This window comes from Halobaculum sp. D14, from assembly GCF_051195135.1.
Taxonomy (GTDB): domain Archaea; phylum Halobacteriota; class Halobacteria; order Halobacteriales; family Haloferacaceae; genus JBNTKA01.
Genome location: NZ_JBNTKA010000002.1, coordinates 550,577 through 605,577 on the forward strand (window position 1 = coordinate 550,577; position 55,001 = coordinate 605,577).

Here is a 55,001-nt window from a genome sequence, read left to right on the forward strand (position 1 = left end):
GGGGCCGTCGTCGCGGTGTTCGCGCTCCTGCTCCGGGCGGTGGGCCGCGAGCGACGCGGCGGCGGGGAGACCGGAGACGAGTCCGAGGTGACTGCAGCGGCAGACGTCGACGCGGGGGCGGAGCCGTGACCGACCGACCCTCGGCGAGCGACCGGGCTGCAGCGGCCGACCCGGAGGCGCGGGACGTTGCGCTCACGGTCGCGGGGTCCGACAGCGGCGGCGGCGCCGGCGTCCAGGCGGACCTGAAGACGATGGCGGCGCTCGGCGTGTTCGGCACCTCGGCGGTGACGAGCGTCACGGCCCAGAACACGTGCGGCGTCGACGCCGTCGACGACGTCTCGACGGACGTGGTCGCGGCGCAGATTCGCGCCGTCACCGACGACTTCGCCGTCGGCGCCGCGAAAACCGGGATGCTGAGTTCGGCCGACATCATCGAGACGGTCGCGTCGGCGCTCGACGGCGCCGCGTTCCCGCTGGTGGTCGACCCGGTGATGGTCGCCCAGAGCGGCGACCGACTGCTCGCCGCCGACGCGGAAGCGAGTCTCCGCGACGACCTGCTGCCGCTCGCGGCGCTCGCCACGCCGAACCTCCCCGAGGCGGCGGCGCTCGCCGAAATGACGGTCGACGACGAGGACGACATGCGCGCCGCCGCGGCGCGCATCGCCGGCGACGACGGGGAGACCGGTCCGGCCGCCGTGCTCGTCACCGGCGGCCACCTCGGGGACGGCGACGCGGTGGACGTGCTGTACGCCGACGGCGACACCCGCGTCTTCCGGAACCGCCGATTCGACACGGACGCGACCCACGGGAGCGGCTGTACGCTCTCGTCGGCCATCGCCGCCGGCCTCGCCCGCGGCGACGACCTGTCGGCGGCCGTCGCGCGCGCCGAGGCGTTCGTCGCCCGCGCCGTCCGCTACGGCCTCGACGTCGGCGACGGCCCCGGTCCGGTTCACCACCTCGCAGCGGCCCGTAACGACGCCGCCGGGACCGACGCGGTCCGCGCGGTCGACGAGGTGGTGCGCGCGCTCGAAGCCGCCGGCGTCGACGCGCTCGTTCCCGAGGTCGGGCTGAACGTCGCCGTCGCGACGCCGTACGCGGTGGGGACCGACGACGTCGCGGCGGTCGACGGCCGCATCCACCGGACCGTCGACGGCGTCGCCGCCGCGGGGCCGGCGCGGCTCGGCGCGTCGAGCCACGTCGCCCGGCTGCTGCTCGCCGTCCGCGAGTACGACCCGGCCGTCACGGCGGCGGCCAACGTCCGCCTCGACGACGACGTCGCGGCCGCGGTCACGGAGCGGTTCGACGCGGTCGAGGTCGACCGGACCGCCGAGCCGGACGCGTCGCCGACGGAGCGGCGCGACGGCGGGACGATGTCGTGGACGGTCGACCGGGCGATGACCGGCCGCGACGACGCGCCGGACGCCGTCTTCGACCGCGGCGCCGTCGGGAAAGAGCCGATGTGCCGCGTGTTCGCCGAGACCCCGGCGGCGCTCCGCGACAGACTCGTCGACCTCGGCGGCCGGCTGTGAGTCCGCCGGCGGCGACGCCGGCATCTGAACACTTTTGTTAGTGTCCGTCAATGGTCCGCTGAAATGGTAGGGCAGGCGCTCATCGTGGACGACTCGGCGTTTCAGCGGACGCTGCTCCGCGACATCCTCTCGGCGGAGTTCGAGGTGGTCGGAGAGGCGGAGAACGGCGCGGAGGCGGTCGAACTGTTCGAGGCGGAGCAGCCCGGGCTCGTCACGATGGACATCGTGATGCCGGAGATGACGGGCATCGAGGCGACCGCGGAGATAAAATCGCAAGACCCCGAGGCGACGGTCGTGATGTGCACCAGCGTCGACCAGGAGGAGAAGATGAAACGCGCGGTGCACGCCGGCGCCGACGGCTACGTCACCAAGCCGCTCGACGAAGCGAAGGTCACCGCCGAACTGGAGTCGGTGCTGGACTCGTACTGAGCCGACCCGGAGCGTTCGAGCCGGTTCTCGTTCGGCCGCCTCGTTCACCGAGTGTCCCGCCGTCCGTCACTTTCACTTTCACTCCGCTAGGCCGACGTACAAGTCACTGCACGGGAACGTAGAGGTATGAGCGCGACCGTCACTCCCGACCGCGTGGCCGTTGAGAGCCCGACCCGAGCGAGCATCGACGTCACCGACGCGAGCGCCGGCGAAATCCGGGCGTTCGCGCGGCGTAACGACTGCGCGGTGCACTTCGAGCGCCGCGCCGGCCGGACGTTCCTCGTCGCCGTCGCGGAACCGTAACGAACCCGGGTGGACCGGCCGCCGGCTGCCGATTCGGTCCGGGCACTCCGATTCGGGTACTCGGCTTGGTTACTCCGGCCCGGCTACTCCTCCCTGGCTACTCCTCCCCGGCTACTCCGGGATGGTTTCCGGCGCTTCGTGGGTCGCGTCCTCGGGGTCTTCGACGACCTCCATGCCGCGGTTGTTCACCGCGTACGGGTCCAGTCCGACCTCCTCCATGAACTGCTTGTAGAGTCGCTCGGCCGTCTCGCCGTCCTTCTGCTTGTCCGACGCGCGGTCACAGAGCTTCACGAGGTCCTCCGGGACGTCGTTGGTGTGGACGATCCAGTGGTTGATGAGGTCCGACAGCCGCCGGATGGGCGACGTGAAGTGGCCGTAGATGTCGAAGTTCAGCGCGTGGTGGCCGCCGAACGGGTCGTTCATGTACTTCGCGCGCGGCATCACCTTCAGCACGGCGCGCTGAATCTTGTTGAGCGCGCGCCCCGGCGCCTCCTCCAGCGCGGCGTTGACGGCCTTCCGCGGGTCGTCCCACGACGACCCCGGGATGGAGACGCCTTCGGTCTCCTGGATTTCGCGGAGCGCGTCGTTCCACTGGTCCGGCGTCGGCTGCGGGTGGACGCGGTACATCGCCTCGACGCCGCGGTTCCACATCAGTTCGTGCGTCACGGCCTTGTTCGCCTTCAGCATGCACTCCTCGATGATGGTGTGCGCGCGGTCCCGGCTCGGATTCAACACGAGCGAACCGTCCGCCTTGCGCTGTTCGTGCATCTGGTCGGCGAGGTCGTACGCCAGCGACGCCTCCTCGTGCAGCGGCAGCGACTCGTCGTCGAGCCGGTTTTCGCACTCGGAGTAGGTGAGCCGCTCGTCGGAGTTGATGACGGACTTGTAGATGTCGAGCTCCTCGAACCCGAGGTTCTCCTTGTCGAGCCGCATCTCGACGGTGTGCGCCAGCCGGTCCTCGTTCGGGACGAGCGAACACACCGTCTCGGCGAGCGTCGGCGGCAGCATGTGGATGGTGTACCCCGGCAGGTACACCGTGTTGCCGCGCTGTACCGCCTCCGCCCACATCTCCGAGTCCGGGTGGACGTAGTGGGACACGTCGGCGATGTGGACCCAGAGGTGGTACTCGTCGTCGGTCTCCCGGATGGAGATGGCGTCGTCGAAGTCCTGTGCGTCCGCCGGGTCGGTCGTCCACGTCGTCAGGTCGCGGAGGTCTTCGCGCTCGTCGACCTCGTCTCGAATCTCCTGCTGGACGTCCTCGGTGCGGGCCTCCGCCTCCCGCCGAACCGCCGGCGGGAACTCGTCTCGAATCTCGAACTCCTCGAACAGCTCCTCGCGTTTGTCCTCGAGGTGCCGGGCGAGTTCCTCGGTAATCTTCACGGGACCCTGCGCTTCCGCGGTTCCCGCCTCGGCTTGATCGCTCATACCGGGTACTAGCGGGAGAGACAAAAAGGCGTATCGGGGCGGCGGCGCCGAAACGGCGGAATCCCGCGCTCGTTCCGCCTTCGCTCCGGCGTCAGTCGTCCCCTCGTGTTGCTCCGACGTCAGTTTCGGGTCCGGCGTCGGTCGGGGGTCAGTTCCGCCGCCGGTCTCCGGCGTCCGAGTCGTCGTCGGCGGAGCCGTCGCGGGCGGCGGCCGCGTCGAGATACGCGTCCACGAACTCCGCCTGGGAGGCCGCGTCGCCGGCGGCGTCGGCGGCGTCGACCAGCAGCGCCTCCAGGTCGCCGCGCGGCTGGTGGCACAGCTCGCGGTGGCACGCCTTGCAGAGATACTCGAACTCCTTGCCGGCACGCTCCCACCGGTCGCCCTCCTTGTCGTACTCGCGGGCGTCGTCGCGGGCGACAGACTCCCCGCAGGCGATGCAGACCACCGACTCCCCGTCCTGTCCGCGGGAGCCAAGCATGCGCGACGCTGCGGCGGCCGACGACTTAGCAGTTTCCGTGACCAGCCTCCACCACCCTACCGCCCAATCGCCCCAACCGCCGGCGCCGGGCGACCCCCGTGGCTACGCCGTAGCCAACTGTCGCGGTCGACGGCTGAGTCAGCCGTCTTCGCGGAGCCCGGGCGTCGGCGGGACGCCGCGTTTATGCTCGGAGGAGCGGTGGAGTTCGGCGAGTCGCTCGACGGTGTCGCGGTCGGCGTCACAGCGGTCGGCGGCCGCCGCCGGCGTGCAGCCGTCGTCGACGAGCGCGCGCAACACCGGGTCGATGACGTCGTACGTCGCGCCGAGTTCGTCCGCGTCGGTCTGCCCCTCCCAGAGCTCCGCGCTCGGCGTCTTCTCGGCGAACCGGTCGAGCCCGAGGTGGCGCGCGAGGTCGAACACCTCGGTCTTGTACAGGTCGCCGAGCGGCCGGACGTCGACGCCGCCATCGCCGTACTTCGTGAAGTAGCCGAGCAGCCACTCCGAGCGGTTGTCGGGGCCGCAGACCAGCAGGTCGCGCTCGTTCGCGACGGCGTACTCCAGCACCATCCGGATGCGCGCCCGGACGTTACCGACGGTCAGCGTGTCGAGGTCGCCGGGGAGCGCCGCCGTCACCGACTCGACGCTGTCGGCGATGTGCGCGTCCACGTGGTCGACGCCGTAGTCCGCACAGAGGTCGCGGGCGTCACGGGTGTTCTCGGGGTCGCTCGGCTCGCCGGGGAGCGTCGCGCCGACGACGCGGTCGGCGCCGACGGCCTCGACTGCGAGGTGGAGCGCGACGGCGGAGTCGAGCCCGCCGCTGACGCCGACGACGTAGCCGTCCGCGCCGGCGTCGCCGAGCCGCGCTTCGAGAAACGCCTCGATTCGCGGCGCCGCGTCCGCAGGGTCGATTCGAGTCACGGTCGACGGTTCGGCCGCCGCCGAGAAAACCGTCGGGGTGCGCGGCGACCCCGGCGTTCAGCCGGGGTCGGTGCCGGCGGAGCCGTCGGCGGCGTCATCCGCGTGGCTTTCGGCCGTGTCGTCGCCAGCGTGGTTGTCGACCGCGTCGTTTTCGGCGTCGCTGTCCGGCTCGCCGTCCGGGGCGGTGCGGCGGATGACGTCGACGTGCTCTGCGACGAGCGCCCGGCAGCACTCCGGGACCAGGTCGCGCCACGGCTCGCCGGCGCGGATGCGTCGCCGAATCTCGGTGCCGGAGTAGCGGTCGGGCGCGTGCATCGCCTGCTCGACGACCCGGACGTCGGTGTGCGCCCGGAGGATGCGCCGAACCGCGGGGTTGCCGGAGACGACGACGTCGGCCTCCGTCAGGTCGCGCAGCCGAGTCGCCCACGACCGGTGCCCCGGCGCGCCCCGCGCTTCGTCCGGCACCGCGACCACCGGGAGTTCCGGGTGGCACGACCGGAGGAGGTCGCGTCGCTCCCGCTCGGACAGCGGATTCTGCGGCGTCCGGGACCGCTCCGGGCTCCCGAGCGCGACGACGACGTCGTCGTAGCGGTCCGCCGTCCACTTGACGGCGCGGTGGTGGCCCTCGTGGAACGGCTGGAACCGCCCGAGGAACGCGGCGCGAGTCACGGCTCCGGGGTCGGACGGCTGCGACAAGTGTGTTCGGTTCCCGACGGCGTCCGGGACCGGCTCGGACCGCTCGTGCTCGGGCCCGGGTCGAGTGGCGGCTCCGGGCGGTGTCGCGGCGGAGCGGACGATTTATCCTTCGGACGCGCGGAGCGTGCGTATGGAAGTGAAGTCCCGTCACCACCTTCGCAGCGACGCCGTCTCGGAGATCCGCGAGACGCTCGCGGACCGGCTCGGCGTCGACCTGGACGGCGACAGCTTCGAGCTGGTCGAACTCGCCGACTCGCCGTTCGACCTCGTGCTCGTCGACGGCGACCCGGACGTCCTCTACTACGAGGACGAGCCGTTCGTCACGGTCCGCGGCGCGAACGCCCACCCGCCCGAGCGCGGCGTCGTCACCGTCGACGCCGGCGCGGTGTCGTTCGTCTCCGACGGCGCCGACGTCATGCGGCCCGGCATCACCGAAGCCGACGACTCCATCGACGAAGGCGACCTCGTCGTCGTCGCCGAGGAGACGCACGGGAAAGCGCTCGGCGTCGGCCGCGCGCTCGTCGACGGCGAGGAGATGACCGGCGACTCCGGGAAGGTCGTGACGTCGCTCCACCACGTCGGCGACGACCTCTACGAGTTCTCCGTCTGACCGGCGCTACTCCGCGCCGGCCCCGTTCTCGCCGCCTTCACCTGCGCCGGATTCGTCGGCGTCGCCGTCGTCGCTGTCGTCGCTGTCGTCGCCGTCGTCGCTGTCTTCGTCGTACTGCTCCAGCACGATTTCCTGGCCGCGTTTCGCCTCCTCGTACGTCTCCCGGAGGTCCGCGACCGGCGTCTCGGTGGCGTCGACGCGGAGGTCGTCGTAGTACGGGTCGAACTCGCGGTCTTCGGTGGTCCTGACTTTGAGCGCGGCGGACTGCACCGGGAGTTCCTCGCGTTTGTCTCCGCCCTCCTCGTGGCCGGCTTCGAGCGCGTCGACGAGCCGTTCGGCGAGCGGGGCGTCGCCGAAGGCGTCCGACTCGTAGGCGTTCGCGACGGCGTCGACGACGGCTTCGCCGGTGAGCAGGTTCCCGGCGACCGTGTAGTTCTCGCCGCTGACGTGCCCGAACCAGCCCTGACACTCCTCGCCGGAGAACGTGAACGTTCCGTCGGCGTCGACGCCGTGTAACTGGCGCTGCTCGGCGCCGTCGTCGGCGTGCAACAGCGCCTCCAGCGCGTCCTCGACGGCCAGCCCGTCGTCGATGTACTCGATGCCCTTCCGCCCGAGGTCGACGTTGACGAGCGACTGCGTCGCCACCGCCCCGTTCTCAGACGCGAACGGGCACAGCGTCCCGACCCCCGGCAGCCGCGTCGTGACCGCCACGCCGAACCGCGTGTGCCGGTCCCCGTCGTCGTCGGTGTACTCCTCGCGGACACAGATGCTGAACGTCACGCCCCGAACGAGGGGCGGCGACCCGCAAAAACTCGGGGGTCCCGGCACGACGGCGCCGCGACTCGCTCGGCTGTCCGCCGACGGTCGCCGGGTCCGCGCGCGGTGCGTCGCCGGACGCCGTCGGTGCGTCGGCGGCGAACACTGAACACTGAAGAACGGGGGCGCGCAAGTGTTGCCCGTAGATGATTCCGCCTATCGCGAGCCGGTTCGTCGCGGGGGAGACGTCGGCGTCGGCGTTCGAACACGCCCGCGCGGCGAACGACGACGGGGTGTCCGTCATCTTGAATCTGCTCGGTGAGCACTACGACGACCGCGCGGACGCCGACGCCGACGCGGCCGCCTACGAGCAGCTCGTCGCCGACATCGCCGACACGGACCTCGACGCCTGCGTCTCCGTGAAGCCCTCCCAGCTCGGCCTCGACGTCGGCGACGACGCGTTCAGGGCGAACTTCCGCCGGGTCGTCGAGGCGGGCCGGGAGCACGGCGTCTTCGTCTGGTGTGACATGGAGGACGCGACGACGACCGACGTGACGCTCGACGCCTTCGAGACGCTCGCCCGGGAGTTCGACGGCGGCGTCGGCCAGTGCGTCCAGGCGAACCTCCGGCGCACCCGCGACGACCTCGACCGGCTCGTCGACGTCCCCGGGAAAATCCGGCTGGTGAAGGGCGCCTACGAGGAGGACAGCGACGTCGCCTACACCGACAAAGCCGACGTGAACGAGGCGTTCCGGGACGACCTCGAACTCCTGTTCCGCAAGCGGGACGACGGCGTCGCGGTCGGCAGCCACGACCCGGCGATGATCAGCTACGCGAAGGAGCTGCACGACGAGTACGGCACCGGCTTCGAGGTGCAGATGCTGATGGGCGTCCGCCCGGACGCCCAGCGCGAACTCGCCGCCGAGGGCTACGACGTCTGGCAGTACGCGCCGTACGGCGACAAGTGGCTGTCGTACTTCTACCGCCGCGTCCGCGAACGCAAGGAGAACGCGCTGTTCGCGCTCCGCGCCATCGCCGGCGTCTGAGCGGCCGACTCCGCGTCGCCGTCCTCGGCATCGTCGCCGTCGCTGTCGCCGCCGTCGTTGCCACCCTCGTCGTTACCACCGTCGCCCTGTCGACTGCCCAGTTCCGGGCCGGTGCGTGTGGAAGCGCTGATAACCCCTCGCCACGTGACGTGTAGTGAGAACCGAATGTCCACCTGGAAGCGCGACTTCGCGAGCGGGCTGGTGGTGGTGGTCCCGATACTCGTCATCCTCTTCGTCGCGAACTGGCTGTACGAGCAGCTCCTGAAGATTCCGTTCATCCCCCGCATCACCTACGAGAACCCGCCGTGGTGGCTCGCGCCGTGGATGGAGTTCCTGCAGGTGTTCCTCGCGGTCATCGTGTTCGTCCTGCTGGTGCTGTCCGTCGGCTACCTGATGCGGACGACGTCCGGCCGGTTCCTGGAGAGCTTCGTCGACGACACGGTGAACCGCGTCCCGGGGCTGCGCGTCGTCTACAACGCCTCGAAGCTCGCCGTCGAGACGGCGCTCACCGGCACCGGCGAACTCCAGAAGCCCGTGAAACTGGAGACGTGGCCGGGGATGCGGATGACGGCGTTCAAGACCGGGAAGACGACCGACGACGGCCGCGTCGTCGTGTTCATGCCGACCGCGCCGAACATCACCACCGGGTTCGTCATCGAGGTCGACCCGGAGAACGTCACCGAGACCGACGAACGCGTCGAGGAGGCGCTCACCCGCATCCTCTCGGCCGGCTTCGGCGAGGGCAGCGACAACGGCCCGGTCGACGTCTCCGACATCGCCGACTCCGCGGGCGCCGAGCGCGGCACCGCCGACGGCGACGGTGCCGGCGGCGACGGTGTCGGCGGCGATGGCGACGCCGACGCGGACCGGTAGCCGGGCCGGAACGAATCGGTGAAGTGGGGCGGCCGCGCCGAAGGAGGTATGGCCGACGACGAGTTCGACCCGCTGGACGAGCGGGCGATGGAACTGCTCGAAGCGTTCATCGACCGGCACGGCTTCCTCTCGTGGCTGAATCTCGAAGTGGTCGAGGTGGACAGCGGCCGCGTCGTCCTGACGGTGCCGTACGACGACAAGCTCGTGAACCCCGGGTCGCCCGTCGGCTCGATTCACGGCGGCATCGCGGCGACGCTCATCGACACCGCGTCCGGGTTCGCGCTCCGGTCGACGTTCGACGACCCGTCGACCGGGTCGCTCGCGACCACCGACCTGAACGTCACGTATCTCCGGCCGGCCACCGCCGACCTCCGCGTCGAGGCCGAGGTGCTCCGCACCGGCGGCACGATGGGCTACACCGACACCATCGTCTCCAGCGTCGCGCCGGACGGCGAGGAGAAAACCGTCGCCACCGGCCGCACGTCGTTCCGGCTGTTCCCCGACCGGTAGGCCGGCCGCCGCTCGGCGCTTGACTGGCCTGTGCGCCGGGGCGGGCGGCCCTTTTTTGCCGGCGCGCGTCGAACCGCCGGTCGAATGAGTCGAGAGGAGCGCGTCGCGTACGAACCGGTGAGCGTGAAGGCGGTGCTGTCGGAGATGAAAGACACCGCGGAGCTGCTCATCGACCTGTCGTACTCGGCGGTGCTCCACGGCAGCGACGACCTCGCCGCGGAGGTGCTCGAACTCGAATCCCGGATGGACGTGCTGCAGCTGCAGGCGCGGATGAGCGTCATGATGGCGGCGCGGAGCCCCGAGGACGCCGAGGAGCTCGCGCCGGTGCTCGGCGTCATCGGCGCCGCAGAGAAGGTTTCGAACGCCGCCGGCGACATCGCGAAGATCGTCCTGGAGGACATCGGCCTGCCGAACGCGATGCGGGCGGCGCTCCCGGAGGCGGTGGAGACGCTGGTCCGCGCGACGCTCGACGACGACTCGCCGTACGTCGGCGAGACGCTGCAGGAGATCAACATGGAGACCGAGACGGGCGTCCGCGTCATCGCGGTGCGGCGCGACCGCGCGTCCGGCAAGGAGTCGTGGATCACGAACCCGGGGCCGGACACGACGCTGCGGGCCGGCGACTCGCTGCTGCTGCGCGGCGTCGAAGACGGCCTTCGGACGGTGTACGAGGCGGCGACCGGCGAGCCGTACGAGCCGCCGTCGCCGCCGGAGGCCGCCATCGACGACCTCGAACGCGCCGTCGACTCCATCGTCCTCATGAAGAACATGAGCGAACTCGCCGTCGACCTCGCGTACGGCGCCGTCCTGTTCAACAGCGAGGGCGTCGCCGAGGAGGTCGTCGAACTGGAGGCCGAGGTCGACGCGCTGCAGTCGCGGTTCGAGGCGTGGACGCTGCGCGCCGCGGGCCGCGTCGACGACCCGGTGCAGCTCCGCGGGCTCGTCCACCTCGCCTCCGCGACCGAAGTCATCAGCGACGCGGCGCTCGAAATCAGCGAGGGCGTGCTGCGCGGCCTCGACGCCCACCCGGTGGTCGCGGAGGCCGTCGAGGAGTCCGACGAAATCATCGTCCGGCTCACCGTCCGGCCCGGGTCGCGGCTCGCGGACGCGACGCTCGCCGAGCGGACCGTGAAAACCGAGACCGGGATGCGCGTCATCGCGGTGCGCCGCCCGGGCGACGACGAGCGGGAGGGCGAGTGGGTCGTCTCGCCGAGCGCGGAGACCGAGCTGCACGCCGGCGACGTCATCATCGCGAAGGGGACGCGCGCCGGCGCCGAGCGGCTGGCGACGCTCGCCGGCACCGATCGGGAGTTCGAACAGTAGCGACGCGGCGCCGAGGCGCGCTGCTGCCGGCGGCTTACTGCGTGCGGCGGTCCTCCCGGACGAGGCCGACGGCCGAGCGGAGCGCGAGCAGCGTCGTCACGAGCAGCGCCGTCGTCGCGGCGAGCACGAACGCGAGCAGCAGGAAGTAGCCCTCCGCGCCGAGTACCGGGTAGTCGCGGGTGCCGACGAACGGGCCGAGCAGTTCGAACACCCGGACGAGGTACGTCGCCGCGGCGAGCAGGACGCCGGTGGCGACGCCGACGGCGACGTTCCGGCGGAGCGACAGGGCGTCGGCGAGGCCGTCTGCGGGCGGACGCTCCGGGCGCTCGTCGGTCGCCGCGGGGTCGGCGCCGTGGTCGTCTCGGCTCACGGGCCCTCTTGCCGGCGCACCGTGAAATCCCCGTCGAAGCGACCCTCGTGACAGCGAACCTACCAGTCCTGCGAAATTAACCGGTTCAGCGGCAGAAATATCCGGTTCAGTTATGTGTTCGCGGCCGAACCAGCGCACCCGGCCATGCCAGCAAGTGACACGGACGGTGTCGACGACCGAGACAGCGAGGAGCCGCCCCGGAGCCCCGAGTCGTCCGTTCGGCTCCTCTACGTGGAGAGCGACGACGAGTTCGCCGCGCTCGTCGCCACGTACCTCGGTCGGTACCGGCCGCGCGTCACGGTCGACCGGGTGAGGACCCCCGAAGCGGCGATGGCTGCGCTCCGCGACGACGGCGACAGCGACAACGGTGACGTCGGCGACGACGGCGGAGACGACGCCGACGGCGGGGTCGACTGCGTGGTGACGGACCACCGGCCGCCGGCGCTCGACGGCGTCGCGCTCTGCCGGCGCGTCCACCGCGTCGACGAGTCGCTGCCGGTCCTGCTCCTCACCGGGGAGCCGACCGGTTCCGTCGACGAGCCGGCCGCTCAGGCCGGTGCGTCGGCCGTCCTCTACAAGCGCGCCGGGCTGGACACGCTGGACCGACTCGCGGACCGCGTGGTCGACGCGGCGGCCGCCGATAGCGACGCGGCGCCGGTCACCGGCGAGCAGGTCACCGGCGACGACGCGACCGTCGGCAGGCGCGACAGCGATGAACGCGGCGACTCCGGCGGAGCGGACGCGGGCGCCGTGGACCCGACGCACGTCACGGAGGCCGACAGCGACGCCGCCCCGGGGAGCGAGTAGCGCGCCGAGAACCGCGCACGCGGGAGCCGGCGGCGGAGCGGCGACCGCGACCGCGGGTCAGCCCGCCGGCTCGAACTCCTTCCCGCGGAGCAGGAAGTAGCCGACGCCGACGAGTCCGACCGCGGACGCGACGCCGAAGGCGAGCGCCGGCCGGACGCCGTACAGCCACCCGCCGATGACGCCGCTCGGGATGACGACGACGTTTCTGAGCAGGTAGTACGCGCCGGTGACGCGGCCGCCGCTCCCCGCCTCGGCGGGGCCGACGATGAGCGCCTTGTGCGCCGGCAGCCCGGCGAACCGGAGCCCGGAGAACGCGAACAGCGCCGTGAGCACCGTCGGCGCCGATAGCCGGACCGCGCCGACCAGCGGGAGCGCGGCGTCGACGCCGTCGGTCGGCGCGGAGATGAGCAGCGCCGGGAAGACGGCGTAGACGGCGAAGCCGAACGCGACGACCGGCTTCAGGCCGACGCGCTCGCTGAGCCGCGCGACCGGCGCCATCGTGACCAGCGCCACCGCCATCTCCACGGCGAGCAGCACGCCGAGGAACGACGCCGGCGGGAGCCGCCCGACCACGGGCAGCGTGACGCCGACGCCGAAGTAGTTGACGACGACGAGCGAGAAGAACGCGTAGACGGCGCCGTTGGCGAACCGGACGAGCGTGTCGGCGACCAGCAGCGGCCGGAGCGGCTCGGGCAGCCGACGGAGGTCCTCGCGGAGCGTCTCGACGCCGGCGAAGGACTTCCCGATGCTGTCGCCGCTGGCGTCGTACAGGACGTGCTGGGCGACGGTGCCGACGAGTCCGGCGCCGGCCGCCACGAGCAGCAACACGCGGAAGCCCGCCTCGAAGGCGTAGGCGGCCAGCACCGCGGCGGCGAGCAGCGGGCCGAGCAGGAACGCCGTCCGCCGGAACGTCTCCGTGGCGGCGAACCCGGCGGCGAGCCGCGACGGCTCCACGGACTGTTTCACGACCGCGAACGTCGCGCCGAGCCCGAACGACTTCCACGCCTGCGAGAGAAACAGGCCGGCGAACAGCAGCAGCACGGCGAGCGACGTCGGGCCGACGGCGACGCCCTGCAGGTCGCCGGCGGCGTACCAGACGAGGAAGCCGAGCGTCGACGCCAGCCCGAACAGCGTGAGCGCCGACCGCGAGCCGATGCGGTCGGAGACGGCGCCGCCCGGATACGGAAACACCGCGGAGATGAGGTCGCCGACGCTCTTGAACAGGCCGACCGCGAGGCTGCCGGCGCCGAGCGCCTCCAGGTACACCGGCATGTACCGGCCGGTCGTCTGGAAGCCGAGGCTGAACGCGAACATCGCGAGCGACAACACCAGCACGTCGCCGGGGAGCGCGGCGAACCGACGGAACGGTTCGAGCGGCGACGGCCGGCCGCCGCTCGACGAGTCGTCGCCGCCGGTCGCCGCGCCGTCCGTCATCGTCGTCTCGGTTCGTCGGCACCCACATAACGCCTCGGGTGCCCCGGGCGGTCGCGGCCGCGGGGCGGTCCGGCTGCTCGACGGCCACGGTCGCTGACTCGTCCCGCAGTCCTGGGCCGCCGCGGCCAGCCAGGACGGCGCGCTCCGACCGCGGCGGACGGCCGGCGACGCAAGAATCACCGGCGTCTCGGAGCCGCTGCGGAAGGCGGCGGAACCTGAAGGACTTTATCTTCGGCGTCGTATCCGGTCGTATGGGTCTGTTCGACCGGCTGCGCGGAGACGACAATCCGCGGGTCGCGTTCGTCGGTATCGACGGCGTGCCGTATTCGTTGCTCTCGGAGCACCCCGAGGAGTTCCCGAACTTCGCCGCGCTCGCCGAGGAGGGGGCGAGCGGCGAAATCGACTCCATCGTCCCCCCGGAGTCGTCGGCGTGCTGGCCGGCGCTCACCACCGGCGTCAACCCCGGCGAAACCGGGGTGTACGGCTTTCAGGACCGCGAAGTCGGGTCGTACGACACGTACGTCCCGATGGGTCGGGACGTGCAGGCGACGCGGGTCTGGGACCGGGTCACCGAAGAGGGGCTGGACGCCACCGTCCTGAACGTCCCGGTGACGTTCCCGCCGCAGCGGAACGTCCAGCGGATGGTGTCCGGGTTCCTCTCGCCGAGCGTGGAGAAGGCGGCGTACCCCGACGAGCTCCGCGAGTACCTCGAATCCATCGACTACCTGCTCGACGCGAACCCGAAACTCGGCCACAAAGACGACAAGTCCGAGTTCCTCGAACACGCGCACAAGACGCTCGACCGGCGGTACGAGGCGTTCAGCCACTACGTCGAGGAGGACGACTGGGACCTGTTCTTCGGCGTGTTCATGACGACCGACCGCGTCAACCACTTCCTGTACAAAGACTACGCCGAAGACGGCGAGTACCGCGAGGAGTTCATCGACTTCTACCGCTCGGTCGACGAGTACATCGGGAAGCTCCGCGAGCAGCTCGCCGACGACGTGACGCTCGTCGTCGCCTCCGACCACGGCTTCACGTCGCTCGACTACGAGGTCGAGTTCAACGCGTGGCTGCAGGAGGAAGGCTGGCTGTCGTTCGAGGACGACGACCACGAGAAGCTCGACGACATCGCCGAGGAGACGCGGGCGTACTCGCTGATTCCGGGCCGCTTCTACCTCAACCTCGAGGGCCGCGAGCCGCGCGGAAGCGTCCCGCAGGAGGAGTACGAGTCGACGCGCGACGAACTGAAGGCGGCGCTCGAACGGCTCGAAGGGCCGAACGGCGAACCGGTCGCCGACCGCGTCGTCGAAAAGGAGGAGGCGTTCCGCGGCGAACACGACGACATCGCGCCCGACCTCGTCGTCATCCCGAACGACGGCTTCGACCTGAAATCGAAGTTCAAGCCGCACGACGACGGCGTCTTCTCCGCCGGGCCGCGCAACGGGATGCACAGCTTCGACGACGCGACGCTGTACGTCGACGACCCCGAGGCGACCGTCACCGACGCGGACCTGCTCGACATCTCGCCGACCATCCTCGAACTCATGGGCATCGACTACGCCCGCACCGAGTTCGACGGCGCGTCGCTGCTGTAACCGCCGGGGCGTCGACCGGCGCCGTTCTCTCGGCTCCGTCGCCGTTCGACGGGGCTACCCGAAGTTCTCGACTTTCGTCTCGCCGTCGAAGCCGGCGTCCGTCAGCGCCGCGGTCGCGTCGTCGACGAACTCGGCGAAGCCGTAGACGAACGCGGTTTCGCCGTCGACCCCGGTGACCGCGTCGGCGACGGCGTCGTCGACGTCGTCGGCGGTGACGACCACCGAGCCGCCGCGGTCGCGGACACGGTCGAGCCGGTCGGTGTGGGCGGGCGCGTCCGACTGGTACACCACGGCGGCCTCGTTGCCGGCGTCGAGCGCGGCCTCCGCGATCGCGACCGCCGGCCCGATGCCGGGGCCGCCGGCGAGCACCACGGCGCGCGGTTCGCCCTCGTAGTAGTCCTCGCCGAACGGCCCCGAGACGTCGACGGTGTCGCCGGGTTCGAGGTCGGCGAGGGAGGCCGCGAACTCCCCGCCGTCCAGTCCGACGGTCGTCTCGAACGAGCCGTCCGTGTCCGGCGACGACACCGTGTAGAAGCGCGACTCCGATTCGCCGCCGACGTCGGCGGTGAGCCGGACGAACTGCCCGGGCTTGGCGTCGAACTCGTCGGGCGAGTCGAACGTCACTGCGACCGTGTCGGGGCCGACCGATTCGACCGACTGAACCGTGACCGTAGCGTCCATGCCGCGTCGTTGGCGGGGCGGGTACGGGAAGGTGTCGGAACTGGCCGGTCCATCGGCCAGCGACTCGGGGCCGGTTGACCCGTCTCGGCTCGGCCCGGCGAACCAGCGTCGCTGCGTCTCTCTACGTCGGCGCGTGCCTCGCGCGCCCGCGCTTTGGACAACAGTCGTCCCGGACGTCGACAGCCGTCGTTATCTCCGTTCCGAACGGCCGAAACACCGACTTTCGACTACGAACGGTCACTTACAATCCGAAACAACTGTCTTTATTTGTCATTTATCGACTATCTTGCGCTATTTTCGTTCAAACAGTAACACTGCGGTGGCTCCCCCTTTCAGAAGGCTTTTCCTCCGACCGTGGAAAGAGCCGACTAGTATGCCAGCGGACTTCAACTGGGCCATCGGCGGGGAAGCCGGCGATGGCATCGACTCGACCGGGAAGATCTTCGCGCAGGCGCTCTCCCGAGCGGGTCGACACGTGTTCACCTCGAAGGACTTCGCGTCTCGGATCCGCGGCGGCTACACAGCCTACAAGGTCCGGACGGCCGTGGACCGTGTCGACTCGGTCGTCGACCGCCTCGACGTGCTGATCGCACTGACGCCGCGGACCATCGAGGAGAACCTCGACGAGCTCCACGACGACTCCGTCATCATCTACGACGGCGAACGCACCACGATGGAGGACGTGGAGATTCCGGGCGAAATCACGGGGCTCAACGTCCCGCTGAAGCGGCTCGCCGAGGACGCCGGCGGCGCCATCATGGCGAACGTCGTCGCGCTCGGCGCGGCCTGCGAGGTGTCGGACTTCCCCGTGGAGAACCTCGACTCCGCGCTGAAAAAGCGGTTCGGCGACAAGGGGCAGGCGCTCGTCGACAACAACAAGGAGGCCGCACGGAACGGCATCGAGTACGTCCAAGAGGAGTACGCCGACGAGGAGTTCCCGTACGAACTGGAGACGACCGACGCCGACTACGTCCTGTTGAACGGCGACGAAGCCATCGGGATGGGCGCCATCGCCGCCGGCTGTAAGTTCTACGCCGGCTACCCGATCACACCCGCGACCGACGTGATGACGTACCTGAAGGGCCGCATCGAGGAGTTCGGCGGCCACGTCGTGCAGGCGGAGGACGAACTCGCCGCTATCAACCTCGCGCTCGGCGGCGCCCGCGCCGGCGCCCGCGCGATGACCGCGACGTCTGGCCCCGGCATCGACCTGATGACGGAGACGTTCGGGCTGGTCGCGACCTCGGAGACGCCGCTGGTCATCTGCGACGTGATGCGCTCGGGGCCGTCCACCGGGATGCCGACGAAACAGGAGCAGGGCGACCTCAACATGCTGCTGTACGGCGGCCACGGCGAGATTCCGCGGTTCGTGCTCGCGCCGACCACCGTCGCGGAGTGCTTCTGGAAGACCGTCGAGGCGTTCAACCTCGCCGAGAAGTACCAGACGCCGGTGTTCCTGGCGTCCGACCTCGCGATGGCGGTCACCGAACAGACGTTCGAGCCGGACGCGTTCGACATGGACGACGTCGAAATCGACCGCGGGAACGTCGTCGACGCGGAGGGCGTCGCCGAACACCAGACCGACAAGGGACAGTTCAAGCCGCACGAGCTCACCGACGACGGCGTCAGTCCGCGGGCCTTCCCGGGGACGACCGGCGGCGCGCACATGTCCACCGGTCTCGAACACGACGAGCTCGGCCGCCGCACCGAAGACACCGACATGCGCATCGAGCAGGTCGACAAGCGGAACCGGAAGGTCGAGACGGCGAAGGAGCGCGAGGACTTCTCGCCGCGCGAGTTCGGGAACCCGGACTCCGACACGCTCGTCGTCACGTGGGGGTCGAACGAGGGGACGCTCGTCGAGGCGCTCGACTTCCTCGAAGAGGACGGCATCGACGTCCGCGTGCTGTCGTGTCCGTACATCTTCCCGCGGCCCGACCTCACCGAGGAGTTCGAGGCCGCAGACGACGTCATCGTCGTGGAGTGTAACGCGAACGGGCAGTTCGCGGACGTGCTCGAACACGACACGCTCCAGCGCGTGAAGCGGGTGAACAAGTACAACGGCGTGCAGTTCAAGGCGGACGAGCTCGCAGCCGACATCAAGGAGACTCTGGAGGCGTAACAATGAGTTCACAGGTCAAATTCACGGACTTCAAGTCCGACAAGCAGCCGACGTGGTGCCCCGGATGTGGGGACTTCGGGACGATGAACGGGATGATGAAGGCGCTCGCCGAAACCGGGAACGACCCGGACAACACGTTCGTCGTCGCCGGCATCGGCTGCTCCGGCAAGATCGGGACGTACATGCACAGCTACGCCATCCACGGCGTCCACGGCCGCGCGCTGCCGGTCGGCGCGGGCGTCAAGATGGCGAACCCGGACCTCGAAGTGATGGTCGCCGGCGGCGACGGCGACGGCTACTCCATCGGCGCGGGCCACTTCGTCCACGCCGTCCGGCGGAACGTCGACATGAGCTACGTCGTCATGGACAACCGCATCTACGGGCTCACGAAGGGGCAGGCGTCCCCGACGAGCCGCGAGGACTTCGAGACGGCGACGACGCCGGAAGGCCCGAAGCAGCCGCCGGTCAATCCGCTGGCGCTGGCGCTCGCGTCCGGCGCGACGTTCATCGCGCAGTCGTTCAGCAGCGACGCGCTCCGCCACCAGGAGATCGTGCAGAAAGCCATCGAACACGACGGCTTCGGCTTCGTGAACGTGTTCTCGCCGTGCGTCACGTTCAACGACGTCGACACCTACGACTACTTCCGCGACTCGCTGGTCGACCTGAAGGAGACGGACTACGACCCGACCGACCGCGACGCCGCGAAGGACAAAGTGATGGACGCCGACAAGGAGTACATGGGCGTCCTCTACCAGGACGAAGAGTCCGTGCCGTACGAGGAGAGCCACGGCCTCGACGACGACATGAGCGACATCGACGAGGACGGCGCCCCCGAGGGCGCCATGGACCTGGTCCGCGAGTTCTACTGACGACCGCTCCCGACCCGGCTCTTCTCCTCCCCTCTTTCTCCTTCCCTCTCCGCTCTCTTCCGGCCGACCCGCGGTCTCTCGCTTCGGAGCCGCGAGCGGCGGCGTCGACGCCGCGTCTCTCCGGGCCGACTGCTCACCGCTCTCTGACGACGACGAACTCGGCGAGGTCGCGGAGGTAGCCGCGGGCGTCGGAGTCGTCGAGCCCGGTGGTTTCGAGCGCTTCGAGCGCCATGTCCGCCTGGTCGTGCGCGCGCTGGTTCGCCTCCTCGGGCGTCAGGTCGGTCACCTGTAGCAGCGACGGCCGGTCGACGGCTTCGTCCTGCCCGGTCGGCTTCCCCAGTTCGGCGGGGTCGGCGACGGCGTCGAGGACGTCGTCGCGAATCTGGAAGGCGACGCCGACGCGCTCGGCGTACTCGCCGAACGACTCGACGGCGAACGGGTCGGCGTCGGCCGCCACCGCGCCGAGTTCGGCGGCCGCCCGGAACAGCGCCCCGGTCTTCCGGCGCGCCAGCTCCATGTACTCGGCTTCGTTCGTCGGCCGCGCCACCAGCTCCGTGGCTTCGCCTTCGCCGAGCTCCACCATCGATTCGGCGACGACCTGCATGGCGCGTTCGTCCGACGAGAACAGCGCGAACGCCTCGCCGAGCAGGCCGTCGGAGGCGATGATGGCGGGGCCGTAGCCGAACTCGGCCCAGGCGCTCGGGGTGCCGCGGCGGACCGCCGACCGGTCGATGATGTCGTCGACGACGAGCGACGCGTTGTGGACGAGTTCGACGCCGACGGCGAAGTCGACCGCGTCCGCCGTGTCGCCGCCCGCGGCTTCGCAGGTGAGCAGCGTCACGGTCGGGCGGACGCGCTTCCCGCCGGCGAGTGCGACGTGGCCGAGCTCCTCGGCGAGCCGGTCCGGCTCGACCGCCTCGGTCACCTCCGTCAGGCGGTCGTTCACCATCGCAACCCGGCGCTCCAGGTACTCCATTACACCCGCGTCGGGCCGGGGGACGCAAGAGCGTACCGGATGCGAGTTACGCGCTGGCGCGTCCGCTCACTCGAACTGCTCGATGAGCGCCGGCACGACGTCGAACAGGTCGCCGACGACGCCGTAGTCCGCGATGTCGAAAATCGGGGCGTTCGGGTCGGTGTTGATGGCGATGATGGTGTCGGCGCCCTTCATGCCGGCGACGTGCTGGACGGCGCCGGAGATGCCGATGGCGAGGTAGACGTCGGGCGTCACCTGCTTGCCGGACTGGCCGACCTGGCGGTTCTTCGGGAGCCAGCCGTTGTCGACGATGGGGCGGGAGGAGGACAGCGTCGCGCCGGTGACGTCGACGAGTTCGCGGATGAGGTCGAGGTTCTCTTCCTCTTCGATGCCGCGGCCGATGGAGACGAGGAACTCCGCGTCGGCGATGTCGACGTCGCCGGCGCCGACCTCCTCGAAGCCAGTGACGGTCGTCCGGACCGCGTCGTCGTCGACGGCGACGTCGAACGGCTCGACGTCGACGTCGGCGGCGGTCTCGGCTGCGCCCCACTCGCCGCCGCGGACCGTGACGGCGAACCGGTCGGCGTCCACCTCGACCGTCGTCTCGACTTTCGAGCCGTACATCTCGCGGGTGGCTTCCAGCCGGTCGCCGTACGCGAGGTCGACGGCGTCGGTGACGAGCGGCAGGTCGAGCGCGTTCGCGACCGCCGGCGCGTAGTCGAGGCCGTTCACGGAGTTCGGCAGCAGCAGCGCCGCCGGGTCGAGTTCCTCGTGCAGCGCCTCGACGACCTGCGCGTAGACGTCGTGGTTGAACTCCTCTCCCTCCGCGACCGTGTGGACCGTGTCGACGCCGTCGAGCCGGAGCATCTCCGCGAAGCCGTCGACGTCGCCGGAGATGACGGCGACGTGGAGGTCGCCGCCCAGGCCGTCCGCGAGTTCGCGGCCGGCGGTCACCAGCTCGAAGCTGACGTCGCGGAGGTCGCCGCGTCGGTGTTCGGCGACCGCGAGCACGTCGCTCATTCGGACACCACCCCTGTCTGCCGCAGCACGTCAGCGAGCTGTGCTGCTTGCTCGTCGGCGTCCCCGTCGAAGAACGTCGCCTCCGACTCGGTCTCCGGTTCGTACATCGCGGTCCGAGTGATGGGGGAGTCGACCGTGGCGGCGTCGAGGCCGAGGTCCGCGAGCGTCTTCGTCGCGATTTCCTTCGACTGCGCCTGCCGGATGCCGCGGAGGCTCGCGTACCGCGGCTCGTTCAGCCCGGTCTGAATCGTCAGCACCGCCGGCAGCTCCACGTCGGTGAGCTCCTCGACGCCGCCCTCCAGTTCGCGGTGGACGTGCGCGACCGAGAAGTCGGATTCGACGTCGAGTTGGTTGACGACGGCGGCCCACGCGTCGCCGACCTCCTCGGCGAGCGAGACGCCGGTCGCGCCGAACCCGTCGTCGTTCGCCTGCACGCCGGTGAGCACGAGGTCGGGGTCCTCCTCGTCGACGACGGCGGCGAGCAGCCGCGTCTTGGCGGCGACGTCGAGGTCGGCGCCGGCGACGTCGTCGTCCCAGATTCGGATCGCGCGGTCGACGCCCTTCGCGAGCGCCATCCGGATGGTCTCCTCCGACCGCTCCGGGCCGATGGTGGCGGAGACGACTTCGACGTCGTCGTTCGCCTCCCCGAGCTGGACGGCCGCCTCGATGGCGTAGTCGTCCCACTCGTTCAGGTCGTACTCGAGGTACTGCTCTCCGACGTCGAGCCCGTCGATTTCGAAGTCGTCGGCCGCCTCCGCGACCTCCTTCACCGTGACGAGGATTTTCATCGGGCAGAACTTGCCGCCGTCCGGGGTAAATAGTTTCGGAACCGCGGGGACGCGGCCGGTTCGCGCCGCGGGCGGGTCACTCCTCGTCGTCGCCGCCGGCGCCTTCGTCCCCATCGTCGCCGCCGGCGTCGAACTCCGGCAGCGAAATCAGGTTCTCGCGGCCGAGCCGGAGCTTCTCGACGCGGTCTTCGTCGGCCATCGACGAGAGCAACTGGGACACCTTCGCGTCCGACCAGCCGGTCTCGCTGACGATGGCCGCCTGCCGCATCCGACCGCCGTTCCGTTCGAGGAGCCGTTCGACGCGCTCCTCGTCCGAGAGCAGCTCCAGGTCCTCGACCGATTCGTCGCCGTCGGCCGCCGCCCCCGGCTCGGTTTCGGCCTCCTCGGCGCCGCGCGATTCGGGAGCCGTCTCCGGCGGCGGAGCGGTCGCTCCGTCAGCCGACTCCGACGTCGCGCTCGCGGGTACCGACCGCTCCGGCGCGGCGTCGCGCTCCCCGTCGCGCGACCGGCGGACGAGCAGGTAGATGACGGCGCCGAGCAGCAGCAGCGTCACCGCCCCGAGGCCGTACTCGACGAGCGAGAAGCCGGGCGGTCCGACGGACGCCGCCTCGAACGTCACGGGGAACTCGTCGCGGCTGAACGTCTCCGGCCCCTCCACGACGACGCGCTGATTCGAGAGCCGCCACACCGACGTGTCGGGGACGTAGCCGTCGGGCGGAACGATGACGAGCCGCTGGTCCGCCGTCAGCGACGGCATCCACGTCCCGTTCTCCGGGGTGGTGAAGGCGTCACCGACGACGAGCGTCCCGTTCCCCTGGGTCGTCGCGAAGTTCGTCCACGTGAACCGGAGCCGCAGGACGCCGAGCGACGCCGGCGCGCCGGTCGCGTTCTGCGTCACCGTCGCGTTGTACTGGACGTTCCGCACCGTCATCTGGCGGCCGGTGGCGTTCTCGGCGAGCGCCGCGGCGTTCCGGAAGACCTCGACCGACGGCCCGGAGGGCGCGCCGCCGGACGCGTAGTCGTCGGCGTACGCCCGGAACGCCGCGCGGGAGGCGCTGTCGGTCAGATTGAACCTGGCGGTGACGGTCCAGCGCGCGTCGTGGTTCGACCGAATCGACACCGTGAACGTCGTCTTCGGGTCCGCGAACGCCGCGATATCCGCGGGCGCCGCCCCGATGTCCGCGACTCCGGCCGACGGACCGACGTCGGCGGTCGCCGGTGCGGCGGCCGGGGACGAACCCGCCGCGACGCCGACGCTGGCGGCCGGAGCCAAGAGGGAGAGGGCGGCGAGGAGGAGGGCCACGTGCCGCATCGTCAAACGAGTGACCGCGACCCGGCAAAACGCTTTCCATCGGCCTGTCCGCTGTCCGACGTGAATTCCGGGCCGCCGCGAGCGCGTCGGCGAACCGCCCGCCGCCGGACGGCCCGGCGTGTCGGCCGGTTTTTTATGCGTGGACGGGGTACTCGCGCCGCATGAAGGCGTTCCCCGCAGTCGCGGTCTTCCTCCTGGTCGTCGCGGCCGTCGGCGCCGGCGCCACGGCCGCCCAGCCTGCGTCGACTGACCCGCCGCAGGCCCCCTCCTCGGCGACGCAACCCGGCGCTTCAGGGGCGTCAGCAGCGCTCCCCGGAACCGCGCTCCGGGACAGCGAAGCCGGCAGCGACACCGCGGTCGCCGGTGACGCCGGCGCCAACGGGAGCCGAGCGCAGACGACCGCGAACGTCAGCAACGGCCCGAACGTCTCGCGAATCCTCGCGCTTCGGACGACGGACGCCAGCACCATCGACGTCGTCACCATCGACGCCGGAACCGCGACCGCGTTCGGCACGAACGCCTCGACTGCGCGGCTCCGGACGCTCGCCATCCGCGAACGCATCCAGCGCGCCAACACGAGCGAGGCGCGCCGAGAAATAATTCTCGACGCGATGAACGAGGTCGAGGCGGACACGGACGCGATGAGCGCGAGACAGCAGCGCGCGCTCGAAGCGTACGTCGACGGCGACATCACCGGGAAGGAACTGCTCGTGCGGCTCGCGCGGATTCGGGCGCAGTCGGCGGCGCTCGCGGACCGAATCAGGATGCTGAGCGACGCCGCCGAGGCGACCGAGGACTTCTCGCTCGGGGACGCCGACATCTACCCGCTGCTGTACGACCTCCGGACGTTCGACGGCCCGGTCCGCGACGCGGTCGCGGCCGCGCTCCGGGGAGAAACCGCGGAGACGCGCGTCTACGTCGCCGCGAACAGGACCGGTGTCGTTCTGACGACCATCGCCGGCGGCGACTACGTCCGCGAGACGTACCGAGGCGACCTGCGGAACCGCGACGGGAGCGACGTCAACCTCACCGTCGTCCGCGAGGTCGTCGCGGAGAGCTACCCGGAAATCTGGGCCGCGGCGCCGGACAGCGAGAAGACCGGCGAGGGGAGTATCGGGACGAAACTGTACCAGGTCCAGTACGCCGGCGGGTCGCTCACCGCGTACGTGGACGGCGGCACCGAACGCATATTCAGAGAGCAGCAACGAATCGCGCTCGACTCGTTCCCGAGCGGCCCGACGCGCTCGCGGACGCTCGACCTGACGGTCCGCGTGAACCGGACGTACGCCGGCGGCCCGCTCCGCATCGCCGTCGTCGACCCGGCGACGGGCGACCCGGTGAACGCGGTCGTCAAAATCGGTCGGGAGGGCGGCGAGAGCACCACCATCGGGCGGACCGGGGACGACGGCGTGCTGTGGACGCTGTCGCCGCGCGGCACGTACGTCGTCACGGCCGTCGACACCAGTTCGACCGACGTCGGCGTCATCTCGGTGTCGCCGACCGACCCGGCGACCGTCGCGGAGGCGTACAACGGAACCCGCGCCGAGTCGAGCGGGTAGTATCGTCCCGGCGGCAGCCGTCCCGGACGAACGTTTTTGCGTGAAGCCGGCACCACCACCGCCGTGTCTCGCCGCGCGTCGACGCCGGTGCTCGGCGTCGCAGTGCTGCTCGCCATCACGGTCACGCTCGCCGCGGCGGTCGGCGCGGCCGCAGTCGCAACTGCGCCGGCAGCCCCGGCACCAGTCGCGGCCGTCGACGTCCGCGTCGACGACGGGGCGTTCCTGTTCACGCACCGCGGCGGCGAGGCGCTCGACGCGCGGACGCTCCGGGTCGTCGTCACCATCGACGGGGACCCGCTGACCCATCAGCCGCCGGTGCCGTTCTTCGCCGCGACCGGCTTCCGAAGCGGGCCGACCGGGCCGTTCAACGCCGCCGGGGACCCGCGGTGGACGGCGGGCGAGACCGCATCGTTCCGGGTGGCGGGGACGAACCACCCGGCGGTCGACGCCGGGAGCGCGGTTTCGGTGACGCTGTTCGTCGACGGCCAGCCGCTCGCGTCGCTGTCGACGACTGCGGCGTGACGAGAGCGGAACTGGGAGAAGCGGCGAGTGGGACAGTCTCGGAGTTACTCGTTCGACGCCGGCTGCGTGGTCTCGGTCGCGTTGGACGCGGCGTCGCTGTCGCCGTCGGATTCCGGGACCGTCGCGACGGTCGTGATGGCGCGGGGCGCCCCGACGTGGCGCTGCTGGACGTAGTGGGTGGTGTCTTCGAAGCCGGCCGCCGAGAACATCTCCTCGGCCTCCTCGGCGTCGTAAAACAGCATAATCGCGTCGGCGAGCCACTGGAACGGCTTGAGTTTCGGGTAGTCCGGGCCGACGACGAGGACGGTGCCGCCGGGCTTGGTGACGCGGCGGAACTCCCGGAGCGCCTGCACCGGGTTCGGCCAGTACTCGATGGAGCCGGACGACCACACCTTGTCGAACGCGTCGTCCGTGAACGGGAGGCGCTCGGCGTCGCCGAGGTGGAAGTGGACCTTCCCGCGCTTCCCGAACTTCGTGAACGCCCGGCTCATCTGGCCGCGCGACTGGTCGAGCGCGTACACTTCGTCGACGTGGTTCAACAGCCCCTCGGTCCCGAAGCCGGTGCCGGAGCCGACGTCGAGCACGCGGTCGTCGCGGTCGGCGTCGAACCACTCGAGCGCCTGGTTCCGCATGTCTTCGTCCCAGATGTAGGGGTTCACCGTGTCGTACACCGCCGAGAAGTACTTGTAGAACAGGCGGGCGCGCGACTTGTCCTCGAGGAATCCCATTGGCCACGGATTCGGTTGGGTGGGCCATAACCCCAACGGGTTGCCAGCGCGGCCGAGCGACCGAAGGGAGCGAGGCCGCGGAAGGCGACGGCGAGGTCTGTGGGCCGAGCCGTCATGGGCGCGGTGGGACAACCGTCCGAAGGGAGCGAGGCCGCGGAAGACGACGGCGAGGCTTGGGCTGGACCGTCGGGCTACAAGTCCGCGGGGGTCGACGTGGAGCGCATGAAGCTGTCAGAGGCGACGTGGACCGAGGTTCGCGACGCCGACGTCGACGTGGCGTTCCTGCCGGTCGGGAGCACCGAGCAGCACGGCCCGCACGCGCCGCTCGGAACCGACGCGCTGGCCGCCGAAGCGGTCGCCGACGAGGCCGCCGGGCGCGCCTCCGCCGCCGACGTCGAGGTGGCCGTCGCGCCGCCCGTCCACGTCGGCGTCTCCGAGGAGCACCGGCGGTTCGACGGGACGCTGTGGGTGTCGCCGGAGACGTTCCGGGCGTACGTCCGCGAGACCATCGAGAGCCTCGCGTTCCACGGCGTCGACCGCGTCGTCGTCGTCAACGGCCACGGCGGGAACGTCGAGGCGCTCGCGGAGACGACGCGGCGCGTCTCCCGCGACGCCGACGTCGACGCCTACGCGGTCGCGTTCACGTGGTTCGAGGCGGTCGGCGACCACGCCGGCGACATGGGGCACGCCGGGAAACTGGAGACTTCGCTGCTCCGCGAACTGGCACCCGACCTGGTTCGGGAGGAGCGCGTCGACGCGGCGCGCGACGGCGCCGCCGCTCGGTGGGGGGAGTGGGTGCGCGGCGTGAATCTGGCGCACGACAGCGACGAGTTCAGCGAGAACGGCGTCGTCGGCGACCCGACCACCGGCGACGCGGACCTCGGCGAGGAGCTGCTCGACCGGGCGAGTGACGCGCTCGTCGACGTCGCGGCGGCGGTCGTCGACCGGTAGTCAGGCTTCGGCTTCCCCGGCGTCGCCGTCCTCCGCGTCAGCCTCGGCGTCGGTTTCGGCGTCCGCGTCGGCGTCGTCGGCCTCGCTGTGAGCGTCCTCAAGTTGGCTGCGGAGCGCCGGCACGGTGCTGGTGAGTTCGCCGACCTGCTCGTGGGCGTCTTCGAGCGTCTCAATGAGCGATTCGAGCGCTTCGATCTCGTCGGCGAGCTCGTCGTCCTCGTCGAACGCGCCGGCGCGTTCGCCCATCACGTACTGCTTTTTCGCCTGCCGGAGCTCCTCGACGGCGTCGCCAGTGTCGAGCGCGGAGCGGAGGCCGTTGAGCGCGCCGAGGACGTTGTCGGCGTCGGTCTCCCACACGGAACTCGCGGTCGGGAGGCTCGCCCGCGCGGCTTCGAGGTGCGTCTCCACGTCCGCGCGCATCTCGTCGGCCGCCTCGCCGAACAGGTCCTCGTCGTCGAACGTCGTCTGTCCCATAGCGACCGTTTCGCCACGGACCATGTTAAACCGTCGCCCGAAACTGAAAGTGGAATCCGCGGCTCGGACGCCACTCTGCGCTGTTCAGGCGGGATTCGGGCAGAACAGGCTCGGCTCGGGTGCTGATTCGGCTCCCCGCTACTCGTCGCTCGCGTTCGCGTCTCCGTCCGCGTCTGCGTCGCCGTCGGCGACGTCGACCAGTTTCATCAGCGGGTAGCCGTCCTCCATCTCCATCCGGGTCTGCACCGACGTGTCCGCGTAGCCGACGCGCATCTCCACCTCCATCAGCCGACCCGTCAGTTCCGTGTAGCCGTTCTCGTGGTCGATGGCTTCGCGGACCGCGTCGTCGTCGATGCGGACGACGACCGACTCGCAGTACGGCTGGTTCTCGATGGCCTCCGCCATCGCGCGTTCGAGCGACCGCGCGCTCCGCGGCGACACCGGCGTCCCGGCGAACTGGTGGTACAGCGACCCGAACTTGATGCCCGCCTCGAAGCACGCCTGCTGGACGTCCGTGACCATACCGCGCCGTCGTCGGCGCGCCGCAAAGTCGTACCGGACGCCGGTGTGGATGCACGGCCCGCCCAGCTGTCCGCCCGGGGAATCGACCGTTATTTACCCCGCGGTGCCGGACGACTCACCGAATGGACGACCCGGTTCTGCTCACGGGTGCGGGCGGGCGCGTCGGGCGCGCCATCCTCTCGGGCATCGGCGACCAGTACGACTGGCGGCTCCTCGACCGCGAGCCGCTGAACGCCGACGCGCTCCCGGACGGCGTCACCGACGACGACGTCGTGGTCGCCGACATCACCGACCGCGACGCCGTCAGCGACGCCGTGAGCGGGGTCGGCGCGGTCATCCACCTCGCCGGCGACCCGCGGCCGAACGCGCCGTGGGACTCGGTGCTCCGCAACAACATCGACGGCACCCACGCCGTCCTCTCGGCGGCGGCCGACGCCGACGTCGACACGGTCGTGTTCGCGTCGTCGAACCACGCCGTCGGCGCGTACGAAACGGACGACCGGACGCCGGAGCTGTACCGGCGCGACGACGACTTCCGGCTGGACGGCTCCGAACTCCCGCGCCCGTCGAACCTCTACGGCGTCTCCAAGGCCTCCGGCGAGGTGCTCGCCCGGTACTTCCACGACGACGAAGGAATCTCGGTCGTCTGCGTCCGCATCGGCAACCTCACGGAGGGCCACCCGCCGCGGGAGTACGAGCGCGGCCAGGCCATGTGGCTCAGCCACCGCGACTGCGCGCACCTGTTCGAACGGTGTCTCGAAGCCGACTACGACTACGAAATCGTCTACGGCATCTCCGACAACGACCGCAAGTACTACTCGCTCGACCGCGCCCGCGACGTCCTCGGCTACGACCCGCAGGACAACTCCGCCGACTACACGTTCGCAGGCGAGCCGAAAGATAGCGACGCGGACGGCGATGTAGACGACGCGGACGGCGCTGCGGGCGACAACTGAGCCTAGTCGAACAGCCCGGTGACGTCCTCCTCTTTCCGCCGGCGCTGCGCCACGAGGTCGGTGAGCCTACCGTGGATGAAGCTGCGGCCGGCCTCCTCCGTCAGAAAGTCGAACAGCAGCGCGGCGTACCGCGACCGCCCCCGCTCGGATTCGAGTTCCGCGTAGCGCGCCGCGTCGGCGACGACGTCCTCGTCGTAGCCGTACTCCGCGGCGACCGCGTCGGCGGCGGCGGCCGCGGCTTGCAGCGACAGGTCCGCGTAGCCGAGTTCGTCGCCGTCGTGAGTGAGCGGCGCGGTCGGGGCGCGCTCGACTCGCTCCGGGTCGGCTTCGAGCGCTCGAACCGCGTCGCGGACGGCGGCGACGTCGACGCCGCGGTGCCGGTCGGGAAGCGGGCCGAGGTAGTCGCGCGCGCCGGCGGCGAGTCCGACCGCGCCGGTCCAGTTCCGGCCGCGGGCGTGGTGGACGGCGGCGGTGAACTGGATGAGCCCGTGGAACAGCGGCTCGTCGGGGTCGTCGTCGGGGAGCGCGAGCCAGGCGGTCTCCCACGGGTCGTGGGCGGCGTGGTACTCGCCGGCGTTGAACAGCGCGACGCCGGCGCGGAGCGCTGCCGTGTCGTCGTCGACGGCCATTACGAAACCGCACGGGGCGAACCGGGTTAGGCGTGGTGTCTCGCGCGTCGTCGCCGGCGCTCGCTTCGCTCGCGTTTGGCGCCGTCAGAAACGTCCGGACGGAGTCCACGCGAGCGAAGCGAGCGTGGGCGCGTCGGACGTAACTGACCGAACGAAGTGAGTGAAAGGAACGTCCGGACGGAGATTTGAACTCCGGTCCCTGGCTCCGCAAGCCAAGAGGATAGTCCACTACCCTACCCGGACTCGATTCAGTATACTGCCGACCCACTTAAGACGGTTACGGTACGGGGGCCGTCTGAGACACAAAGCCGTGTTTGTGCTTCCCGTGGCCTTTTGCGTTCACCGAGCGAGTGGTGAAACATGGACCGTCGAGAGTTCATCGCCGCGGTCGGCGCCGGCGCGGCCGTCGGCGTCGCCGGATGCGTGGGCGGCGGCACCGGCGGAGACGGCGGCGACGACACGGATACCTCCGGAACGCCGACGTCGACGCCCGCGGACACGACGAAGCCGCCGACGGACGGGGCGACGCCGACGATTACGGGCCGGTCGTTCTCCCGGACCGGTGACGCGGCGACGCCGCAGGAGGACGCGACCGTCCGGTTCGCGGAGTCGGCGGTGACGTGCAGCGGCGTCATCCGCGGGAAGAACGGCTGCATGCGGGCGGCCCTCGCGGACGCGACGTACGACCCTGACGCCGACCGCCTCACCGTCACCGTCGAAACCGTCTCGGAGGGCGGGCCGGTGTGCACACAGCAAATCGTCTACCGGGCGTACGACGCCACCGTCCGCTTCGACGGCGGACTCCCGGGTGCGGTCACCGTCCTGCACCGGTCGACGGGCGAGACCCGGACCGTCGCCGAGACGACGCGGTAGCCCGCCCGACCACGAACCTTCTTGAGGGATGCCGGCTCCACCACCGGTATGTCAGTGCAGCGACGCGCGCCGCTTGGTACGGCGAGCGCGCGACGACCCTCGCAGCCGGAGCGCTCCCCCACGGCCGACGGTTCGCCGGCGAGGCGGCCGAAACCGTCCGCGGGCGGCGCCGTACCGGGCGAACGACAACCCTTAAGCGGCGCGTCCGCCGAACCACTCACAGAATTATGGGGGTAATCGAGGACGTCTACGAGGACGTGGAGACCGACGTCCCGTTCGAGGAGTTCGAGGCGGCCGTCCAGGACAAAGTCGAGCAGATGGACGGCCTCGCCGACGAGGAGACCGCGGCGATGCTCATCGCGCACGAACTGCGCGACGAGGAGGTGAACTCGGTCGCGGACATCGAACCCGGGATGGACGACGTGAAGTTCCTCGCGAAGGTGATGAAGGTCGGCGACGTCAGGACGTTCGAGCGCGACGGCGACGACGAGGACGGCCACGTGCTGAACGTCGAAGTCGCCGACGAGTCCGGCCGCATCACGGTGTCGCTGTGGGACCAGGTCGCCGTCGACGCGAAAGAACACCTCTCGACCGGCGACGTGCTCCGCATCATGGGCCGCCCGAAGGAGGGGTACAGCGGGCTCGAGGTCGCCGTCGACAAGGTGGAGCCCGACCCGGACGCCGAAGTCGACGTGGAGGCGCTCGACGAGTACCGCGTCGAGGACCTGGCGCTCGGCGCCTCCGACGTGACGCTCGTCGGGACGGTGCTCGACACCGACTCCATCCGGACGTTCGACCGCGACGACGGCTCGGAGGGCCGCGTCGCGAACCTCACCGTCGGAGACGAGACCGGCCGCGTCCGCGTGACGCTGTGGGACGACAAGGCCGACCGCGCCGAGGAGCTGGAGCCGGGGACCGCCGTCGAAGTCGTCGACGGCTACGTCCGCGAACGCGACGGCAGCCTGGAGCTGCACGTCGGGAACCGCGGCGCCGTCGAGGAGGTGGACGCCGACGTCGAGTACGTCCCGGACACCACCGACATCGCGGCGCTCGAACTCGGCGACACCGTCGACATCGCCGGCGGCGTCATCGAGACCAGCGACACCCGGACGTTCGACCGCGACGACGGCTCGGAGGGCCAGGTCCGGAACGTCCGCATCAAAGACGAGACCGGCGAAATCCGCGTCGCGCTGTGGGGCGAGAAGGCGGACAAGGACATCGACCTCGCCGACCACGTCGTGTTCACGGACGTCGAAATCCAGGACGGCTGGCAGGACGACCTCGAAGCGTCCGCCGGCTGGCAGTCCACCGTCTCCGTGCTCGAAGACGCGGACGCCGACGTCGACGTCGCCGCGGGCGAACGCGGCGACTCCGGGTCGGGGAGCCGCGACCCCGGACAGGGCGGCCTGGACTCGTTCGACTCCGGCGGGTCGAGCGCCGGCGCGGCCGACGAGTCGGATGCGTCCGCAGACGGCGGCGGCGGCGGCGCCGCTGACGCCGTCAGCGCGGCCGCGAGCGCAGATACGGACGCCGACGACGGCGCGGACGACGAGGGCCCCGTCGAGTTCACCGGGACGGTCGTGCAGGCCGGCGACCCGGTCGTCCTCGACAACGGCGCCGAGACCCGGTCGGTGGAGACCAGCGCGAACCTCCGGCTCGGCGAGGAGGTCACGGTGCGCGGCACGGAGCGCGACGGCACCATCGACGCCGACGACGTATTCTGACCGCGCGAGCCGCCGGGCCGCTCAGCGCCGACTCGGTGTCCGGTCTCCGTCCCGGTTCGGGGTGGCGCGCCGAACCACGCCAACGGAAAGCATTATACACGCATCACACCGGCCTATGTGTATGAGTGTCGAGTTGCCGTTCGCTCCCGTCGACGAGGTCATCCGCCGGAACGCGGGCGACCTCCGGGTGAGCGCCGGCGCCGCCGAGGAGTTGGCGCGACGCATCCAGTTGCGGGGGGCGGAACTGGCCGTTGACGCGGCCGAGCGCGCCGACGCCGACGGCCGGAAGACGCTGATGCCGTCGGACTTCGAGGTGGAGCAGGTCGTCGACCGCGAGGACCTCACGCTCCCCATCGCGCCGGTGGACCGCATCGCGCGGCTCGACATCGACGACGCCTACCGGGTGTCGATGGACGCCCGGGTGGCGCTCGCGGACGTCCTGGAGGACTACGCCGACAACGTCGCGCGCGCCGCGGCCATCCTCGCGCGGCACGCCGACAGACGGACAGTGCAAGCCGAAGACATCGAGACGTACTTCGCGCTGTTCGAGTGAGATGCGGTTCGGCTACAGCGACACGTGTCTCGACCACGACACCGGGACGCGGCACCCCGAGAACCCCGATCGGCTTCGCGCCATCCGCGAGGGACTGAAGCGGAAACACGGCGTCGAGTACGTCGAGGCGGCACCGGTCACCCGCGAGGCGGTCGCGGCAGTCCACGACGACGGCTACGTCGACGAAATCGAGTCGTTCTGCCGGGACGGCGGCGGCAACTGGGACCCCGACACCGTCGCCTCCGACGGCACCTGGGACGCGGTACTCTCCGCCGCCGGCCAGGCGGTCTGGGCCGCCGAGGAGGCGCTCGCCGGCGCGCCCGGCCGCAACACGCCGTTCGCCATCGGCCGGCCGCCCGGCCACCACGCCGTCGCGGACGACGCCATGGGCTTCTGCTTCGTGAACAACGCAGCCGTCGCCGCGCAGGCCGCCATCGACGACTTCGACGGCCACCGCGCCGGCGACGCCAACACCGGCCGCGACGTCGACGCCGACGTCGACCGCGTCGCCATCTTCGACTGGGACGTCCACCACGGCAACGGGACGCAGGACATCTTCCTCGACCGCGGCGACGTCCTGTACGCCTCCGTCCACGAGGACGGCCTCTACCCCGGCACCGGCGCGCTGGAGGAGACCGGCGAGGGCGACGGCGAGGGCGCGACGCTGAACGCGCCGCTCGGCGCCGGCGCCGGCGACGCCGACTACCTCGAAGTCATCGACGACGTGCTGCTCCCGGTGTTCGAGCGGTTCGACCCGGACCTGCTGCTCGTCAGCGCCGGCTTCGACGCCCACCGCCACGACCCGATTTCGCGGATGCGCGTCAGCACCGAGGGCTACGCGCTGATGGCCGACCGGATGCGGACCGCGGCGGAGCGGACCGGCGCCGGCCTCGGCTTCGTCCTCGAAGGCGGCTACGGCCTCGACACGCTCTCGGAGGGCGTCGGCATCGTCCACGAGACGTTCGACGGCCGCCCGCCCATCGAACCGGACGGCGACGACCCCGAACCCGAAACCGAGGACGTCGTCTCGTCGCTTCGCGCCCGCTTCGACGTCTGAACGCCGACTCCCGGAGTCGGCTCCGCCGCCAGTCGCCTCGGCCGGCTACAGCCCGGGTTCGAAGTACCGTCGGAGGTGGACGCCGAACCGGTCCGTGAGCGCGGCGACGTCGCCACCGGCGAGGACGTCGTAGCCGCCGCGGAGCGCCGACTCCACGCGGGTGCCGAGCGCGACGTCGAACAGCGCGTCCGACTCCAGGACCGCGACGGCGTCGTGTTCGTCGCGCTCCCGCTCGACGACGTACCGGCCGTCGTCGATGAACGGCCCGTACGCGTCCGAGTCCGCGTACTTCTCGTAGAACCCCTTCGCGTGGCCGCGGACGTGCACCGGCGGGCCGCGGTGGCGCTCGACGCGCGGCAGCGTCCGCGACCCGAGTTCCACGAACAGCACCGCGCGACGCGACCCGCCGTCGTCCGTCCCGTTCTCGGTTCCCTCGCCGTCGCCCGGTTCGCTCGCGTCGGTCGCGAACACCGCAGCCCGGAGCACGTCGAATCCGCGGCTCGACAGGTCCCGTCGGACGCCGTCGAGCGACCGGCAGAGCTGCGGGTACAGCTGGTCGTCGACGATGTCCGGCGCCTCGAAGACGACGGCGACCGGGTCGGTGCCGCGCCGGTCGACGTGGCCGCGGACGGCGTCGGCCGACAGCGGCTCCGGCTCCGACGGGAAGAACAGCGACTCGTCGGGCGAGGCGAGCAGTTCGCGTGCGTAGTGCTGGAACCGGGCGACGTTGTCCTCCGAGAGCACGGCGGCGACGTTGCGCTCCGGGTCCGTCGGGTCGACGACGACGAGCGCGTCGTCGAACGTCGCCGTCCCGTGGTTCTCCGGGTCGAACCGGACCGGCGGCGTCCAGTCCGCGGCGGCGTCGAGCAGGTCCACCACGCCGCCGTACTCCACGACGAGCAGCTCCGCGAGGTAGCCGGAGAACCCCTCGGTCCGGAGGTCGCTGCCGTAGACGCCGATGCCCTTCAGGAACTTCTTGAACACGCGGACGTCGCCGGCGAGCTCGTCGTCGATTCGGGCGTCGAGGTACTCGGTGTGGAACGGCGTCCGGTCGACCGCCGACCGGATCGCGGTCGCGTCCGCGACGTCGTAACACGGCACGAGGTCGACGTCGAAGCCGCGGAACTCGCCGGTGACGTACGGGTGTTCGGCGTACTGCTCGCGGCCGTCGGGCAGCGCGGCGTGGCCGACGGTGAGCCCGTACTCTTCGAGTTCCTCGCGGTTCAACTCGGTCGGGAACCGGACGAACAGGTCGATGTCGCGGTCGCCGGCGAGCCACGTCCCGCGCGCCGTCGACCCGACCTGCAGCACGTCCGCCTCGTCCGCCGGCGACGGAAGGTCCGCGACGGCGTCGGCGGCGCGGTCCGCGAGCGCCGCCGCCGCCTCGTGAAGCCGCTCGCGCTCGGCCGCGTCGGGCGTGACGCGGTCGCGAACCCGGTCGAGCAGCGCGTCGAGCTCCGAATCAGTCATGGACGCGGATTCGGCCGGACGGCTTACCAGGGTGTCGGTCGCGCCGCGGCCGGCCGCCGCCCCGACGTCTCGACGCGCGCAACGACGACGCGGCGAGGGCTGAGACGGCGGCGCAGCACCCGGGTCGGTCCCGGCGGGCGAAACGAAAGCCATTTCAAACTAACCGCGGTACGATGCAATGCACGCCGAAGTAGCTCAGATGGTAGAGCACCTCGCTGTTACGGGACGCAGGCCACTGTCTCCCGCAGAGACGAGGTGGTCCCAGGTTCGAGTCCTGGCTTCGGCGCCTTCCTCCCGACGCCGCACCGTGAGCGGAGCCCGCGCCGTCCGAGCAGCACCGACGCAGTCCCCCGGTATCGGCGAACCCGGCACGTTCAAGAACCGCCGGCGACACCTCACACGTACGGGCCCTTAGCTTAGTCCGGTCTCAAAGCGCCCGGCTCATACTTCCGTCCGGCACCGCCGGCGGAATGGGACACCGGGTGATCGCTGGTTCAAATCCGGCAGGGCCCATCCGGACTTTGAACGATTCTGAGCTAACGGATTCGGTTGTTTGGTGCTCTGAAGCCGGATTTTCACTTTGACTGTGGCGAACGTATTTCTCGGAGGGTCTGGAGTTCAATCATACTGTGAACGCGGGTCGGTGCTGTCGTGGCTTCACTGATAGCCGATGGTGGCAGTCACCGTAATCAATCACCCGTTGCCGGTACAAACATGGTTGGACCGCCTGTACCTGAGAACTACAGCTAAGAGCCCGTGTCATAGCGGACGTAGCCCGCGTCTTCGAGCCGGTTGACGGCCTGTCTCACCGTCTCGCACGGTGTGTGAGATGTTGGGAGACACGACGGATGGCCCCACTCTCAATCGCAAGGATAATCTGCGCTACTGTGTCGTCAAGAACCTCCTCCGTCGGTCTGTCTCACCGACGGCAACAGGATTCAGACGCTGAAGTTCCGGGCTTTTCGCGCTGTGAATCAGCCTTTCTGTCCCGTCGCCTGCTTCTTATATCGATGATTAACGTAGAGACGGAGATACCCAAGCGGAGTGATGAAGAAGAAGACGTAGATGCTCGTCGTGGTAATCTTGATGACGTCAACGTAGTCGGTAATCGCGAACAGGAGAACTGCGGCGAGAATGTAGTCCACTACCCGTCCTGGGCGCGTTTCAGAGAGGACGTTGACCATGTATTCAGGGCGGTCTAGACGGCTAAAAAGTGTATCGAGCGCACAAATAAACGAGGTGAATCTTGGAAACCGACGGATTCTCCCGTTCTCTGACGGCTCAACAGTCACAGGTGGGGCGGTCCACGGTCCAACAGAAATCAGGTCCGAGCCATAGACCGTTTGCCGGCCGGTCGCGTGTCTCTCAGTCGCGGAGCGCGAGTTCCAGCGAGGTCACGTGGTTCAAGACGAGTCCGGGTAAGTCCTCTTGCAACCGCTTCCCGGTCAGTTGCGCGGCCGGGCCAGAGACGCCCATCGCGGCGACGGCCGTCTCTCCGTCAGTGACCGGCGCTGCAACGGCGTTGAGTCCTTCGAGCGCTCCGCCACGGTCGAATGCGATTCCGCGGTCCCGGACTGACCTGAGTTCGTCGCGACTCGCTATCGGCTGGTCAGTACGGGGGGAGGGCGGCTGACGGTCGAGGTACGCCTGGACGGCCTCCGCGGTACGGGTCGAGAGAATTGCTTTCCCGGGCGCGCAGGCGTGTAGCGGGATGCGTGTGCCGGCACGGATTCCCGTCGTTCGACCGTCGCCGCGGCCGCCGGTAGTAACGTAGGCGTACACCGCCACGTCGCCCTCGGGAACGACCAGAAACGCCGTGGACCCGGACTGACTCGCGAGCGAGTCGACCTCCTCGCGCCCCGCGGTCACCACTGGGAGAGAGTCTCGAACGCTCGTTCCGTGGTCGAGAAAGCGCAGGCTGAGCCGATAGCGGCCGTCCTCGTTGATCGCGTACTCCAGGCGTTCGAGGGTTGCGAGGTGGTTGTGGACGGCGCTCTTCGAGAGGTCGAGGCGGTCGGCGAGCTCCGTGACGCCCGCCGTGCCCGCCTCGTCGAGTGCCGCGATCACGCGGAACGTGGTCGCGGTCGCTTCGACCGGATACTCACCCATGCGTTGAGCTTTGTATAAAGGACGGTTAACTTTTCTCCATTAGTGAACGGCGAGCGGCCGGAGTGGCGTGTTGCAAGCCACCTGGCTTTTACACGTTGGCTAACTCACCCCGTGAGCAACCCACAAGGTGGGGGTAGGGGAGCCCGACACAACTGTTCACTATCAGTGAACGACATCGTCAAGGAACCGTTCGTTCCCTAACCGGAAACGGGCGTTTTGCGGCCTGAAATGCCTGAAAACTGGAGATGCAGGGAAAATATTATCTGTGGGTACAAGGAAGGGTGAGCCAGTGAAACAGTCACGAACGTTCATGTACCGGATCGGTGAGGACCGGCAGCCGAGAGAACTAACCGGGTGGTGACACGGATGCGTATCGTCGACTACGAGCTATTCCGTGTGCCGCCGCGATGGTTGTTCCTCCGGCTCGAGACCAGCGACGGGACCGTCGGCTGGGGCGAGCCGGTCGTCGAGGGTCGGGCACGGACTGTCGAGACGGCCGTTGAGGAGCTGCTCGACTCGTATCTCCTCGGTGAGGACCCGACGCCGATCGAGGACCACTGGCAGACGATGTACCGCGGGGGGTTCTACCGGGGCGGCCCCGTCCTCATGTCCGCCATCGCCGGCATCGACCAGGCGCTGTGGGACATCAAGGGGAAACAGTTCGGCGCCCCGGTGTACGAACTCCTCGGTGGTCGCGCCCGCGACCGAGTACGGGTCTACCAATGGGTCGGCGGCGACCGACCCGAGGGCGTCGCCCAGGCAGCCGAGGAGAAGGTCGACGAGGGGTTCACGGCGCTGAAGATGAACGCCACAGCCGAACTCCGCCGAATCGACAATCCAAAAGCGGTTTCGGACGCGGTCGACCGCTTGGCGGCGGTCCGGGACGCCGTCGGGCCGTCCATCGATATCGGCGTGGACTTCCACGGCCGAGTGTCGAAGCCGATGGCAAAGCGGCTCGCAACAGCGCTCGAACCGCACGAGCCGTTCTTCATCGAAGAGCCCGTCCTGCCGGAGCACAACGACGCGCTCCCAGAAATCGCGAGCCGCACGTCTGTGCCGATCGCGACCGGCGAGCGCATGTTCTCCCGATGGGACTTCAAGGAAATCTTCGAGCAGGGCGCCGTCGACGTGATTCAGCCTGATCTGAGCCACGCCGGCGGCATCACGGAGGTCAAGAAGATCGCCGCGATGGCCGAGGCCTACGACGTTGCGCTCGCGCCGCACTGCCCCCTCGGCCCCATCGCGCTCGCGGCCTGCCTCCAGGTCGACGCCTGCTCACCGAACGTCCTGATTCAAGAACAGAGCCTCGACATCCACTACAACGAGACGAGCGACGTCCTCGACTACCTCGAAGACCCGTCGGTGTTTGACTACCGGGACGGCTTCGTCGGGCTCCCGGACGACCCGGGGCTCGGCATCGACGTCGACGAGGCCCACGTCCGGGACGCCGCCGGCGACATCGACTGGCACAACCCGGTTTGGCGTCACGAGGACGGCAGCGTCGCCGAGTGGTAACCATGGCCGAGAACAGGAGCACCATCGACCAGTCGCGAGGGAACGGGGTGGCACACTGGCCGCCACCGTGACCGTCAGGGCTCGACGGGACACGACGCCGCATCCGGACTCGTGCAGGCGGGAACAGACAGACAACCAACGGACACGGCAGATCACAGACGATGACACGACAAACCGAATCGGACGACGGCATCGATATCGACCAACTCACGCGGCGCGGCCTGCTGGCGGGCACCGGCGCAGCCGGCCTCGCTGGACTAGCCGGCTGCTTCGGCGGTGGCGACGGTACGACGAGCAGCGGTGGCGGCAACACCGACGGTGATGTGACCTCGACGGACGCGCCCGAGCCCAAGACCCTGCAGGTCCGTACCTGGGGAGAGGGTCTCGAAGTCGAGATTAACCGGCGCATTCTCACGAACTACGCCGAGAGTGCCCCCGGCGTCAAGAAAATCGAATACGCGCAGACTCCCTTCGAGCAGTACTCCCAGAAGCTCCAGACGCAGTTCGCGGGCGGGAACGAGCCGGACGTGTTCTACCTCATCTCGGACGACGCGCCGAAGTTCATGCGCAACGGCGCGCTGCTGAACCTCAACCAGTACGTTCGGGACGCGAGCGACTACAACCTCGACGGGATCTACGACGAGATGCTGGAGGCGTTCAGTTACAACGGAAACATCTACGGCATCCCGAAGGACATCTCGCCGGTCGGCTTCTTCCACAACACCGCCCACCTCGAAGCGGCCGGCGTCGAGCCCCCCAAAACGTGGAGCGAGATTCGCTCGGCCGCCGAGGCCGTGAAGTCGAACACCGACGTCGAGTACCCGATGGTGTTCCAATCCCAGCCACGTAACACCCTCGTCCAGCTGATCTGGCAGAACGGCGGCCGCGTGCTCACCGAGGACCTGAGCGAGTGCGTCGTCGGCTCCTCGGAAGCCATCGAGGCGCTCACCTTCCTCAACGACATGATCGAGGACGGCTTGGCGGGCCTGCTGGGCTCGGACATCCAGGGGACGTGGAGCGCACCGGCGCTCGGCAAAGAACAGACCACGATGATGATGACCGGCGCCTGGACGATTGGCGCACTCAAATCCGACTACAGCAGCGTCTACGAGACCACCGACGTCTCGATGCCCAAGCCGAGCGGTGGGACGAAGGCGACGATCGTCTTCACGACCGCCTGGTCCGCGTCGGCGGGCACGAAGGTGGAGCCCCAGGCGGCAGGCCTCGTCAAAGCCCTCACCAGTAAGGAGGGTATGTGGCAGTGGGCCAAGACCGGCAACGCACTGCCTGCACGCCCCGCTCTGTTGGAGAAGGACTTCTACAACGACCGCCCGCTGCTGAAGAACCTCGGCGAACTCGGCGAGATCGGCCGGCCGTTCCTGTTCGGTCCGCAGACCTCCACCGTCCTCTCGACGCTGATGACCGAGGCGGAAGCGACGCTGACGGGAGACAAGAGCCCCGACAAGGCGATGAAGGACGCCGAGCGTCAGATCAACAACGCGCTGTAAGCGGCCGCGGCATCCATCCTTACTTTCTCACACTACCATGGCACGAACGACGCTCGACGGCGTGACGAAACGGTTCGAGAGCGGCGGTGACACCGTCGTCGCGGTCGACGATCTCTCGATCGACATCCGAGACGGGGAGTTTCTCGTCCTCGTCGGTCCGTCCGGCTGCGGCAAGTCGACGACGCTGCGGACAGTCGCTGGCCTGGAGACCGTCTCCGAGGGCACCATCCGCATCGGCAATCAGGACGTGACCGGCGTGAAGGCGAAAGACCGGAACATCGCGATGGTGTTCCAGAACTACGCGCTGTACCCGCAGAAGACCGTGCGTGGGAACATGCGCTTCGGGCTGGAGATGGCGACCGAACTGGGCGACGACGAAATTACCCGTCGCGTCGAGGAGGCCGCCGAACTCCTCGACATCACCGACCTGCTCGACCGCCGACCCCGCGCGCTGTCAGGGGGGCAGCAACAGCGGGTGGCGCTGGGTCGCGCCATCGTCCGTGACCCGGACGTCTTCCTCATGGACGAGCCCCTGTCGAACCTGGACGCGAAGCTCCGGACGCAGATGCGGACGGAGCTGCAAGAGCTCCACGACGAACTGGAGGCGACCACCGTGTACGTCACCCACGACCAGACCGAGGCGATGACGATGGGCGACCGAATCGCCGTGTTGAACCACGGGCGGCTCCAGCAGGTCGGAACCCCGATGGAACTGTACTACCAGCCCGAAAACGAGTTCGTCGCCTCGTTCATCGGTTCGCCATCGATGAACCTCGTCGACGCGACCTACGAGGGAGAAACCCTCGCGCTCGACGGATTCGACTACGCGCTCACGGAAACCCACCGCGAGCAGCTGTCCTCGCTGTCTCGGGGAGACGTCGTGCGCCTCGGTATCCGCCCGGAAGACGTCGAACTCGTCGACGAGCCCGGGCCGCGCACGACCGAGTTCACGGCTTCGATCGTCGAGCCGATGGGCAACGAAAACGTCGTCCACTTGGAGCACGAGTTCGGCGAAGTCGTGGCGACCATCGGCGGCTCGCAGGTCGTCCGGCAGGGTGATCGGGTACGGGCCCGACTGCCCGCCGATCACATCCACGTGTTCGACGGCGGGAGCGGTGCCGCGGTCTTCAACCGCACTCGGACCGAGGAAACCGCTCCCGGCGTCATCGGGGGCGGAGAGGCCGGCGGGGGGTCCCGCGCGGCCGGTGGTGACGCACCATGAGTTCGCTTGCAACTCCCGGCAATCTCGTCGAAACGGTCCGCGAGACGGTCGCAGCCCTCCTGAATCGGCCACAGGACGAGAACAACCTCGCGGGGTTCCTGTTCGTGCTACCGAACCTGATCGTGTTCTCGATTTTTCTGCTCGGACCGATTGGGTACGCCTTCTACCTCTCCTTTCACGAGTACAACATCTTCCTCGGGACGACGAAGGTAGCGAACATGCAGCTGTTCGGCGTCACGGTGCCGCTCGCCAACTACGCAGACATCCTCACGCCCGCGCCGTGGGCGAACAACTGGGCTGCGCTCTCGAGCCCGTCGTACAACCTCTGGTGGTTCGCCGTGCGGAACACGGTCATCTACACGTCAGTAGTCGTACCACTCCAAATCATCGGGGGCTTCGTTGTCGCCTTTGCGCTGGATAGCCGCATCCGCGGGAAGAAGGTGTACCGCTCGGCGTACTTCCTCCCGGTCATGCTGTCGGCGGCCGCAAGCGGCGTCATCTGGCGCTGGCTAATGGCGCAAAACGGCGTCATCAACGAGTTCCTGCGGCCGTTCGGGCTGAACTACCCGTGGGCAAGCAGCCCCGACACTGCACTCGGCGCACTGATGCTCATCGGGCTCTGGGGCGGGATCGGATTCAACATGATTCTCTATCTCGCCGGACTTCAGAACATCCCCGAGGAGCTGTACGAGGCGGCCCGCATCGACGGGGCGACGGCCTGGCAGCGCATGCGCTACGTCACCTGGCCGAACCTCCGGAACACCCACTTTTTCGTCACTATCCTGGCGATCATCGGGACGTTCCAGGTCTTCGGCATCGCGTTGTCGTTCGCGCAGGGCGGGCCCGCCCGGGCAACCACTACGGTGGTCGTCTTGATTTACGAGGTGGCGTTCCAACAGTCGAGCTTCGGCCGCGCCTCGGCGATGGCGTTCCTGCTGTTCGCCGTCGTGTTCGTCTTCAGTTACTGGCGCTACCGGATGGAACAGCAAGAGGAGGTGAGTTACTGATGGGGCGCTCGAACTACGACTACCCCGGGTACGAGGCCTCCGGCGCCCGCTACTGGTCGAAGACTGCGCTGCTGTACGGCGGCGTTACGCTCGGCGCCATCCTCTGGTCGCTTCCATTCTGGTGGATGCTCTCGACGGCGTTCAGCGCGAATCCCACCGCCGGCTCCGTCTCGCTGATTCCCGAGGTCACGACCCTGGAGAATTTCCGGACCTTGTTCGCCAGTGAACCCGTGTTTCGGTGGTTCCTGAACACCATCTTGTTCGCGGGGACGGTGACCCTGTTCAACCTGGTGTTCGACAGCCTCGCAGGGTACGCGCTGGCGAAGATCGACTTTGTCGGCCGGGAGAAGCTGTTCTTGCTGTTCGTCGCGACCGTCATGGTTCCGGCGATGGTCACCCTGATTCCGGTGTACGTCCTGCTCTCGAAGCTCGGGTGGGTCAACACCTATCAGGGGCTGATCGCGCCGTTGATCGCGAATCCGCTCGGAATCTTCCTCCTGCGCCAGCACTTCAAGGGGCTTCCCTCCGCGCTCGGCGACGCAGCGAAGATCGACGGCTGCAACGAGTTCCAGACGTTCTACAAGGTGTATCTTCCGCTCGCGAAGCCGGCACTCGCGACGCTCGGTATCTACACCTTCGTGACGACCTGGAAGAACTTCGAGTGGCCGCTGATCATCGCGAACAGTGAGTCGATGTACACCCTGCCCGTAGCGCTGTACGCGGTCCGGAACCAGTACTTCACCGAGTGGGGGCTGGTGATGGCTGCCGCCACCGTCATCGTTGGCCCGGTGATCGTGGTGTTCATGTCGGCTCAGAAGTACTTCATCCGCGGCATGACTCTGAGCGGAATGAAAGGATGATTCTACGATTCACGGCGGTACGTCGCTCGCACCTCGGCGGCCCCTTCGCCGGCCAACTCCTCGAACGCCACTACCTCGACGACAGCGAGGACGGCCGGCACGAGCAGCGGCACGGCCACGCGGACGAGAGCGCCGAGCACAACGACGACCACCGCGAATGTCGCAACGAGCACGGTGAAGTAAGGACGGTCGAGCAGCATGAGGCCGGCCCGCTCGGCTGCCGCGCGGGTCGGCGGGGTCGGCTCTGTCCGTACCGACACACTCGCGGCCCGCAGACACCACATCGTGACGCCGATGACGGCGTACACTCCCACGACAGCCGCGACGACGAACACGCCGGACTGGGTCGACAGCCCGACTACTGCGTAAACCACCGTCAAGCCGGTGACCGCGAGCAGAACGACGCTGTAGGGCACGCCCGCTCGCAGGTGACGCCGGACCGACCGGGCGAACAGTCGGAGGCGCTCACGCTCGGTCACCGGCGCTCCGGTGTCCCGCTCCGTGATAATCGTCGTCCACGTCTCGACGAGCGCGAGGACGCCCGCTCCGATTGTCACGAGCGGCAGGGCGACTACGACGAACGCGACGCTCGTGAGCACGACCGTCACGAGTTCGGTGTAGAGCACGCGGGCCGCTGCCCGCAACACGGCCCCCGGCGTCACCTCCTGGCTCATTGGGCCGGAGTCAACGCCAGGACCCCACATAAGTCGCCCGTCTCTCGCCTCGCGCAGTTCCACGGGCCTCTCTCCGGCACCATGCGGCTCCGTTCCCGGTCACGCAGTTACACACCGGCTCCTCACCCCGGAAATCCCCACGGCGGCAGCACAACACAGCCGCCGGCCGAACCGTACACCGACCATCGACTGGAGGCTCACTCCACACACCTCACCACCATGCAAGAATCCCTCTCTGACGCGCGACCGACGAGACAGAGATGCCAGCAATCGACGACTTCCGTATCGGCAGCGAGACAACACGGAATCCATCGACACACCCGAGGTGAGGCCGCGTGATTGCCACCGGTGCGCACCCGACAGTCGACGGTGGGCTACCTGCCGTGATGGAAGACGGCTACCTCCCGGACTTCGGTGCAGGGAAGCGGGGCCAGCCATGACGCCCGAGCTGTCGAGCGGCGCAACGACCGTGCGCTACGACCCCGATACGGCGCAGCTAACCGTCGAGAACGACGGCGACACGCTGGCGACCGGTACGGTCCGGGTCGCTGTCGACGACCGCCACCTGCCAAGCGAACGGGGGACGGCGACGGTCATCGATAACGGCGTCGGCGTTCGCGTCACACACGAAGGGCCCTTGGAGACCACCGTTCGAGTCGAGTCGGCCGACGACGCCGTCGACGTGACGGTGGCCGTCACCAACGACACGGACCGACCCGTCTCGCTTCGGGAGCTGGCTCCGCTCGCCGACGCTGTGACTCCGTTCGAGGACGCCGACCGCCTGTTCGAGCACGGCTACCAGTCTTGGACGCCGACGGCCACACTGCCGCTCGGCGAGACGTTCCCGGATGAACCGCCGCACAACCGCCCGCAGATGCTGGACCTCGCTGCACCCGACGACGGCCGCACGAGCCACTACCTCACGGCGCTTTCGGGCGACCCAGGGAACCTCACGATGGCCTTCCTCGACCACGACGCCTACCTCTCGCGGTTCGACGTAACTGTCGCGGACAGGACGCGTGTGTCCGCAGTGTGCGCCGGTGACGGCGTGACGATTCCGCCGGGTGGCACCCGCCGGAGCTCGACGCTCCGAATCGACGCGACTCGGCCGGTCGAGGACGCGCTCGAGACGGCCACGGACGCCGTCGCAGACCGGATGGACGCCCGGGTGCCCGCGGACGCGCCGACGGGCTGGTGTTCCTGGTACCACTACTTCACCGACGTCACCGCCGACGCCGTCCGGACGAACGTCCGAGCCCTCCAAGAGTGGGACGTGCCCGTCGACGTCGTCCAGGTCGACGACGGGTATGAGACAGCCTTCGGAGACTGGCGCAGCCTCGACCAGGGCTTCTCGGACATGAACCAACTCCGAGCGGACATCGAAGCCGCCGACTACCGCCCCGGGCTCTGGCTCGCTCCCTTCTACGTGCAGGGAGACTCCGATCTGGCCGCCGACCACCCCGAGTGGCTCGTCACCGACGCGGACGGGGAGCCCGTGGACGCCGGCGAACGCCACGGCGAGATGTACGGGCTCGACACAACTCACCCCGAGGCCCGCGCCTGGCTGGAGGACACGTTCGAGACCATCGTCGACGACTGGGGGTTCTCGTACCTGAAACTGGACTTCCTCTACGCCGCGGCCCTGCCGGGCGAACGCCACGACGACGTCACCCGCGCGGAGGCCTACCGGCGCGGGATGAAGACGATCCGTGCCGCCGTCGGCGACGACCCCTTCATGCTCGGTTGTGGTGCGCCGGCATTCCCGAGCGTCGGAATCGTAGACGCGATGCGCGTCGGCCCCGACACGGCGCCGTACTGGCGCAAACCCGACGAGTCGGCGAGCCAGCCGGCCCACGAGAACGCGATTCGGAACGTGTTGAACCGACAGTTCTGCCATCGCCGACTCTGGGTTAACGACCCGGACTGTCAGCTCGTCCGGGAAACGACCCAACTCACCGAGGCGGAGCGCCGAGCCTTCGCCACGGTCGTCGCGCTGACCGGTGGCGCGAACGTTTTCAGCGACGCAATCGAAGAAATCGATTCGGCAGGCCGGGAGCTGCTCGAACGGACGTTGCCGCCGGTCACGGACGGACGTGTCGAAGGCGTCGGGTGCCGGGAGTTCCCCGACCGGATCGTCACGGAGCGGGCGGCCGACGGCGCCGTGGCGACGGCAGCGTTCAACTGGACTGACGGGGAGCGGACGGTGACGGTCACGCCCGCTGACCGATTCGACGGTCCCGTCCGCGCCTGGGACCCCTTCGTCGAGCAGCTGGTCGAGGGGACCGTTGAGCGCTCGCTGAAGCCTCACGACGCGGCGCTTTTCCACTGCGCGCCGGCCCGTGACCGACCGCACCTCGTCGGAAGCCGGCACCTCGCGAACGCCGCCGAACAGGTCCGCGACGTCGACTGGACTGAGACCGAAGACGGCGGGACGCTCACGGTCGATCTCGACGCCCCGCGTGCGATGGAGCTCGTCGTCGCCGTGCCCGAGCGGTGGACGGGGCCGAATGGGAGCGAGGCCGATGATGTGACCCCGGTCCGGATCGCCGCCGAACCGGGCGTCACGAGCATCTCCTTCGAACAGGGTGGTTCAGCGTGAGTTCGGGCGACCACACGAGCCCGCAGGTCGGCGTCTGCTACTTCCCCGAACACTGGCCGCGAGACCGGTGGGCGACCGACGCTGCACAGATGGCCGACGCGGGCCTCGAAGTCGTCCGACTGGCGGAGTTCAGCTGGTCGACGATCGAACCCGAGCGCGGAGCGGTCTCTTTCGAGTGGCTGGACGAGGCGGTCGAAACGCTCGCCGCCGAGGGGCTCGACGTCGTGCTGTGCACCCCGACCGCGACGCCGCCGAAGTGGCTCGTCGACGAACACCTCGAAATACTGCAAGCGGAGCAAGACGGGACCGTCCGAGGGTTCGGGTCGCGGCGGCACTACTGCTTCAACTCGGGAGCCTATCGCGAGGAAACCGAGCGGATCGTCGACGCACTAGCCACCCACTACGCCGACAACGACGCCGTGATCGGCTGGCAGACCGACAACGAGTACGGCGTCCACGACACGATTCGCTGTTACTGCGACGACTGCGCAGCGGCCTTCCGCGAGTGGCTCGCCGAGCGGTACGGCGACCCGGAGACGCTGAACGAAGCGTGGGGCACGACCTTCTGGAGCCAGCGCTACGGCTCGTTCGCGGAAGTGGACCCGCCGCGACACACTCCCGCGGAACACCACCCCTCGCTGCTGCTCGATTACGCCCGCTTCTCACACGATAGTGTCGCGGCGTACAACCGCCTGCAGACGGGGCTGCTTCGGGACGCGAACGACGACTGGTTCGTCACGCACAACTTCATGGGCGATTTCGGCACACTCGACGCCCACGACCTCAGTGAGGACCTCGACTTCCCGTCTTGGGACTCGTACCCGACCGGGTTCGTACAGGACCGCCGCGAGGGCGAAGCCACGCCCGCGGAACTCCGGACGGGCGACCCCGACGAGGTGTCGTTGAACCACGACCGCTACGGCGCGCCGTTCTGGGTGATGGAACAGCAGCCGGGCGACGTCAACTGGCCGCCTTACGCCCCACAGCCCGGCGAAGGCGCGATGCGGCTCTGGGCCCACCAAGCCGTCGCCCACGGCGGAGACGCCGTACTGTACTTCCGCTGGCGGCGCTGCCGTCAGGGCCAAGAACAGTACCACGCGGGACTTCGACGACACGATGGCAGCGCTGACAGGGGCTACCACGACGCCGACCACGTGGCGAGCGAGTTCGCCGACCTCGACCTCGAACCGCCGGAGCGCTCAGTCGCGCTCCTCGACGCGTTCGAACACGACTGGGCGCTGTCGGCCCACCCCCACGCCCCGGATTTCGACTACTGGACCCACGCCCGGGCCTACTACCGCGCGCTCCGTGCTCGAGGCGTCGACGTCGACGTCGTGCCGCCGGACGCCGACCTCGGCGGCTACGAGGCGGTCGTCGCGCCGACGCTGTACCTCGCCGACGAAACCCTGGCCGATCAGCTCGCGTCGTTCGTCGAGAACGGCGGCCACCTGCTCGTGACGCTCCGCTCAGGTGTGAAAACCCCCGCCAACCAACTGCGCGAGGGGCTTCCGCCCGGGCCGCTGACCGAACTCGTCGGTGCGACCGTCGCTCGCCACGAGAGCCTCCCGGAGCAACTGGACACGAGCGTCACCTACCGCGGGGAGCGCTACGACTACCGGACCTTCGGGGAGTGGCTCACACCGGACGCAGCGTCCGTCGAGGGACGGCACGCGGGAGGTGTGGCCGAAGGCGAACCAGCCGTCGTCACCAACGACCACGGAGCCGGCAGCGTTGCGTACTGCGGGGTCTGGCCCGAAGCCGGCCTCGCAGACGCGCTGGTAACCGACCTCCTCGACAGCGCGGGGGTCGCATACACCGACGCCCGCTTGCCCGAGACGGTCCGGTTCGCTGCGCGTGACGGCCACACCTGGGTTCTGAACTTCGGGTTGGAGGCCGTGACCGTCACCGCGCCGAGCGACGCGACCTGGACGGTCGGCGGCCCCGAGGTGCCCGCCGTGAGCGTCGGCGTGGTCGACTCGGCGCCGGCAGAGCTCTCGGTCGAGCGTGACTGACCCGTGTCGCTGCCCGCGCCGCGAGAGCGGACGCGACCGCTGCGGCGGCGTGGCTTGACGTGACGACCGGACCGCCGATTTCGGGTATCGGCGTCTGTCGGGGCCGGGAACACCTCTGAAGTCGCTGGGTCAGTGGGTCCCGTGGTGTCCGTCGTCAGTCTGCTTGGGTAACGCCTGCAGCCAGCGTTTCTCGGCGGACGTGTAACACGACCTGAACCGCCGCGGTCGGGTCGCTGGCGGTGCGAGAGCCCCGGATACGACCAGTTCGGTAGTCGCTGCGGGGACGGTCTGCGGAGGTCGTCTGACCGGGCAGGTGTCGCTCGCCCGCGGTCGACGCCCCCGGCGTTTTTGCTGTCGCCGTCCGAACGCCGGTTCATGACGACGAATCGCGCCGTGGCTGACACGCTGACGCGCTCTCCTCGGCGGTCGGTCCGCGTCGGAGCGGCCGACGGGCTGAGAGTGGCCGTGGGGCGGTCGTGAGCCGCGACGGACCCTCGCCGGTCGAACGGCTTCGGGACGATTCGGCGGCGTCGCCGCGAATCGTGGCGTTGCCGGACGGGTCGCTCGACCGGTTCTGTGCGGCTCACGCGGGCGCCGGGACGCGCATCGCGACGCGGGCGCGGCTCGGCGTCGAGCTCACCCGCGGGAAGCGGAAGTCGCTCCGGCTGGAGCCGTACGAGGAGGCGCCGGGCGGACAGGCCGTGAATCTCGGCTGGCAGGCGCACCGGCTCGGAGCCGACGTGTCGGTGTACGGCCACCTGGACGGCGTCCCGGCGTTGCCGTTCGACGCGACGTCGATGGGGCGGGCGGCCCGCGTCGACGTCTGCCGGTTCGCCGACGGCGACCTGATGCTGGCCGACGAGTCCGGCGACCTCTGCGACTGGGGGCTCGACGACCTCCGCGCGGCCGCCGGCGACCTCGGCGGCGTCGCCGACACGGACGCGGTGTGCTGGCTGAACTGGGTGTCGGTGCCGAACACGACCGACGCCGTCGAGCGGTTCCTGGACGTCACCGACCCGGACGGGGAGCCGCTGTTCCTGGTCGACGCCGGCGACGTCGTCGGCAGTGACGCCGAGGCGTTCGCGGCGTTCCGCGACGCGTTCTGCGCGGTCAGCGACTCGGACTATCGGCTCGTGCTCACCGCGAACCGTGCCGAGGTCCGCGCGTACACGGGGGCGCTGCTGAACTACGGCGGCGGCGACGCGGGCGGCGACGCGAGCGACGAGTGGCACGTGCGTCGGCTCCGCGAGGTGCTCGGCTGCGAGGCGGTCGTGTTACACGCGCCGGACGTCGCGGTCGCCGCCTCGCCGGACGGGCAGCTGACGGTCGAGAACAGGGACCTCGCGTCGCGTGCGCGGGAAACCGGCGGCGGCGACCGGTTCGGCGGCGCGCTCGCGTACGCGCTCACCGCCGGCTGGGGCTGGCGGGAGGCGTGCGAACTCGCGAACGTCGCGGCGTCGCGCTACATCGCGACCGGCGACACCGGCGACCGAGCCACGCTCGCCGACTGGCTGGCCCGGCCCGGCGCACCGGGCGAACGCGGCGGGGAAGGCGAACGCGGGGGAGGCGGGCACGGCGAACGTGGCGGGTGGGGCGCTACTGACCGCGGCGCTCAGAAGTAGGTGTCGCGAACCGTCCGCGACAGCAGTCCGTCCTGCTCGAAGGCGACGTAGACCACGACGAACGGCCCGGACGCGGGCCGCAGGACGAACACGTCGCGCGGCGGCGACTCGGACGCCGACTCGTCGGCGTCGTTGACGCGCTCCACGAGCGGGTCGATGGGCGTGGTGCCGTCGCGGAACTCCGCGTAGAGGTCGCGCCCGCCGCCGCTCGGGCCTGCGGCGCGCCGCACCGGCGACTCCGGCTCTCCGCCCGGGTCGGCGAACACGTACAGCGCGCCGTTCGGCTCGCCGTCGGTGTTGTGCGTGACGCGCGACGTCATCGCGTCGCCGGCGGCGCGGGCGTCCGACCAGGCGTCCGTCGCCGCCTCGAACATGTTCTCGACGCCGTCGGCGAACCAGTAGCGCGAGCGCCGGACGACGTTCAGCGACGCGAACCGCGGGTCGTCGCCCGACCAGTCGAGTGCCGCCTCCACGACGTTCCCCGGTTCGAGTTCGTCGTCGGCGTCCCCGGCGGCGACGCGAACCGGTTCGTAGGCGTCGACCGGGTCGTCCGCGGGCGAGAGGTCGACGAGGACGACGGCGTCGTCGTCGACGCGGAGCACCCGGTACCGGTCGGCGTCGGTCGTCTCCATGTCCGACGTGTGCGGCCGCGCCGGTAAGCCCGTGTCGCTTCGGCGGCCGTCCGTTCGTGTCCGACAGTGGCTTCTCCGCGCGGCGCGACCACCGAGACGTGCTTCAGGCCGCGTTCCGGGACCGGGCGGTGTACCTCCGCGACGCCGACGCGCTCGTGCTCGCGGACCTCCACGTCGGCCGCGCGGAGGCGTCGGACGTCGACGCGCCGCTCGGCGAAGCCGACGAACTCGCCGACCGCCTCGGAGCGCTCCTCGACCGGTTCTCGCCGTCGACCGCGGTGTTCGCCGGAGACCTGCTCCACGAGTTCGACCGGGCGTCGGCGCGGGCGGAGCGGGCGCTCGGGTCGCTGGCCGAGGCGTGCCGCGACGCGGGCGCGACGCCGGTCGCCGTCCGCGGCAACCACGACACCGTACTCGACTCGGCGTGGGACGGCCGGGTCCACGACGCGCACGCGCTCGCCGGCCAGGACCGGCGAATCGTCGTCAGGCACGGCCACGAGTCGCCGCCGCCGAGCGAACGCGCGGACCTGTACGTCGTCGGCCACGACCACCCGACGATTCCCATCGAGGGCCAGCGACGCCCCTGCGCGCTGTACCAGCCGGGGGTCGACGGCGACGGCACTCCGGTCTTGGTGCTGCCGGCGTTCAGCCGCGTCGCCGCCGGCGTCGACGTGAGCGGGATGCGGACCGACGAGTTCCTGTCGCCGCTGGTCCGCGACGCCGACGCGCTCCGCCCCATCGTCTTCGACGGCGACGACTCGCTGTCGTTCCCGCCGCTCGGCGAGTTCCGAGCGATGCTGTGAGGCGGCCGCGTGCCGCCTACTCGGCGGCGGTGTCGGGCGACGTTTTCGTGACGGAGAACACGTCGAGGACGGTGCCGCTCGCCTCGCCTTCGTCGGTGATGCCGGCTTTCACCACGGCGTTGACGCAGGTGCCGACGCGGATGCTGGTCCCGAACCGGACCGACCGGTAGGGGGTCCCGTACGCGCGGCCGGTCGGGTCTTCGAGCACGATGGTCGACGCGTCGGGCATCGCCGCGACGCTCGCGGTGACGGTGACTCGGCTTCCGATGGTGGTGTACGCCGTCGGCTCGGCCGCGATTTCGGCGAGCGTCACCGGTCCGCCGCCGCACGGCTCCCCGTCGTACTCGCCGGGGTCGCTGAGACAGCCCGCAGTACCGGCGAGGGCGGCCGTCGCCGCGGCCGCTCCGAGACGCCCGATGACTTCCCGCCGTTGCACGTCGTCGACCTTCACGGTTCGCCGCTTAACCGTTCCCGACAAGTTATCAGAACGGATATCTCGTGGCGCTCGCAGCCGCGGACGCGAACCACTACATCCTTGCGCGGCCGGTCCGAATTCGGCGGCATGAAGACGACCGAGGCGTTCGACGGGCTCGCCTGCACCGGCTGCGGCGAGTCGTACGACGCCGACGAGCACGGCCGCTGCCCCGACTGCGACGCGCCGCTGACACCGATGTACGACTACGCCGCCGTCGACGCCGACGCCTTCGGGAACGCTGACGCCCCGGGCCACTGGCGGTTCGAGTCGCTGCTTCCGTTCCCGGCCGCGGATGCACCGACGGCGAGCGAGGGCGACACGCCGCTCGTGGAAACCGAGCGGCTCGCCGACGAACTCGGCGTCGGCTCGCTCCGCGTCAAGGACGAAGGGCGGAATCCGACCGGAACGTTCATCGACCGGGGAATGAGCGTCGCCGCGGCCGCCGCGGCGGCCGCCGACGTGGAACCGGTCGCGCTCGCCGCCGCCGGCAACGCCGGGCAGTCCGCGGCGGCGTACACGGGCCGCGTCGACCTGCGGAGTTACGCGTTCGTGCCGAGCCGAACCGCCTTCTCGAACAAGGCGATGGTGAACGTCCACGGCGGCGAGATGCGCGTCGTCGGCGGCCGGTACGCGGACGCCGCTGCCGCGGTCGACGACCAGCTCGAAGCCGACTACTACTCGCTGCAGGAGTTCACGACGCCGTACCGCCACGACGGCGCGAAGACCGTGTCGTACGAACTGTTCGAGGATGCCGGCGTCCCGGACGCCGTGGTGCTCCCGGCGAGCACCGGCGAACTCGTCGTCGGCGTCGTCCGGGGGTTCCGTGACCTCGTCGCGCTCGGCGTCGCAGACGAACTCCCCGCCGTCTACGTCGCGCAGACGGAGGGCTGCGCGCCGATTGCCGCGGCGCTCCGACGCGACGCCGACGCGGTCGAGCGGTGGAGCAACCCGGACACGATAATCGGCGAACTGGAGATCGACGCCCCCGCCGGCGGCGACGTCGCCCTCGACGCGCTCCGCGACGTCGACGCGGCGGCCGTCACGGTGTCGGACTCGGACGCGCTGGAGAGCGCCGTCACGGCCGCCCAGACGTCGGTGCTGGAGGTCGGCGGCGCCGGCGGCGTCGCGCTCGCGGCGGCGTGGACGCTGGCCGACGAGGGCGACCTCGACGGCGACGACGACGTCGTGGTCGTCAACCCCGACGACGGCGTGAAGACGCCGGACGTCCTCCGCAGCCACCTGATGGGCAAAGGAATCTGAGCAGGGCGGCGTCGACCGGTGACCGGACAGCGTCGCTGTCGACCAGACAGCGTCGACCGGTGACTGGACAGCGTCGACCGATGCCCGGAACGAGGGTTCGCGATTGAGGACCGGGACCAGCTGCTTCCTATTCGACCCGACAACTATAAGGATTAGACGAATCTAATTCTTCGCAAGATGATGTTGAGCGACGTCATGGAGGACTACCTCAAGGCTATCTACGTCCTCCAGACGGACGAGGGGCCGCCCGTCTCCACGTCCGCCATCGCCGAGCGCGTCGGGAAGACGGCGCCGACCGTGACCAGCATGGTCGAGACGCTCGAAGACCGCGGGTTCGTCGAGCGCGAGAAGTACCGGGGCGTCGAACTGACCGAGGAGGGCCGGACGGTCGCACTGGAGGTACTCCGGCATCACCGGCTCCTCGAAGCGTACCTCGCCGAGCACCTCGACTACTCGTGGAGCGAAGTCCACGCGGAGGCGGACGCGCTCGAACACCACATCAGCGAGGAGTTCGAGCGCCGAGTCGCCGAACTCCTCGGTGACCCGACGGTCGACCCGCACGGCGACCCGATTCCGAGCGCCGACCTCGAACCGCCGGGCGACGACGGGACGCGGCCGCTCGTCGACGCCGACGTCGGCGACCGCGTCCGCATCACCCGGGTCAGCGACCGCGACGACGAGGAACTGGAGTACCTCTCGCGCGCCGGCATCACCCCCGGAACCGAGGTCGTCGTCGTCGACGTCGCGCCGTTCGGGATGGTGACCGTCGAAGCCGACGGAGACGACCAGAGCCTCCCGGAGTCGGTGGCGTCGTCCGTCCAGGTCCGCGCCGTCGACCCAGCCACGACCGACGCCGACGCTGAACGGGTGACCGACTCGTGATCGGCTACTGGGAACTCGTCGCCGTCGCGGCGGTGACGCAGCTCGCGGTGCTGCCCGGCGAGAAGGTGCAGTTCATCATCTCCGGACTGTCGACGAAGTACCGGCCGGCGATAGTGGTCGCCGCCGCGGGCTCGGCGTTCGCGGGGTGGACGGCGCTCGAAATCGCGTTCGGCGCCGCCCTGCAGCGCGTGCTCTCCCGGCTCCTGCTCGACGTGTTTACCGCCGGGATGTTCCTGCTGTTCGCGGTGCTGCTGCTCCGGTCGGCGCCCGCACGCGACGCGGAGCCGCACGCTGCCGAGACCGACGGCGGGAGCGCCATCCTCGGCGGCATCGGCGGCGAGGCGACCGTGCTCGGCCACGAGTTCACCGGGAAGTTCGGGAGCTTCCTCTCCATCTTCTCGATGATAGCCGCCGGCGAGTTCGGCGACAAGACGCAGCTCGTCACCATCGGGCTCGCCGCGCAGTACGGCGCGAGCTCCGCTATCTGGGTCGGCGAGATGGCGGCGATTCTCCCGATGAGCCTCGCGAACGCATACCTCTTCCACCGGTTCAGCCACCGGTTCGACGTCCGGAAGGCGCACTTCGCCGGCGCGGCGCTGTTCGCGTTCTTCGGTGCGGACACGGTGCTGTCCGTCCTGACCGGGTTCTCCGTGTGGGAGACGGTCGTCGGCGCCGTCACGCAGACCGTGACGACGCTGCTGTAGCGCCGCCCGGCGAACCGGTCGCTCGGGACCCCGGCGGTCGGCTGGATGACGTAGTTTAAGTCCGCCGACGGCTTCCGGCAGGTCGTGCCAACGCTCCTCCTCTCGCTCGCCGCCGGCGTCGTGTTCGGGCTGGCGCTCGCGGCGCCGCCGGGACCGATGAACGCGGTCATCGCAGAGGAGAGCGTCGTCCGCGGCTGGGCAGCGGGCGCACGCGCCGGCCTGGGCG

Annotated in this window: 56 protein-coding genes, 3 tRNA genes and 1 pseudogene (2 of these 60 running past the window's edge); 36 read left to right on the forward strand and 24 right to left on the reverse strand. The window is 69.8% G+C overall.

Translation table 11 applies throughout. The annotated features are described in order from the left end of the window. The 4 genes from ACQUST_RS08600 to ACQUST_RS08615 form a co-directional block, all read left to right on the forward strand. Nucleotides 1-129 carry the 3' portion of a hypothetical protein gene (locus tag ACQUST_RS08600; RefSeq protein WP_435127335.1) on the forward strand. It extends 48 nt beyond the left edge of the window, so only the last 129 of its 177 coding nucleotides appear in the window; its start codon lies beyond the left edge, outside the window; its stop codon occupies nt 127-129. After that, complete coding sequence (thiD, locus tag ACQUST_RS08605) at nt 126-1,529, forward strand: bifunctional hydroxymethylpyrimidine kinase/phosphomethylpyrimidine kinase (RefSeq protein WP_435127337.1); 1,404 nt, start codon at nt 126-128, stop codon at nt 1,527-1,529. Before ACQUST_RS08600 ends, thiD begins: the two co-directional genes overlap by 4 nt. Nucleotides 1,530-1,592: 63 nt before the next feature. Next, nucleotides 1,593-1,958, forward strand: a complete 366-nt coding sequence (locus ACQUST_RS08610) for a response regulator (protein ID WP_435127339.1) — start codon at nt 1,593-1,595, stop codon at nt 1,956-1,958. A 126-nt stretch (nt 1,959-2,084) separates the two neighbouring features. Further along, on the forward strand, nt 2,085-2,261 hold the full coding sequence (locus ACQUST_RS08615; RefSeq protein WP_435127341.1) for a hypothetical protein: 177 nt from the start codon (nt 2,085-2,087) through the stop codon (nt 2,259-2,261). 111 nt (nt 2,262-2,372) lie between these two features. Here ACQUST_RS08615 and ACQUST_RS08620 read toward each other — a convergent pair whose 3' ends face one another. The 4 genes from ACQUST_RS08620 to ACQUST_RS08635 form a co-directional block, all read right to left on the reverse strand. Continuing rightward, nucleotides 2,373-3,686: a ribonuclease catalytic domain-containing protein gene (locus tag ACQUST_RS08620; RefSeq protein ID WP_435127343.1), complete on the reverse strand. Its 1,314-nt coding sequence runs from the start codon at nt 3,684-3,686 to the stop codon at nt 2,373-2,375. 148 nt (nt 3,687-3,834) lie between these two features. After that, nucleotides 3,835-4,164, reverse strand: a complete 330-nt coding sequence (locus tag ACQUST_RS08625) for a DUF7562 family protein (RefSeq protein ID WP_435127345.1) — start codon at nt 4,162-4,164, stop codon at nt 3,835-3,837. 138 nt (nt 4,165-4,302) lie between these two features. After that, nucleotides 4,303-5,082 carry an NAD+ synthase gene (locus ACQUST_RS08630; RefSeq protein WP_435127347.1) on the reverse strand — a complete coding sequence of 260 codons (780 nt, stop codon included), beginning with the start codon at nt 5,080-5,082 and terminating at the stop codon, nt 4,303-4,305. Nucleotides 5,083-5,139: 57 nt separating this feature from the next. Beyond that, a complete protein-coding gene (locus ACQUST_RS08635) occupies nt 5,140-5,751 on the reverse strand; it encodes an adenylyltransferase/cytidyltransferase family protein (protein ID WP_435127349.1) in 612 nt (203 codons plus the stop codon). A gap of 157 nt (nt 5,752-5,908) precedes the next feature. On the opposite strand from ACQUST_RS08635, the gene ACQUST_RS08640 reads away from it, so the two are divergent. Further along, nucleotides 5,909-6,388 (forward strand): RNA-binding protein, encoded by a 480-nt coding sequence (locus ACQUST_RS08640; protein WP_435127351.1) that lies wholly within the window; start codon nt 5,909-5,911, stop codon nt 6,386-6,388. Between the two features lie 6 nt (nt 6,389-6,394). On the opposite strand, the gene ACQUST_RS08645 is transcribed toward ACQUST_RS08640, so the two are convergent. Continuing rightward, nucleotides 6,395-7,168 carry a DUF1028 domain-containing protein gene (locus ACQUST_RS08645; RefSeq protein ID WP_435127352.1) on the reverse strand — a complete coding sequence of 258 codons (774 nt, stop codon included), beginning with the start codon at nt 7,166-7,168 and terminating at the stop codon, nt 6,395-6,397. A gap of 182 nt (nt 7,169-7,350) precedes the next feature. On the opposite strand from ACQUST_RS08645, the gene ACQUST_RS08650 reads away from it, so the two are divergent. The 4 genes from ACQUST_RS08650 (at nt 7,351) to ACQUST_RS08665 (ending at nt 10,896) form a co-directional block, all read left to right on the forward strand. Continuing rightward, on the forward strand, nt 7,351-8,190 hold the full coding sequence (locus ACQUST_RS08650) for a proline dehydrogenase family protein (protein ID WP_435127354.1): 840 nt from the start codon (nt 7,351-7,353) through the stop codon (nt 8,188-8,190). A gap of 165 nt (nt 8,191-8,355) precedes the next feature. Beyond that, nucleotides 8,356-9,063 carry a DUF502 domain-containing protein gene (locus ACQUST_RS08655; RefSeq protein ID WP_435127356.1) on the forward strand — a complete coding sequence of 236 codons (708 nt, stop codon included), beginning with the start codon at nt 8,356-8,358 and terminating at the stop codon, nt 9,061-9,063. A 48-nt stretch (nt 9,064-9,111) separates the two neighbouring features. Next, nucleotides 9,112-9,573, forward strand: a complete 462-nt coding sequence (locus tag ACQUST_RS08660) for a PaaI family thioesterase (RefSeq protein WP_435127358.1) — start codon at nt 9,112-9,114, stop codon at nt 9,571-9,573. Between the two features lie 84 nt (nt 9,574-9,657). Further along, a complete protein-coding gene (locus ACQUST_RS08665) occupies nt 9,658-10,896 on the forward strand; it encodes a potassium channel family protein (RefSeq protein WP_435127360.1) in 1,239 nt (412 codons plus the stop codon). Nucleotides 10,897-10,930: 34 nt separating this feature from the next. Here the strand turns inward: ACQUST_RS08665 and ACQUST_RS08670 are convergent, their stop codons facing one another. Continuing rightward, entirely contained in the window at nt 10,931-11,266 is a 336-nt protein-coding gene (locus tag ACQUST_RS08670; protein ID WP_435127362.1) for a DUF7536 family protein, read from the reverse strand. Nucleotides 11,267-11,410: 144 nt separating this feature from the next. On the opposite strand from ACQUST_RS08670, the gene ACQUST_RS08675 reads away from it, so the two are divergent. Next, on the forward strand, nt 11,411-12,073 hold the full coding sequence (locus ACQUST_RS08675) for a response regulator (protein WP_435127364.1): 663 nt from the start codon (nt 11,411-11,413) through the stop codon (nt 12,071-12,073). Between the two features lie 57 nt (nt 12,074-12,130). Here ACQUST_RS08675 and ACQUST_RS08680 read toward each other — a convergent pair whose 3' ends face one another. Then, nucleotides 12,131-13,507 (reverse strand): MFS transporter, encoded by a 1,377-nt coding sequence (locus tag ACQUST_RS08680; RefSeq protein WP_435127366.1) that lies wholly within the window; start codon nt 13,505-13,507, stop codon nt 12,131-12,133. 251 nt (nt 13,508-13,758) lie between these two features. On the opposite strand from ACQUST_RS08680, the gene ACQUST_RS08685 reads away from it, so the two are divergent. After that, on the forward strand, nt 13,759-15,105 hold the full coding sequence (locus ACQUST_RS08685) for an alkaline phosphatase family protein (protein ID WP_435127368.1): 1,347 nt from the start codon (nt 13,759-13,761) through the stop codon (nt 15,103-15,105). A 54-nt stretch (nt 15,106-15,159) separates the two neighbouring features. On the opposite strand, the gene ACQUST_RS08690 is transcribed toward ACQUST_RS08685, so the two are convergent. Next, nucleotides 15,160-15,786, reverse strand: a complete 627-nt coding sequence (locus tag ACQUST_RS08690; RefSeq protein WP_435127370.1) for an FAD-dependent oxidoreductase — start codon at nt 15,784-15,786, stop codon at nt 15,160-15,162. A gap of 373 nt (nt 15,787-16,159) precedes the next feature. On the opposite strand from ACQUST_RS08690, the gene ACQUST_RS08695 reads away from it, so the two are divergent. Next, nucleotides 16,160-17,908 (forward strand): 2-oxoacid:acceptor oxidoreductase subunit alpha, encoded by a 1,749-nt coding sequence (locus tag ACQUST_RS08695; protein ID WP_435127372.1) that lies wholly within the window; start codon nt 16,160-16,162, stop codon nt 17,906-17,908. Nucleotides 17,909-17,910: 2 nt separating this feature from the next. After that, entirely contained in the window at nt 17,911-18,777 is an 867-nt protein-coding gene (locus ACQUST_RS08700) for a 2-oxoacid:ferredoxin oxidoreductase subunit beta (protein ID WP_435127374.1), read from the forward strand. A 133-nt stretch (nt 18,778-18,910) separates the two neighbouring features. On the opposite strand, the gene ACQUST_RS08705 is transcribed toward ACQUST_RS08700, so the two are convergent. The 4 genes from ACQUST_RS08705 to ACQUST_RS08720 form a co-directional block, all read right to left on the reverse strand. Continuing rightward, complete coding sequence (locus ACQUST_RS08705) at nt 18,911-19,753, reverse strand: polyprenyl synthetase family protein (RefSeq protein ID WP_435127376.1); 843 nt, start codon at nt 19,751-19,753, stop codon at nt 18,911-18,913. Between the two features lie 66 nt (nt 19,754-19,819). After that, nucleotides 19,820-20,773 carry an electron transfer flavoprotein subunit alpha/FixB family protein gene (locus ACQUST_RS08710; protein ID WP_435127377.1) on the reverse strand — a complete coding sequence of 318 codons (954 nt, stop codon included), beginning with the start codon at nt 20,771-20,773 and terminating at the stop codon, nt 19,820-19,822. Further along, nucleotides 20,770-21,561: an electron transfer flavoprotein subunit beta/FixA family protein gene (locus ACQUST_RS08715; protein ID WP_435127379.1), complete on the reverse strand. Its 792-nt coding sequence runs from the start codon at nt 21,559-21,561 to the stop codon at nt 20,770-20,772. Before ACQUST_RS08715 ends, ACQUST_RS08710 begins: the two co-directional genes overlap by 4 nt. A 76-nt stretch (nt 21,562-21,637) precedes the next feature. After that, nucleotides 21,638-22,873 carry a helix-turn-helix transcriptional regulator gene (locus ACQUST_RS08720; protein WP_435127381.1) on the reverse strand — a complete coding sequence of 412 codons (1,236 nt, stop codon included), beginning with the start codon at nt 22,871-22,873 and terminating at the stop codon, nt 21,638-21,640. Nucleotides 22,874-23,034: 161 nt separating this feature from the next. Here ACQUST_RS08720 and ACQUST_RS08725 point away from each other — a divergent pair, with 161 nt between their 5' ends. Then, entirely contained in the window at nt 23,035-24,432 is a 1,398-nt protein-coding gene (locus tag ACQUST_RS08725) for a DUF7094 domain-containing protein (RefSeq protein ID WP_435127383.1), read from the forward strand. A 63-nt stretch (nt 24,433-24,495) separates the two neighbouring features. Then, nucleotides 24,496-24,954, forward strand: a complete 459-nt coding sequence (locus tag ACQUST_RS08730) for a type IV pilin (protein ID WP_435127385.1) — start codon at nt 24,496-24,498, stop codon at nt 24,952-24,954. 44 nt (nt 24,955-24,998) lie between these two features. Here ACQUST_RS08730 and ACQUST_RS08735 read toward each other — a convergent pair whose 3' ends face one another. Continuing rightward, nucleotides 24,999-25,682: a methyltransferase domain-containing protein gene (locus ACQUST_RS08735; protein WP_435127387.1), complete on the reverse strand. Its 684-nt coding sequence runs from the start codon at nt 25,680-25,682 to the stop codon at nt 24,999-25,001. 222 nt (nt 25,683-25,904) lie between these two features. On the opposite strand from ACQUST_RS08735, the gene ACQUST_RS08740 reads away from it, so the two are divergent. Continuing rightward, entirely contained in the window at nt 25,905-26,633 is a 729-nt protein-coding gene (locus ACQUST_RS08740) for a creatininase family protein (RefSeq protein WP_435127389.1), read from the forward strand. Here ACQUST_RS08740 and ACQUST_RS08745 read toward each other — a convergent pair whose 3' ends face one another. Together ACQUST_RS08745 and ACQUST_RS08750 are read right to left on the reverse strand one after the other, a co-directional pair. Beyond that, a complete protein-coding gene (locus ACQUST_RS08745) occupies nt 26,634-27,107 on the reverse strand; it encodes a DUF5790 family protein (RefSeq protein WP_435127391.1) in 474 nt (157 codons plus the stop codon). A gap of 138 nt (nt 27,108-27,245) precedes the next feature. After that, the gene (locus ACQUST_RS08750; protein WP_435127393.1) at nt 27,246-27,629 is read right to left on the reverse strand and encodes a dihydroneopterin aldolase family protein; all 384 of its coding nucleotides are present in this window, start codon (nt 27,627-27,629) and stop codon (nt 27,246-27,248) included. A 122-nt stretch (nt 27,630-27,751) separates the two neighbouring features. Here ACQUST_RS08750 and azf point away from each other — a divergent pair, with 122 nt between their 5' ends. After that, nucleotides 27,752-28,585, forward strand: coding sequence for an NAD-dependent glucose-6-phosphate dehydrogenase Azf (azf, locus tag ACQUST_RS08755; protein WP_435127395.1), 834 nt, complete (start codon nt 27,752-27,754; stop codon nt 28,583-28,585). A gap of 2 nt (nt 28,586-28,587) precedes the next feature. Here the strand turns inward: azf and ACQUST_RS08760 are convergent, their stop codons facing one another. Beyond that, on the reverse strand, nt 28,588-29,214 hold the full coding sequence (locus tag ACQUST_RS08760) for a DUF309 domain-containing protein (protein ID WP_435127396.1): 627 nt from the start codon (nt 29,212-29,214) through the stop codon (nt 28,588-28,590). A gap of 170 nt (nt 29,215-29,384) precedes the next feature. After that, nucleotides 29,385-29,457: transfer RNA gene (locus ACQUST_RS08765), tRNA-Arg, on the reverse strand. A 117-nt stretch (nt 29,458-29,574) separates the two neighbouring features. Here ACQUST_RS08765 and ACQUST_RS08770 point away from each other — a divergent pair. The 4 genes from ACQUST_RS08770 (at nt 29,575) to ACQUST_RS08785 (ending at nt 33,421) form a co-directional block, all read left to right on the forward strand. Next, on the forward strand, nt 29,575-30,087 hold the full coding sequence (locus tag ACQUST_RS08770) for a hypothetical protein (protein WP_435127397.1): 513 nt from the start codon (nt 29,575-29,577) through the stop codon (nt 30,085-30,087). A gap of 227 nt (nt 30,088-30,314) precedes the next feature. After that, nucleotides 30,315-31,811 carry a single-stranded DNA binding protein gene (locus ACQUST_RS08775; protein ID WP_435127398.1) on the forward strand — a complete coding sequence of 499 codons (1,497 nt, stop codon included), beginning with the start codon at nt 30,315-30,317 and terminating at the stop codon, nt 31,809-31,811. 121 nt (nt 31,812-31,932) lie between these two features. Further along, nucleotides 31,933-32,364, forward strand: coding sequence for a histone (locus ACQUST_RS08780; protein WP_435127400.1), 432 nt, complete (start codon nt 31,933-31,935; stop codon nt 32,362-32,364). Nucleotide 32,365: 1 nt separating this feature from the next. Beyond that, nucleotides 32,366-33,421: a histone deacetylase family protein gene (locus ACQUST_RS08785; RefSeq protein ID WP_435127402.1), complete on the forward strand. Its 1,056-nt coding sequence runs from the start codon at nt 32,366-32,368 to the stop codon at nt 33,419-33,421. Nucleotides 33,422-33,466: 45 nt separating this feature from the next. On the opposite strand, the gene cca is transcribed toward ACQUST_RS08785, so the two are convergent. Beyond that, nucleotides 33,467-34,891 (reverse strand): CCA tRNA nucleotidyltransferase, encoded by a 1,425-nt coding sequence (cca, locus tag ACQUST_RS08790; RefSeq protein ID WP_435127404.1) that lies wholly within the window; start codon nt 34,889-34,891, stop codon nt 33,467-33,469. 184 nt (nt 34,892-35,075) lie between these two features. On the opposite strand from cca, the gene ACQUST_RS08795 reads away from it, so the two are divergent. Continuing rightward, nucleotides 35,076-35,177 (forward strand) — tRNA-Asn (locus tag ACQUST_RS08795). Between the two features lie 119 nt (nt 35,178-35,296). Continuing rightward, nucleotides 35,297-35,404 (forward strand) — tRNA-Ile (locus ACQUST_RS08800). A 239-nt stretch (nt 35,405-35,643) separates the two neighbouring features. On the opposite strand, the pseudogene ACQUST_RS08805 reads toward ACQUST_RS08800, so the two are convergent. The 3 genes and pseudogenes from ACQUST_RS08805 to ACQUST_RS08815 form a co-directional block, all read right to left on the reverse strand. Then, nucleotides 35,644-35,768 (reverse strand): annotated as a pseudogene (locus tag ACQUST_RS08805) (RNA polymerase subunit sigma-70); the annotation flags it as partial. A gap of 97 nt (nt 35,769-35,865) precedes the next feature. Further along, entirely contained in the window at nt 35,866-36,075 is a 210-nt protein-coding gene (locus ACQUST_RS08810; protein WP_435127406.1) for a hypothetical protein, read from the reverse strand. A gap of 181 nt (nt 36,076-36,256) precedes the next feature. After that, on the reverse strand, nt 36,257-37,000 hold the full coding sequence (locus ACQUST_RS08815; protein ID WP_435127408.1) for an IclR family transcriptional regulator: 744 nt from the start codon (nt 36,998-37,000) through the stop codon (nt 36,257-36,259). 366 nt (nt 37,001-37,366) lie between these two features. Between ACQUST_RS08815 and dgoD the strand changes: the two genes are divergently transcribed. From dgoD to ACQUST_RS08840, 5 genes are all read left to right on the forward strand, one after another. Next, nucleotides 37,367-38,515 (forward strand): galactonate dehydratase, encoded by a 1,149-nt coding sequence (dgoD, locus tag ACQUST_RS08820; protein ID WP_435127410.1) that lies wholly within the window; start codon nt 37,367-37,369, stop codon nt 38,513-38,515. Nucleotides 38,516-38,676: 161 nt separating this feature from the next. After that, the gene (locus ACQUST_RS08825; protein ID WP_435127412.1) at nt 38,677-40,023 is read left to right on the forward strand and encodes an ABC transporter substrate-binding protein; all 1,347 of its coding nucleotides are present in this window, start codon (nt 38,677-38,679) and stop codon (nt 40,021-40,023) included. Between the two features lie 37 nt (nt 40,024-40,060). Continuing rightward, the gene (locus ACQUST_RS08830; protein WP_435127414.1) at nt 40,061-41,245 is read left to right on the forward strand and encodes an ABC transporter ATP-binding protein; all 1,185 of its coding nucleotides are present in this window, start codon (nt 40,061-40,063) and stop codon (nt 41,243-41,245) included. After that, complete coding sequence (locus ACQUST_RS08835; RefSeq protein ID WP_435127415.1) at nt 41,242-42,252, forward strand: carbohydrate ABC transporter permease; 1,011 nt, start codon at nt 41,242-41,244, stop codon at nt 42,250-42,252. The genes ACQUST_RS08830 and ACQUST_RS08835 overlap by 4 nt, the downstream gene beginning before the upstream one ends. After that, nucleotides 42,252-43,112: a carbohydrate ABC transporter permease gene (locus ACQUST_RS08840; RefSeq protein WP_435127417.1), complete on the forward strand. Its 861-nt coding sequence runs from the start codon at nt 42,252-42,254 to the stop codon at nt 43,110-43,112. The genes ACQUST_RS08835 and ACQUST_RS08840 overlap by 1 nt, the downstream gene beginning before the upstream one ends. 2 nt (nt 43,113-43,114) lie before the next feature. Here the strand turns inward: ACQUST_RS08840 and ACQUST_RS08845 are convergent, their stop codons facing one another. Further along, on the reverse strand, nt 43,115-43,786 hold the full coding sequence (locus ACQUST_RS08845) for a hypothetical protein (protein WP_435127419.1): 672 nt from the start codon (nt 43,784-43,786) through the stop codon (nt 43,115-43,117). A gap of 325 nt (nt 43,787-44,111) precedes the next feature. Between ACQUST_RS08845 and ACQUST_RS08850 the strand changes: the two genes are divergently transcribed. The 3 genes from ACQUST_RS08850 (at nt 44,112) to ACQUST_RS08860 (ending at nt 50,019) form a co-directional block, all read left to right on the forward strand. Then, nucleotides 44,112-46,385: a glycoside hydrolase family 36 protein gene (locus tag ACQUST_RS08850; RefSeq protein ID WP_435127421.1), complete on the forward strand. Its 2,274-nt coding sequence runs from the start codon at nt 44,112-44,114 to the stop codon at nt 46,383-46,385. Then, the gene (locus ACQUST_RS08855) at nt 46,382-48,397 is read left to right on the forward strand and encodes a beta-galactosidase (protein WP_435127423.1); all 2,016 of its coding nucleotides are present in this window, start codon (nt 46,382-46,384) and stop codon (nt 48,395-48,397) included. The genes ACQUST_RS08850 and ACQUST_RS08855 overlap by 4 nt, the downstream gene beginning before the upstream one ends. Before the next feature lie 476 nt (nt 48,398-48,873). Next, nucleotides 48,874-50,019 carry a hypothetical protein gene (locus tag ACQUST_RS08860; RefSeq protein WP_435127425.1) on the forward strand — a complete coding sequence of 382 codons (1,146 nt, stop codon included), beginning with the start codon at nt 48,874-48,876 and terminating at the stop codon, nt 50,017-50,019. Here ACQUST_RS08860 and ACQUST_RS08865 read toward each other — a convergent pair. Further along, nucleotides 50,010-50,651, reverse strand: coding sequence for a DUF6663 family protein (locus tag ACQUST_RS08865; protein ID WP_435127426.1), 642 nt, complete (start codon nt 50,649-50,651; stop codon nt 50,010-50,012). The two genes, ACQUST_RS08860 and ACQUST_RS08865, sit on opposite strands and share 10 nt — an antisense overlap. Before the next feature lie 98 nt (nt 50,652-50,749). Between ACQUST_RS08865 and ACQUST_RS08870 the strand changes: the two genes are divergently transcribed. After that, entirely contained in the window at nt 50,750-51,454 is a 705-nt protein-coding gene (locus ACQUST_RS08870; RefSeq protein WP_435128159.1) for a metallophosphoesterase, read from the forward strand. Between the two features lie 16 nt (nt 51,455-51,470). Here ACQUST_RS08870 and ACQUST_RS08875 read toward each other — a convergent pair whose 3' ends face one another. Then, nucleotides 51,471-51,890: a hypothetical protein gene (locus ACQUST_RS08875; protein WP_435127427.1), complete on the reverse strand. Its 420-nt coding sequence runs from the start codon at nt 51,888-51,890 to the stop codon at nt 51,471-51,473. 126 nt (nt 51,891-52,016) lie between these two features. On the opposite strand from ACQUST_RS08875, the gene ACQUST_RS08880 reads away from it, so the two are divergent. From ACQUST_RS08880 to ACQUST_RS08895, 4 genes are all read left to right on the forward strand, one after another. After that, nucleotides 52,017-53,189 (forward strand): pyridoxal-phosphate dependent enzyme, encoded by a 1,173-nt coding sequence (locus ACQUST_RS08880; protein ID WP_435127429.1) that lies wholly within the window; start codon nt 52,017-52,019, stop codon nt 53,187-53,189. Nucleotides 53,190-53,369: 180 nt separating this feature from the next. Continuing rightward, complete coding sequence (locus ACQUST_RS08885) at nt 53,370-54,071, forward strand: metal-dependent transcriptional regulator (RefSeq protein WP_435127431.1); 702 nt, start codon at nt 53,370-53,372, stop codon at nt 54,069-54,071. Next, nucleotides 54,068-54,775 carry a TMEM165/GDT1 family protein gene (locus tag ACQUST_RS08890; RefSeq protein WP_435127433.1) on the forward strand — a complete coding sequence of 236 codons (708 nt, stop codon included), beginning with the start codon at nt 54,068-54,070 and terminating at the stop codon, nt 54,773-54,775. The genes ACQUST_RS08885 and ACQUST_RS08890 overlap by 4 nt, the downstream gene beginning before the upstream one ends. A 120-nt stretch (nt 54,776-54,895) precedes the next feature. Then, nucleotides 54,896-55,001, forward strand: the 5' portion of a protein-coding gene (locus tag ACQUST_RS08895) for a LysE family transporter (RefSeq protein ID WP_435128160.1). It continues 554 nt past the right edge of the window; the window shows 106 of its 660 coding nt (coding positions 1-106); it begins with the start codon at nt 54,896-54,898; its stop codon lies off the right edge, out of view.

Bases quoted from the DNA above. Each gene is read 5' to 3' on its own strand.
- ACQUST_RS08610 (WP_435127339.1), top strand. From the start codon at position 1,593: ATGGTAGGGCAGGCGCTCATCGTGGACGACTCGGCGTTTCAGCGGACG.
- ACQUST_RS08615 (WP_435127341.1), top strand. From the start codon at position 2,085: ATGAGCGCGACCGTCACTCCCGACCGCGTGGCCGTTGAGAGCCCGACC.
- ACQUST_RS08620 (WP_435127343.1), bottom strand. From the start codon at position 3,686: ATGAGCGATCAAGCCGAGGCGGGAACCGCGGAAGCGCAGGGTCCCGTG.
- ACQUST_RS08625 (WP_435127345.1), bottom strand. From the start codon at position 4,164: ATGCTTGGCTCCCGCGGACAGGACGGGGAGTCGGTGGTCTGCATCGCC.
- ACQUST_RS08640 (WP_435127351.1), top strand. From the start codon at position 5,909: ATGGAAGTGAAGTCCCGTCACCACCTTCGCAGCGACGCCGTCTCGGAG.
- ACQUST_RS08650 (WP_435127354.1), top strand. From the start codon at position 7,351: ATGATTCCGCCTATCGCGAGCCGGTTCGTCGCGGGGGAGACGTCGGCG.
- ACQUST_RS08655 (WP_435127356.1), top strand. From the start codon at position 8,356: ATGTCCACCTGGAAGCGCGACTTCGCGAGCGGGCTGGTGGTGGTGGTC.
- ACQUST_RS08660 (WP_435127358.1), top strand. From the start codon at position 9,112: ATGGCCGACGACGAGTTCGACCCGCTGGACGAGCGGGCGATGGAACTG.
- ACQUST_RS08665 (WP_435127360.1), top strand. From the start codon at position 9,658: ATGAGTCGAGAGGAGCGCGTCGCGTACGAACCGGTGAGCGTGAAGGCG.
- ACQUST_RS08675 (WP_435127364.1), top strand. From the start codon at position 11,411: ATGCCAGCAAGTGACACGGACGGTGTCGACGACCGAGACAGCGAGGAG.
- ACQUST_RS08680 (WP_435127366.1), bottom strand. From the start codon at position 13,507: ATGACGGACGGCGCGGCGACCGGCGGCGACGACTCGTCGAGCGGCGGC.
- ACQUST_RS08685 (WP_435127368.1), top strand. From the start codon at position 13,759: ATGGGTCTGTTCGACCGGCTGCGCGGAGACGACAATCCGCGGGTCGCG.
- ACQUST_RS08690 (WP_435127370.1), bottom strand. From the start codon at position 15,786: ATGGACGCTACGGTCACGGTTCAGTCGGTCGAATCGGTCGGCCCCGAC.
- ACQUST_RS08695 (WP_435127372.1), top strand. From the start codon at position 16,160: ATGCCAGCGGACTTCAACTGGGCCATCGGCGGGGAAGCCGGCGATGGC.
- ACQUST_RS08700 (WP_435127374.1), top strand. From the start codon at position 17,911: ATGAGTTCACAGGTCAAATTCACGGACTTCAAGTCCGACAAGCAGCCG.
- ACQUST_RS08705 (WP_435127376.1), bottom strand. From the start codon at position 19,753: ATGGAGTACCTGGAGCGCCGGGTTGCGATGGTGAACGACCGCCTGACG.
- ACQUST_RS08710 (WP_435127377.1), bottom strand. From the start codon at position 20,773: ATGAGCGACGTGCTCGCGGTCGCCGAACACCGACGCGGCGACCTCCGC.
- ACQUST_RS08715 (WP_435127379.1), bottom strand. From the start codon at position 21,561: ATGAAAATCCTCGTCACGGTGAAGGAGGTCGCGGAGGCGGCCGACGAC.
- ACQUST_RS08720 (WP_435127381.1), bottom strand. From the start codon at position 22,873: ATGCGGCACGTGGCCCTCCTCCTCGCCGCCCTCTCCCTCTTGGCTCCG.
- ACQUST_RS08725 (WP_435127383.1), top strand. From the start codon at position 23,035: ATGAAGGCGTTCCCCGCAGTCGCGGTCTTCCTCCTGGTCGTCGCGGCC.
- ACQUST_RS08735 (WP_435127387.1), bottom strand. From the start codon at position 25,682: ATGGGATTCCTCGAGGACAAGTCGCGCGCCCGCCTGTTCTACAAGTAC.
- ACQUST_RS08740 (WP_435127389.1), top strand. From the start codon at position 25,905: ATGAAGCTGTCAGAGGCGACGTGGACCGAGGTTCGCGACGCCGACGTC.
- ACQUST_RS08745 (WP_435127391.1), bottom strand. From the start codon at position 27,107: ATGGGACAGACGACGTTCGACGACGAGGACCTGTTCGGCGAGGCGGCC.
- ACQUST_RS08750 (WP_435127393.1), bottom strand. From the start codon at position 27,629: ATGGTCACGGACGTCCAGCAGGCGTGCTTCGAGGCGGGCATCAAGTTC.
- azf (WP_435127395.1), top strand. From the start codon at position 27,752: ATGGACGACCCGGTTCTGCTCACGGGTGCGGGCGGGCGCGTCGGGCGC.
- ACQUST_RS08760 (WP_435127396.1), bottom strand. From the start codon at position 29,214: ATGGCCGTCGACGACGACACGGCAGCGCTCCGCGCCGGCGTCGCGCTG.
- ACQUST_RS08770 (WP_435127397.1), top strand. From the start codon at position 29,575: ATGGACCGTCGAGAGTTCATCGCCGCGGTCGGCGCCGGCGCGGCCGTC.
- ACQUST_RS08775 (WP_435127398.1), top strand. From the start codon at position 30,315: ATGGGGGTAATCGAGGACGTCTACGAGGACGTGGAGACCGACGTCCCG.
- ACQUST_RS08780 (WP_435127400.1), top strand. From the start codon at position 31,933: ATGAGTGTCGAGTTGCCGTTCGCTCCCGTCGACGAGGTCATCCGCCGG.
- ACQUST_RS08785 (WP_435127402.1), top strand. From the start codon at position 32,366: ATGCGGTTCGGCTACAGCGACACGTGTCTCGACCACGACACCGGGACG.
- cca (WP_435127404.1), bottom strand. From the start codon at position 34,891: ATGACTGATTCGGAGCTCGACGCGCTGCTCGACCGGGTTCGCGACCGC.
- ACQUST_RS08810 (WP_435127406.1), bottom strand. From the start codon at position 36,075: ATGGTCAACGTCCTCTCTGAAACGCGCCCAGGACGGGTAGTGGACTAC.
- ACQUST_RS08815 (WP_435127408.1), bottom strand. From the start codon at position 37,000: ATGGGTGAGTATCCGGTCGAAGCGACCGCGACCACGTTCCGCGTGATC.
- dgoD (WP_435127410.1), top strand. From the start codon at position 37,367: ATGCGTATCGTCGACTACGAGCTATTCCGTGTGCCGCCGCGATGGTTG.
- ACQUST_RS08825 (WP_435127412.1), top strand. From the start codon at position 38,677: ATGACACGACAAACCGAATCGGACGACGGCATCGATATCGACCAACTC.
- ACQUST_RS08830 (WP_435127414.1), top strand. From the start codon at position 40,061: ATGGCACGAACGACGCTCGACGGCGTGACGAAACGGTTCGAGAGCGGC.
- ACQUST_RS08835 (WP_435127415.1), top strand. From the start codon at position 41,242: ATGAGTTCGCTTGCAACTCCCGGCAATCTCGTCGAAACGGTCCGCGAG.
- ACQUST_RS08840 (WP_435127417.1), top strand. From the start codon at position 42,252: ATGGGGCGCTCGAACTACGACTACCCCGGGTACGAGGCCTCCGGCGCC.
- ACQUST_RS08845 (WP_435127419.1), bottom strand. From the start codon at position 43,786: ATGAGCCAGGAGGTGACGCCGGGGGCCGTGTTGCGGGCAGCGGCCCGC.
- ACQUST_RS08865 (WP_435127426.1), bottom strand. From the start codon at position 50,651: ATGGAGACGACCGACGCCGACCGGTACCGGGTGCTCCGCGTCGACGAC.
- ACQUST_RS08880 (WP_435127429.1), top strand. From the start codon at position 52,017: ATGAAGACGACCGAGGCGTTCGACGGGCTCGCCTGCACCGGCTGCGGC.
- ACQUST_RS08885 (WP_435127431.1), top strand. From the start codon at position 53,370: ATGTTGAGCGACGTCATGGAGGACTACCTCAAGGCTATCTACGTCCTC.